Raw genomic sequence first — 56668 nt, 5'->3', positions numbered from 1 at the left:
AGGCCACCGAGCAGGCGGCCAATATGATGCGGGCCTGATTTCGCCGTACGGGGATGGAACCCCGGTTGCAGCCCACGCTGCGCGGTTTCCTGTTGAGGCGTGGTGAGGCCCATGGCGGCCCGCCAGGGCCTACAGCCGGTGCTGTTCCAGCAGGAAATCCACGAACGCCCGCACCCGTGCCGGCATCGTCGCGCCACCGACGAATACCGCATGAATCGGCTCCCGGTCGCCGGGGTTGCAGGCTTCCAGCAGCGGCACCAGGTCGCCGCGCTGCAGGTCGTCGCTCACGCTGAATGCGCCGATGCGCGCGATGCCGGCGCCTACGCGGGCCAGCTGCGCCAGCGCCTCGCCACTGCTGCATTCGATAGTGCCGCCGACCTTCAGGGAGAACGCCACGCCGTCGCGCACGAACGGCCAGTTGGGTTCGGCACGGCGGAAGTTGAAGCGCAGGCAGTTGTGCCGCAGCAGGTCTTCCGGTTCCTGGGGCGTACCGTGGCGCTTCAGGTAGTCGGGCGAGGCCACCACCACCTGGCCGGTGTCGCCGATCCTGCGCGCGGTCAACGGGCTGTCGGGCAGATGGCCGAAGCGTAGGGCGACATCGGCCTGGCCACCGAGAATGTCGACCACTTCGTCGCCGAGGGTGAGGTCGACGAGGATGTTCGGGTAGCGGGCGCTGAAGGCCGCCACCAGGGGCACGATGGCCAGTCGCCCATGGCCGAGGGCGGCGCTGACCCGCAGGCGGCCCCTGGGCATGCCCTGATCGGCGATGGCGTCTTCGACCTCGGCCAGGTCGGCGAGGATGCGCCTGGCACCACGCAGGTAAGCCTCGCCTTCGGCCGTCAGGGTGATCGCCCGGGTGGTACGCAGCAGCAGGCGAGTGCCGAGACGTTGTTCCGTGCGGGCGATGATCCGGCTCACCGCCGAGGGTGTCAGCCCCAGTGCACGTGCGGCGGCCGACAGGCTGCCCTGTTGCGCCACCGTGACGAACACGCCCATTTCACCTGACCTGCCGTTGACGTCCATTTGTGCTCCTTGGGCAAAGGTGCATGCCAGAAATGCCACCTAGCGCCTGAAAAGGCTGGATCGTAGCATTCGCAGCATAGATAAGGAGTTTGCCATGCGTATCAATCCACCCCTCGTAGCACTCGCCATGGGCGCCTTCGGCATCGGCGTTACCGAGTTCGCCCCCATGGGCATGTTGCCGGGCATCGCCGCGGATCTCGGCGTGTCCATTCCCGCTGCCGGCCTGCTGGTCAGTGCCTACGCCCTGGGCGTCCTGCTCGGCGCGCCGCTGATGACCCTGACCACCGGCCGGATTCCCCGGCGCTATCTGCTGATCGGTCTCATGGCGATTTTCACCCTGGGCAACCTGATGTCCGCCCTGGCCACCGATTACACCAGCCTGTTGGTCGCCAGGGTGGTGACCTCGCTGAACCATGGCGCGTTCTTCGGCGTTGGCTCCATCGTCGCCGCCAGCGTGGTCGCCGCGGAGAAACGGGCCGGGGCGGTCGCGGCGATGTTCATGGGCCTGACCCTGGCGACCATTGGCGGTGTGCCGCTGGCCGCCTGGTTTGGCGAGCTGTTCGGCTGGCGCACCGCTTTCTGGGGGATTACCGGCCTCGGCGTGCTGGCCATGGCCGCATTGTGGTTCGCCTTGCCCAACCTGCCGGCGCCGAAAAGCGTCGGTGTAATGGCCGAAGTTCGCGCACTGGGCCGTGGCCCGGTCCTGGGGGCATTGGCCCTGACCGTGGTCGGCTCGAGTGCGATGTTCACCGTGTTCACCTATATCGCGCCGATCCTCAACAGCGAGACCCATGCCTCCACCGCCTTTATCACCGCCATGCTGGTGCTCTATGGCGTGGGCCTCACGTTGGGCAACATGTGGGGTGGCAAGGCCGCCGACCGTTCGATAGACCGCACCCTGATCGTTTCGCTGAGCGTGCTGATTATCGTCTTGCTGGCGTTCACCGTGTTGATGCGCTGGCCACTGCCGGCCGCGCTGGCCATCCTGATCTGGGGTATCGCCAGCTTCGCCATTGTGCCGCCGCTGCAGATGCGCGTGATGGACGCCGCCAAAGGCGCACCCAACCTGGCCTCGGCGGTGAATATCGGCGCCTTCAACTTCGGCAACGCGATTGGTGCGGCGCTGGGCGGCGCGGTGATCAACGCAGGGCTAGGCTACCCGGCGATCTCCCTGGCGGGTGCGGCGATGGCGGCGCTGGGGCTGTTGATGGTGCTGGGCTTCGCCTGGCGCGGTAGAACGGCGGCGACCGTATAGGAGAGAGTGAACATCTGCGTAGGGTACAGATTAAAAATTTGTCTCTTTTTCGTTTGCTTTTCAGCGAGGATGTTTCCGTATCCGAATACCAGGCTGTATGCACGAACGCGCGCGAGGTTTAGCAAATGGGACTGTGGAATCGGCTTTTCGGTGGGCGTTTCAGCATGCCAGCACCGGAGCAAACCGATCTCAGCGATAGCGAGTGTTTCAAAGCACTGCGGCCGGATCTGCCTGATCAGCGTCGTGCCTTGAAGGCCTTCGTCGAAGCACTACTGGGCCGCCTGCCAGAGGCCGAGCGCGACAGGTTGGTGCGGCGCATCATACGAAAACTCAATAAAGGCGAGTGCACCAGCACGGCCGTTTACCAGGGGCTGATCGACGACCATCGCGGGCAGAAGTTGGCTCACCTGACCCTTATGGCCTGCGATATCCGAGGCCTCGATACGTTCGAGTACCTGGCACCTTATCTCGTCCGGGCCGCCGGCATCTCCATTCCCTATATCTACTCGAATGCCAATGGCTTGCCGTTGAATGAAATCCTGAGCGAGTTCGACTGCTGGCTCCAGCCCCACGGCCTGCGCTACTTGCATATGGACACCGGCGGCGATGAATACGCGGGTTTTATCGTCGGTCAGGCACAGATCGCGCACCTCATCGAACTGGCGAAGGCGGCTGATATCCCGGTGAGCCTGCAGAGCTTCTAATACGAGTTCATACGTCATGCGCCGGCGTGCAGAGCACTGCGAATACATCGTGGTCTGTCCTTGATTACTCTGCGCGCTTTGCGAGGAATGGGCAGCGACAAGGCAGAAGTCGAAGCCCAGCCTGTCTCCGTGCGAACGTTCCATGCCCGTGATCGCGCGCATGGCGTGCTCACAGGAGGGTGTTCAGCCCTTGGAGCGGATGATCCGCCCGGACTTGATCTCGCTGGCATACTTGTTCAACCGCTCCTCGCCATTGATCAGCACCCCGACCATGCGCAGGATGGCCCAGGCATCCGCCTCGCTTTCCGTGCCCCTGAGCCGCTCCGCGATCTTTACCAGGTCCACCGAAGCCCATTTCAGGTCCTCCGCGATTGCCTTGAGATCGTTCTTCAGTATTTGCGTGTGGCGCTGGCCCATATTGCCCCTTGCTTGGAGTCGGTGGCGGTCGAACGCTGTGGGTGAGCCCCGGCAGCGGCGGCCGGCAAGGACTGCCTGCCGGCCTGGAGCGGCAAGCCTACCGCATCGGCGCTCGCTTTTGCCCTCTCTTCGCCACGCGCACCGATTTTGCGGAGCGCTGCGCCGGCACCAGGCGCTGCCACGCTCGCCGCGAAATCGTCGGCATTCGGCCGGGCAGGGGCGAAGCGCGTGGCATTGACCACGCCAGCCAAGGTCAAGTCGTTGCAGATGCGATGACCCGCCGCCGACTTACTCCGGCCCGGCCCTCCCGTGCGTCTGGTTGATGGCCTGGCGGTACAGCACCACCAGCTCGCTGAGCAGCACGCTGGAGGTGTCCGCCAGTTCCTGTTGCGGTATACGCCTGAGCAGCTTGGCCAACAGCGCCGCCCGGTACTCGGCCGCAGCCAGGATCCAGCCATCATCGGCCACGTGGCGCTGCAACGGATTCGGCGGCGTAGGGAAAGGAACGATGACGGACTTAGAGCGGCTCATGCAGCACCTCCAGAACGGAAGTCGACACGACAGCCAGCAGCCCAGGGCGGAGCCCTTGGGTAAAAGGGGGATAGTGCATTTTCCTTATGCTCCTTCGTGAATTTAAGGAGCCGCCGACCAACCTTCCTACGGGTATGGGTGGCGGACCGTGCAAGGGTAGGAATACCGGCCACGAAGGACGCCGGCCAGGCCGAGGCCTGCCTCACACGGCCCGCCATAAATGCGCGAGAAAACAGCAGGCACAAAAAAAGCGCCTGCTCTCGGCTATGGCGCTACCGCGCCTTCGTGGGAAACGGGTTCCTACACCCGGTCACGGGATTTACCGTGACGGGCGGGACTGTAACTTGGTGGGGAGGGAATGGGCAAGGTTTGAGGGCTGGGGGAACCGCGGGGCTTCTATCGCCGCCAATCGCTGCCGTTGACCCAAGAAGTCACGAGTAGAAGCGGATAACCGAGGCCACTCGTTTCAACGCAGGCTCCAGCGACTGTATATCAACTGACCCAAGTGCCAGTCGGATCGCATGTGGTACATGCAGCGAAGTGGAAAATGGCTCTGCCGTGGACACGGATATCCGCTCCTGCATCAGCGCCACCGTGATTCTGTCGGCACGTGCCTCCTCGGCCAAGGGTAGCCACAGGAAGTAAGAGGACGGATGGCTCACGTAGTGAATGCCTTTGAGTGCTGTCGCAGCCAGTGCTTGTCGTGATTGTGCATCCTGGCGCTTTTCAACTTCCAGCCTGGCAACCGTACCGTCATCCAGCCAGGCGGTGGTGATAGCGGTAAGGATGCCAGGCGTATTCCAGGTTGTCGCGCGGATTGTCCGCTCCAGGCTTGGAATCAGGTTAGCTGGCGCCGCGACAAAACCAACGCGCAGCCCCGTTGCGACGCTCTTCGAAAACCCGGAGATATACACCGTGCGCTCCGGGGCAAGCTGCGCCAAAGGCGCTGGGGCGGCCTCAACCAGATAGGCATAGGCTGCATCCTCAATGATTGTCAGGTCATGTTTTCTGGCAATGGACGTCAGGCGCTCCCGCTCGCTCAGCTCCATCACCCAGCTAAGCGGATTATGCAGGGTCGGCATCGTGTAGATCGCGCGAACAGGCCTGCTTTTGCAAAGACGTTCCAGTGCACTGAGATCGGGGCCGTTTCCTGATAAGGGAACCGCGACAATCTCGAGGTGCAGGGTTTCGGCAAGAACCTTGAACCCCGGATAGCTCAATGCATCGGCAGCAATAACGTCGCCTGGCCGGAACAACCCCATCAGCGTTATTGCCAGACCATGCTGAGCACCATTTACCAACATGACTAGAGATGGCTCGATGACGAGACCTAGATTTTTGAGGTGGCGCGCTACAGCTGCGCGCTCATGCAATCGTCCTCCATGCGGCTGATAGCGCAGGAGCGATTCAAGGTCACCTGACAGAGCCAATTGTCGGAGTGCCGTGCGTAGCAATTCGGCTTGCCCGGGAAGTGAGGGGTAGTTGAAGTTGAGGTCGATCATCCCTGCGACGACGTTCTGCTGGTCGACACCATGGCCCTGCGGCAGGGACGTCTCGCGAACGAAGGTGCCGCGGCCAGTTTCTCCACTCACAAGCCCCATCTGCTCAAGCTCTGCGTAGATGCGGCTGGCGGTTACCAGCGCGACCCCTTCTTTCTTCGAGAGCTCACGGTGGGTGAGGAGGCGAGTGCCGGGGGAGAGCTTTCCGGCGCGTATGTCAGCGGCAAGGGCGTCAACTATGGCTTTGTAACGCGACCGAGGCATGGGACATGTATCCATTACAATTTTTTGATTGTAGTGCAAGGCGGATCGTACTCTTCTTCCATCCAGGCAGCGAGGTACGAGTCGTGAGCAACACAACCAACTTATCCGGACAGTTCAACGACAAGAGCGCCAGTGGCTGGATCAATGGACTCATAGGCGTGCTGATCTTCAGCGGTTCGCTGCCCGCTACTCGAGTCGCTGTCCTGGAATTTGACCCAGTGTTTTTGACAGTCGCACGCGCGACCATTGCTGGCCTGCTGGGGTTGACGCTGCTCCTGCTGTTTCGGGAGAAGCGCCCAATACGTAGCCAACTCATTCCATTGGCTGTGGTAGCTTTTGGAGTGGTTGTTGGCTTCCCGCTGCTGACGGCGATGGCTTTGCAGTACGTCACCTCTGCCTACTCCATTGTCTTCCTCGGATTGTTACCTCTTGCCACTGCGGCTTTTGGCGTATTACGTGGAGGTGAGCGCCCACGTTTGGCCTTTTGGATTTTCTCCAGTCTGGGCAGCCTGCTTGTTGTCGGCTTTGCAGTCTCTCAGGGACTGACCGCTTCACCCGAGGGCGATGTTCTGATGCTACTTGCAATAGTGGCCTGTGGGCTCGGGTACGCCGAAGGAGCTAAACTGTCGAAAGTTCTTGGCGGCTGGCAGGTGATTTCCTGGGCTCTGGTTCTATCGCTGCCAGCAATGGTTGCGCTGACGGTGTACAGGATGCCGGCAAACCTCTCGGGCATCTCGGCCCCCGCCTGGATCAGCCTTGCATACGTATCTTTGTTCAGCATGCTGATCGGCTTCGTGTTCTGGTATCGCGGCCTGGCTTTGGGGGGCATCGCGGCGGTTGGTCAACTGCAACTGTTACAGCCGTTCTTCGGTCTCGCACTCGCCGCGACCCTGCTGCATGAGAGCGTGAGTATTGGGATGCTGGGTGTGACAGTTGCTGTCATTCTTTGCGTCGCTGGCGCGAAGAAGTTCTCGACGTAGCGATTGCCTGAAAATTACAGCGCCTGCTTGGGCAATCGTCGCACGCCCGGCATCCATCGCGCCGACTTCCGTCAATAGCCCACCCTGCACGCCCCAGCCCGTAATCTGCGACAATCCCACCTTTTCCGCGACCCCCCGAGCCTGATGACCGACGTCCCCTTCGATTTCGCTGCCCTGCAGAACAACCTCGACCACGCCATGATCGCCGACCGCCATCGCTTGCGTCGGCAGTTGCATGAGTTGCAGAAGAAGCCCGACGAAGCCAAGCAGGCGCAGTGGCTGGAGCGTTTCCAGGCGTCTTGCGCCAAGGTCGAGGCGCGGCGCTTGAGTGTGCCGGTGATGCATTATGACGACGCGTTGCCCATCGCGGCCAAGCGCGACGAGATCAAGGCGGCGCTGGCCAAGCATCAGGTGCTGGTGATCGCCGGCGAGACCGGTTCGGGCAAGACCACCCAGTTGCCGAAGATCTGCCTGGAGATCGGTCGTGGCCAGCACGGCCTGATCGGCCATACCCAGCCGCGGCGTCTGGCTGCGCGCAGTGTGGCGACGCGGGTGGCCGAGGAGATCGGCACGCCGTTGGGCGAGCTGGTCGGTTATCAGGTGCGCTTCGAGGATCAGAGCAAGGGCAGTTCGCTGATCAAGCTGATGACCGACGGCATCCTGCTCGCCGAAACCCAGCATGATCGCTATCTGGAAAAGTACGACACGCTGATCGTCGACGAGGCCCACGAACGCAGTCTCAATATCGACTTCCTGCTCGGCTACCTGAAGACCCTGCTGCCGCGTCGGCCCGACCTCAAGGTGATCATCACCTCGGCGACCATCGACCTGGAGCGCTTCAGCAAGCATTTCGGCGGGGCCGGGCTTCCGGATGCACCGATCGTCGAAGTCTCAGGCCGCACCTATCCGGTGGAAACCTGGTACCGGCCGCTGGCTGCCGAGGTGGACGAGGAGGGCGAGCGCCTGCTCGACGACCTCACCGTCGATCAGGGCATTCTCGCCGCACTGGACGAGATCGCTGCCCATGAGCATGCCGAGGGCAAGCGCCCGGGCGATGTACTGATCTTCCTGCCGGGTGAACGCGAGATTCGCGACGCCGCCGAGGTGCTGCGCAAGGCCAACCTGCGCTTCACCGAAGTGCTGCCCTTGTATGCGCGGCTGACGCCTGCCGAGCAGCAGAAGATCTTCGCGCCCATGGCCGGGCGCAAGATCGTGCTGGCCACCAACGTCGCGGAAACCTCGTTGACGGTGCCGGGCATTCGTTACGTGATCGACAGCGGCACGGCGCGGATCAGCCGCTACAGCTATCGCGCGAAGGTGCAGCGCCTGCCCATCGAGGCGGTTTCCCAGGCCAGCGCCAACCAGCGCAAGGGCCGTTGCGGCCGGGTCGAGCCGGGCATCTGCGTGCGGCTGTACAGCGAAGAGGATTTCCTCGGTCGGCCGGCATTCACCGATCCGGAGATCCTGCGCACCAACCTGGCGGCGGTGATCCTGCAGATGCTGCACCTGCGCCTGGGCAGCATTGAGGATTTCCCCTTTATCGAGCCGCCGGATGGCAAGGCCATCAGCGATGGGTTCAACCTGCTGCAGGAGCTGTCCGCGGTCAATCGCGAAGGGCAGCTGACCCCGCTGGGTCGCCAACTGGCGCGCCTGCCCATCGACCCGCGCCTGGGCCGCATGGTGCTGGAGGCCGCCAAACTGGGCAGCCTGCAGGAGCTGCTGATCGTCGCCAGCGCGCTGTCGGTGCAGGATCCGCGCGAGCGGCCGATGGACCGCCAGCAGGCGGCCGACCAGGCCCATGCGCAATGGAAGGATGTGGATTCCGACTTCGCCGCGCTGATCAACCTGTGGCGCGGCTTCGAGGAAAAACGCCAGGAGCTGGGTTCCAATCCGCTGCGCAGCTGGTGCAAGAAGAACTTCCTCAACTACATGCGCCTGCGCGAGTGGCGCGATGCGCATCGGCAACTGGTGTTGTTGGCCAGGGACCTGCAACTGGCGCCCGGCAAGCCATCAGCTTCCCAAACTCATGACGTGGGTAGGGTGGACAACGCCGCAGGCTTGTCCACCCAGTTGGACGGCTCCGGCCGTCCAGCCTACGAGAAGGCCGAGCGCGCAGCGCCCACCACCGACACCAAGGTCAATGTGATCCTCCGCGAGCAGGCCGAGGCCAGTGAAGCGGCGCAGCGCGCCAAGGGTTATGCGGCCGTGCACAAGGCGATTCTCAGCGGCCTGCTCAGCCAGATCGGCCAGAAAGCCGAGGAGGGCGACTTCCTCGGCGCCCGTCAGCGTCGCTTCTGGGTGCATCCGTCGTCGGTGATCGGCCGCAAGAAGCCTAACTGGATCATGGCCGCCGAGCTGGTCGAGACCACCAAGCTGTTCGCCCGCCAGGTGGCCAAGATCGAGCCGGACTGGATCGAGCCGCTGGCCGGTCACCTGATCAAGAAGAACCACTTCGAGCCGCACTGGGAGAAGAAGCGCGGCCAGGTGGTGGCATACGAGCAGGTGACCCTGTACGGCCTGATCGTGGTCGGGCGCCGCCCGGTGCATTACGGGCCCATCGACCCGCAGGCGTGCCGCGAGCTGTTCATCCGCGAAGGGCTGGTGCGCGGCGAAATCAACAGCCGCGCCAAGTGCCTGAACGCCAACCGTGTGCTGCTGGAAAGGCTCGACGAACTGGAGGCCAAGGCCCGTCGTCGCGACATTCTTGCCGACGAGGAAACTCTGTTCGCCTACTACGAGGCGCGCATTCCCCAGGATATCTACCAGGCGGCGACCTTCGAGAGCTGGTACAAGCGCGAGAGCGGCAAAGATCCCCAGTTGCTGATGATGCGCGAGGAAGACGTGCTGGCCCGCGAGGCGCTGGAAGTTACCGCCGCCCAGTATCCCGATACCCTGCATATCGGTGAGCTGCAGTTGCCGCTCAGCTACCACTTCGAACCCAATCACCCGCGCGACGGCGTGACCTTGCGCGTGCCGGCGCCGCTGTTGCCGCAGTTGCCGGGCGAGCGCCTGGAATGGCTGGTGCCGGGGCTGATCGAGGCCAAGGCCATCGATCTGGTGCGTGGCCTGCCCAAGGCGCTGCGCAAGAACTTCGTGCCGGTGCCGGACTTCGTCGGCGCGGCCCTGGGCAAGCTCACCTTCGGCCAGGGCAGCCTGCCGGAAAGCCTGGCCCGCGAGCTGCAACGCATGACCGGCGCGCGTATCGACAGCGAGGCGTGGGTCGACGCCACTCGTCAGCTGGAAACCCACCTGAAGATGAACATCGAAGTGGTCGATACCCATGGCAAGCTGCTCGGCGAAGGTCGTGACCTCGCCGAGCTGACCGCACGCTTCGCCGAGGCCAGCCAGGCCGCGCTGGCCATCCCTCAGACCGACAAGGTGCAGAAACCGGTGGAAGCCAAGGGCTTCGCCCAGGTCGCCGAGAAGACTCAGCAAAAGGTCGCCGGGCTGTCGATGACCGTGTTCCCGGCGCTGGTGGAAGAGGGTGGGGTGGTCAAGGAGGGGCGCTTCCCGACCCAGGCCGAAGCCGAGTTCCAGCATCGCCGTGCCCTGCAGCGCCTGCTGCTGCAACAGCTGGCCGAGCCAGCCAAGTTCCTGCGCGGCAAGTTGCCCGGGCTGACCGAGCTGGGCTTGCTGCACCGCGAGCTGGGCCGGGTCGATGGGCTGGTCGAAGACATTCTGCTGGCCAGCCTCGACAGCTGCATCCTCGAAGGCGAGCCGTCGCTGCCCCGTGACGGCGCCGCCCTGGCCGCCCTGGCCGAGAAAAAACGCGGTGCCTGGGCCGACCACGCCGAGCGGCTGGCCCGCCTGACCCTGGACGTGCTCAAGCTGTGGCATGGCCTGCAGAAGCGCTTCAAGGGCAAGATCGACCTGGCCCAGGCAGTGGCGCTCAACGACATCAAGGCGCAGGTGGGCAATCTGGTCTATCCCGGTTTCGTCCGCGAAACCCCTGCCGAATGGCTCAAGGACGTGCCGCGCTACCTCAAGGCCATCGAGCAACGCTTCGACAAGATCGCCGCGCAGCTGCAGCGCGACCGGGTGTGGAGTGGCGAGCTGGCCGGCTACTGGGAGCAGTACCAGGCGCGCCTCGGCAAGCACCTGCAGGAAGGCAAGCGTGACGTCAACCTGGTGCTCTATCGCTGGATGCTCGAAGAGTACCGCGTGTCCCTGTTCGCCCAGCAACTGGGCACGAAGATGGCCGTGTCGGACAAGCGCCTGAGCAAGCAGTGGAGTCAGGTGGAGGGGTGAGGCGGGTGACGGCGTGCTTGTGTATTTGGATTTATCAGAGGTGAATCGGATGTCGACAGTGGCTTGCTCGCTGGTGGTGAATGGTTTGCCCTCGGCTGCTGATCGCCAGGGCCCCCTCGTCCCCTGGTGGAGTTTCACCAAGACCGTGCTGGCGGCGACGGCCCTGACCCTGGTGCGCGATGGTCTGGTATCGCTCGACGAGGCCGTGCTGGGCGGCCCCTTCACGCTGCGCCAGTTGCTGAAACACGAGAGCGGCCTGGCGGATTACTCCGAACTCGCCGACTACCACGCCGCCGTTGCCCGTGGCGACCAGCCCTGGCCCGCCAGCGAAATGCTCGAACGCCTCGATGCAACGCGTCTGCGTTATCCACCCGGGGGTGGCTGGGGATATTCCAATGTCGGCTACCTGTACGTCACCCGGTTGATCCAAGAACGCAGCGGTACCGCCCTCGAAAACGCCATCCGGCAGCGGGTGCTGCAGCCCCTTGGCGTGCCCCAGGTTCGCCTGGCGAAGACGCCTGCCGAGCTGCGCGATGTCGAGATGGGCGGCGCTGCCAGCTATCACCCTGGCTGGGTATACCACGGCCTGTTGGTCGGCAGCGTGTCCGCTGCCGCCTTGCTACTGGAGCGTTTGCTGGGCGGCGATCTGCTGCCTGCCGAACTGTTGGCGCAGATGCAGGCTCGCCGCGTGCTGGGTGGCCCGATCGCCGGGCGCCCGTGGACGGTGGCTGGCTATGCCCTGGGTTTGATGCAGGGCGATATCGAGGGCGGCATCGTTCTCGGCGGCCACACAGGGGGAGGGCCGGGCAGCGTGATTGCGGTCTACCGCTGCGCCACGGAAAATGCCACGGCCAGCGCTGCGGTGTTCCAGGCAGGCGCCCGGGATGGCGACGTGGAAGCTGAAGTGGTCGCCCGGTTGCTGGGCGCTCTGGGCTGAGCCCCTCGGGCGGATGAGGCTTCCCGTTGGCCGCTTGCGGGGTTGCCAGGGTTGTTGCGCCGCTATCGCGCCGCGATCCGCCGTGGCCTGCCGGTAAGAGAAACCGGGAATCTCTCGCCCGTGACACCTATCCTAAAGGGCAGTTGCTCGATAACCACGATGCGGGAGAACCGACATGGGCGAATTCAGGATTTACCTCGATGACCAATTGTTATGCGCGACCCCCTCACCTGTCCTCGCGCAGGCGGCCTGGCACCGTGCATCGCGCAACGCCGCCGTCGCCGAGGCGGGTGGCTCGGTGCGCGCCTACGAAGGCGAAGTCACGGTCGCGCAAATGCGCCCCGAACCTCGCGTGGGGCATCCCTGGCCGGACGGCCGTGATCACCAGGCGGACCTGCGGGACGTGTGGGACAGCCTGCTGCGCTTGTTCGCCCGGCAAGGGCTGGACGACCAGGCGCTGACTGCCGCCGTCAATCGCTTCGGCTTGAAGACCGATAGCGTGCAAGGCTCGGTGCAGGATGACCTGGGCGGGCGTACGGTGCCCTCGGCGGCGGAGTTGGTCGTGTTGCTGGAGGCTATCCACCAGGCCCAGCCAGACACCTGCCCGTAGAGCTGATGCCGGGCATTACTGACGCAGCATAGCGTTCGTGCAGTGTCGTTCGAAGACCTCTGGAAATTAGGCGCGAACCCGGTCTTATATCGGTTGAATGATCTCGAACGCTTGCATGGGTGTCAGTGACGTTTATACCGGTGACGTCATTGACACGCAGAAAGGTGCATGAATCGCGATATTCGAGGATGACGCTCATGCTGGCGGGAGCGTCCGGGTACGCTTGTACAAGCACTGTGGGAAAATAGTGGTGCACCCGTGCCATTGCGTCCAGAAATCTCATTATCGCCACAACAGTTGATCTCGACGTTACTGCTCGAAGGGGACGTCATACTGTCGACGTAAACAACCATGTCAATCGAAGTCGCGAACGAGCTATTTGCTATGTTCCGGCGAAGAGGGTGGTTTTGGCATCCCGCGTGGCCCGGCATATGCCCAGGCGATTATCCCAACAACGGGCAGCAGTATTATCGACGCTGCCCAGACCCACCGAGTGACGAGACTTTTATCGCTGCGCCACAAGTTCATGATGGCCACCAAATCGATGAAGGCGATCACGAGCACTGCAGCTAGCCAGAAATACAACGGGAAATCGCTCATGGTAGAACGCCTGTTCGGATGGCGGAGCCCGCTGGACGGGGCTCCATGAGGCCGCGTGGTGTGCGACTGGCTTGACTGGGAGGGCTTCAGGGAATGACCGCCGGCAGGTTAGATCGCATGGGGCTTCATGCATGCAGCGGCAATCGATCGACACCATGGAGTTAAGAAGTGGCCGACGATATTAAGTTCGCATGAAAGGATCGTCGGTCGTATGAATAGTGATTATATAGAAGTATATAATCGCACCTTGATATCACCTGGCTTTGGCCAGGCGTGCATGATGCCTGCCGGTAAACTTGCCGTTCATGCATTTTGCATTGGTCGATATATCCAAACTGACGCGGGGGCGGCGCAAATCGGGTAATACCCGGTCCGGGAAAGTTGGCATACGTGATGCATTGTTCTATTGGCAAGGAATAGATAAATGCGCCACTTCTGCCAATAAGGAATTATTTAATGACCCTCGCCGCTTTCAATCAGCTGATTACCGCTCTGCCCGACCACCAGATCTCCATCAAGCCGCGCCCGGATGGCATGTACCTGCTGACCATCAGCAAGGATGGCACGAATATCTTCGTCAAGGCGGTGGATGAGCATGCGGTGACCAGCAACGACGGCGTGCATGCGCTGCAGCGTGAAATCATCCGTGATCGCAAGCTGGTCAGTGGCGAGGTGAACTGGAAGGGCGCCGGGGCGCATTGGGTGTCGCGTGCGCTGCCGACCTTCACTGGCGCGCCGGTCAATCCGACCGCGGCGAAGATGATGTGGTCACGCCGCAATCTGGGCAGCGCTTCGCGTCCGGGTGCCTGAACGTCGAACCGACGCCAGGGTTCGCCTGGCGGATGAGTCCGCAGCCGTCCAGGGTCGCCCCTCGACGGCTCAGCTGTTGCCCAGCAGGCGCGAGGCGTCGAAGCCCATGCGCATGTTGCCCCAATGACGGCCGTCGAAAACGAACGGTACGTCGATCTCCGTCATGATCTCGCCGGTGTCGCGCAGGTAGGTCTGTAGCAGAAAACGTTGGTTGTTGGTCGCCGCCCGCAGCCCTACGGGGTCGGAGAACATGCGTTTGTTGCGACACACCGGCAGGTCCACGGCGCGATTGCCGCTGGGTGGCTTCGATACCCAGCTGTTGTTGACCGGGCAGTAGCCCTTGTTGTCGACGATGAACGTGACGATGCCACCCGGTGTGGCTCTGGTCAGCGTGTCGATCGCCTCCTGGCAGATCTGCGCGAAACGTTCGGTATAGCCGGTCATGTACTGCTTGGGATCGGTGTCGGGAATGGGGCGATAGTTCTGGTCGAAGAGGTTTACCCCCTCGCGTTGCAACGCCGCCAGCCGGACCTGCAGCAGGTCCCGGCATTGGCTGACCCGGGTGATGGCACTGTCCAGTTCGCCCTGGCCCAGGACGAAGCGCCCGAGTAGGCTCTGCACCCGCTCCGCGACCCCGGACAGATCGCGGGTGGCGGCCGCGGAACGCTGCATGCGCTGTTCGATGGCCTGGCTGTCGGCATGGATCTGGGTGACCCGTTCATTGATGCCGCTGTTGGCATCCGCGACCTGCTGGATGTGCTCGGCGATTTCCGCGAGCTTGCCATTGGTGGATTCGAAGTCGCCGATCATGCTTTCGAAATGCCCGCTGGCACGTTCCACCACTACCCGGGTTTCCTGGGCGCTGTGGCTGATGCGCGCCGTCTGCTCGTGGGTCGAGCTGACTTCCTTGAGCATGGCGTCGATGTTCTGCGAGATGTCACCGGTTGCCTGGCTGACATTCTGCGCCAGGGTGCGTACCTCGTCGGCGACCACCGCGAAGCCTCGTCCACTTTCCCCTGCGCGGGCGGCCTCGATGGCCGCATTGAGGGCCAGCAGGTTGGTCTGCGAGGAAATCTGCTGGATCAGGCCGACGATGGACTTGATGTTCGAAGAGCGTTCGTTGAGCGCGGAAACCAGGGTACCGAATTCGTCGAGGTTATTGGCGATGGCGCCGATGTTGCCCGTCACCTGCAGCAACTCGGCATAGGAATCCCGGGCCATGTCGAGGTTCTGTGCGGTGGTGCGGGAGATCGCCTGGGTCTGTTGCGACACCTCGTCGATGCGCCCCACGGCATTGTTGCTCTCGCTCATCACTTCGTTGGCGAAGCGTGCCTGGTGGCTAGCACTGTCGCTGGAGTCGCTGATGTTCTTCAACGAACGCGCGGACTCCACGGCGATCTGCACGGTGAGCGCCTGCACATTGCTGATGATGTCCCGCTGCCGGGCGAGGAAACGATTGCAGGTGCTGGCCAGGGTGCGGATCTCGTCATGGGTCAGCAGCGGCAGGTCGCGGGACAGGTCGCCTTCGCCATTGGCGATCTCCTCCAGGGCGCGGGTCATGTTGTTGACCGGGCGCACGATCAGGTGGCGGAAGTACCAGACCATGAAGCTGACCAGGCCCAGGGTGAACAGGGCGCTGAGCAACAGGGCGTTGCCGAGGGTGTCGAGCTTGGCGTCGATCTGGCCGAGCAGGGCCGCGTCTATCTGGGCGGCGTGCAGTTGCTGAAGAATGTCGGCACGCAGGCCGAGGGCGACCCAGAACAGCAGCCCGCTGACCACCACCAGCAGGAACAGGCTGGACAGCTTCTTCGTCAGGCTATCGAAAAAGTGCATCTCTATCGAATCGTACAGCGACTTCAACGACTGCATGCCGCAGCTCCTGACAGAGAAAATATCCTTGGGGTTCTATTGATTCGACCGGCGGTCGGGAAGCTTTAATGGTGAACGGGATTTTCGGCTGCGTCGCCCGATCCGAACGCAGGCGCGGCTGCCCGCGCCCAGGCATGACGGCGGGCCGCCGCGGGTAAGACCTCCCCCCAGCGTCGTCCGCCTGGCCGGTTCACGACAGCGCCAGGATCCAGGGTACGCCCAGGCCGAGCAGCAACAGCAGGAACAGCGCACCGAAGATCGAGCCCAGGCGCCAGTAATCGGCACTGGGCAGGTAACCGCTGCCGTAATAGACCGGGCTGGGCCCCGTGCCGTAGGGGGTGATGATGCCCATCAGCCCCAGCGAGGTGCCGAGCAGCAGGGCGAAGGCTTGCAGGTCGATGCCGCCGATGCCCATGCCCGCCGCCAGCATCACCGGCAGCAAGGCGGTGGTATGGGCGGTGGAACTGGCGAACAGGTAGTGGGCCAGGTAGAACACCACCACCAGCAGCACCATGGCCGTGGTTGGCGTGAAGCCGCCCAGGTGGGCGGCGACGAACTGGCCGAACCAGGGCACGAAGCCCACCCGCGTCAGGCCGTCGGCCAGCGCCACCAGCGTGGCGAACCAGGCGAAAGTGTTCCAGGCGGCCTTGTTGCCCAGCGCGTCATCCCAGGTGATGACCCGGGTCAGCAGCATCAGCACGATGACCAGAATGCCCACCAGGGCGGCATCGAACCAGGCGCTGCCGAAGATCCACAACCCGAGCGCAGCCGCCACCAGCGCCAGCAGGATCTTTTCGTTGCGTGACAGAGGCCCCAGCACGGCCAGCTCCCGGGCGGCCCATGCCGGAACCTCGGCGTTGCTCTTGATCTGCGGCGGGTACAGCCAGTAGGCCAGCAGTGGCAGTACGGCGAGCAGCAGCAGGCCGACCGGGGCCGCGGCGATGAACCACTGGCCCCAGGAAATATGGATGCCGGCGGTCTTCTCGATGAGCGCCGACGCCAGCAGGTTGGGCGCCAGGGCGGTCATGAACAGCGAACTGGTGACGCAGGTCGAGGCGATGGCGACCCACATCAGGTAGGAGCCGATGCGCCGTGCGCTGGGGTCGTTGGGCCTGGAGTCGTACAACGGTGGCAGGTTGCGGATCACCGGGTAGATGGTGCCGCCGCTGCGCGCGGTATTGGACGGCGTGAAGGGGGCCAGGAGCAGGTCCGCTAGCAGCACCGCGTAGCCAAGCGTCAGCGTGCGGCCGCCCATGCGCTTGACCAGCAGCAGCGCGATGCGCCTGCCCAGCCCGGTCTTTTCGTAGCCGAGTGCGAACATGAAGGCGCTGAAGATCAGCCAGACGGTGTTATTGGCGAAGCCGGAGAGGCCCCATTTCAATGCCTCCGACGGTGCCTTGAAGCCCTGCGTGGCGAGTTGCTCGGGACTGAACAGCACCCAGGGCGCCAGCGCTGCGGCGATCGCCACGCCGATCAGGCCGATCACCGCGCCGGGCAGCGGTTCGAAGATAAGCCCCACCACCACGCCGGCGAATAGCGAGAAGAAATACCAGGCATGCGGCGCCAGGCCTTCGGGGACCGGCAGGAGGGCGAGCAGGAGCGTCACGCAGGGCGGGAGGAGAAATTTCCAGGTGTTACGCATCATCGGGTTCCTAGCAGGGCCGGGTGGTCGGTACGGAGTTCGGGAGAGGCGATCACTCAGCTTACCGCGATGACCTGATCGGCGTACTCGTCGTGGAACTGCTTCAGGGAACTGAGCACGACCGTGGCCGCGCCGTCGATCAGGCCGCAGCGACCGCTGCCGGGCAGCAGGTGGCAGAGGCTTTCCAGGGCACGCAGGTCATTGGGCAGCCCTTCGCCGGTATCGATCCGGCGCAGCAGCCGGGACAACTGGTAGGTGCCGGTTTTGCACGGCGGGCACTGGCCGCACGAGCCGGCGGCGAAGAAGTCCACGTACTCGGCGACCTTGCGCACGATGCTGGTGCCCTCGGAGATCACGATCATGGCACCGGTGCCCAGGCTCGAGCCGCGGGCCTTGAGCGCCTCGAAGTCCAGTGCCACGTCCAGGTCATCGGCACGCAACAGGGTGTTGGAAGGCCCGCCGGTGAACACCGCCTTGAAGGCACGGTCGCCCAGCATGCCACCGCCGTGTTCGAAGATCAGCGCATGCAGCGAGGTGCCCATCGGCAGCTCGTACAGGCCGGGTTTCAGCACGTCCCCGGACAGCGAATACAGTTTGGTGCCGCAGGCCTCACCGAGGCCCAGGCCGCGATACCAGGCCGCGCCGTGACGCAGGATGTGGCTGACGTGGGCCAGGGTCTCGGTGTTGTTGATCAGTGTCGGTTTACCCTGCACGCCACTCTGGGCGGGGTAGGGCGGCTTGCGCCGGGGGAACGGGAAGCCGCCTTCCACGCTGGCGATCACGGCGGTTTCCTCACCGCCGATGTAGAGGCCCGAACTCTCCACCAGCGCCAGGTCGATCGGTCGGTTCTGCTGGCGGGCGATCCGCGCCAGGAGCGCGCAGCCGCGCCATTGCCCGATGGCTTCGCGCACGGCCGCCAGCGCCAGGTGCTGGTGCGGGTTGACGTACAGGTAGACGTGGTTGGCGCCGGTGGCCACGGCCGCGATCAGCGCACCTTCGATGACCTGGTGGGGGGATTTCTCCAGCAGCACGCGATCCTTGAAGGTCCCCGGCTCATCCTCGTTGCCGTTGCACAGCACGTATTTGTCCAGCTCGGCAGGCTGCTCCGCCATGGGTTGCCACTTGCGGTGGGTCGGAAAGCCGGCGCCGCCCATGCCACGCAAACCCGCTTGGTCGAGGGTGGCGATGATGCCGGCAGGGTTGTCCAGCGCATTGCGCAAGCCTTCGCCGCCGCCGCTGGCGAACCAGGCGTCGAGGTCGGCGCCCACTTGTACGCAAGGGGCGAGCAATACAGGTCGAGCGTTCATTTCGGGCTCCTCAGTAAGGTGTTGCATCGCTGCGGGCGGTCGGCAGCGGGGCGCTGGCACGGCGTCGCACGGCGCTGTGCTGGCGCAGGTCGAAATTTCCGTAGCCGGGGAACAGCTCGGGGCCGTGCACGTCCAGCGGCAGGCCGGCGCCGATCAACTGGCGCTGCCAGTCGTACAGGTGCCAGAGGCCGACTTTCGGCGCCGGGGTGGCTTCGGCGGTGCGTGCCGCGTGCTCGCCGGTGCGCCGGCCGAAGGTGATGATTTCCGCCAGGGCGTTGCCCATCATGCGGTTGCGGCCATGGATGCCGCCGCTGATCTCGCCCACGCAGTACAGGCCGCTCACCGAGGTCTGGCCATTCTCGTCGATGGCCACGCCGCCGTTCTGGTAGTGCAGGGTCGGGCGCACCATCAGCGGCTCCACGGCCGGATCGATGCCGCACTGGTGGGCGGCATGACCGAGGCTCACCAGGCGTTCCTTGAGGATGCCCGGGTTGTTGCGTTCCAGGCCGGGGGTGTCGAGGAACACGCCCAACTGGCCGTCGCGTTCGACGCCGCGGCCTTCGGCGCATTCCCTGAGGATCGCCGACGACACCACGTCACGCGGTTGCAGTTCGGGGATGAAGCGCTGTCCCAGGCCGTTGACCAGGTAGGCGCCGGCCGAGCGCGCGGCTTCGGAAATCAGCCCGCCGACCCGGTGCGACGGCCATGCCAGGCCCGTGGGGTGATACTGGAAGGAATCGACTTCGCGCAGGCGCGCCCCGATCCGGTAGGCCAGGATCAGCCCGTCTGCGGTGGCACCGTAGTGGTTGGAGGTGGGGAAGTCGTTCAGGTGCAGGCGCCCGGCGCCGCCGGTGGCAAGCACGACCCGGCTGGCGCGTACCAGGATGAAGGTGTGCCGCTCCAGGTTGTACAGCACGCCACCCACGCAGGTGCCGTTCTCGTCGGAGAGCAGTTCCACCAGCGGGCAGCGGTTCCACAGGGTGATACGTTCCTCGAGTTCAACGGCCTCGCGCAGCACGCGCATCATCTCCAGGCCGGTGTAGTCCTTGAACGACAGGATGCGCGCGCGGGTCGCGCCCCCCGGCTTCTTGCGCAGCAGCTTGCCGCCGATGGGACCGCCTTCGGCGAGGTCGAACTGCATGCCGCGCTCGATCAGCCAGCGGATGCTCTCCGGCCCCGAGCGGGCCAGTTGCGCGGCGAGGCTGCGGTCAGCGCACAGGTGGCCCGCCCGCAGGGTGTCTTCGAAGTGGATCTGCGGGGAGTCGTCCTCGCCCACCGCCGCCTGGATGCCGCCCTCGGCCATCACCGTGTTGCTGTCGCCCAGGCGCAGCTTGGTCGCGAGGATCACCCGGGCACCGTGTTCCACGGCCGTCAGCGCGGCAGCGCAACCAGCGCCACCGCCGCCGATGATCAGCACGCCGGTGTTGACCACCGGTGCACCGGCCAGGGTGGCATCGTCGATCTGTGCGTTGCTCTGCAGGCGCCTTGCCAGCGCGCGGGGGCAAGGGTCGCCACGGTTCACGCCGACCTGCAGCGGCGTATTGGCGGCGGCCTGGTAGTCCGGGTGAAAGGCCTGCAGCAGCGCCTGCTTGTCGAAGGTCTCGGACGCGGGTTCGCAGGCACTGGCGCGCAGGTGGGCCAGCGCTTGCGGATAGGGTATGCCGGGCATGCCGAACTCCTTAGCTCAGTACCACGTTGGGATCGATTTGCATCACGCCACTGTCGATCTGCCTCAGGCGCTGCATCAGGTCCGCCGGCCGGAAACCGACGGACGAGGACATGCGGCGGATATAGATGCCCAGATGGTTCGGCGAGATGTGCTCGGGGCAGGCGATGGTGCACAGGTTGCACATGATGCATTCGTCGAACACCTGGCTGGCCGCCAGGTTGCCTTTGGCCGCCAGGTTGACGCCTTTCTGCACCTCCAGGCCCTTGGGGCAGGCCCGGTCGCATCCCCCGCAGTGTCGACAGTGCTTGGCCTCGGGAAAGGTCGCATCGATACGTTCGAGGATGCTCCAGGTGTCGTTCCAGTCATCGGTGTCATAGGTGTGGTGACGATTCATCGGCAGGTGGTCGAGGAAGCTGATTTGCAGGCCCGGTTCGACGCGTGTCTCGCATGCCAGGGCGGTGCTCACCTCACGCTCGCCTGCACGCCGGATCAATACGCGGCAGGAGCCGCACACGCCCTGGCCCATGCAGCCGACATCGTCGATCAGTGGATGCCCAGAATCGATGACCGCCTCCAGAATAGAACGCATGGCGCTGGTTTGGATCAACTCGCCGTTGATGGTGACCTGGATCGCAGGTGTGGACATAAAGGCTCCTGGACGTCCTCTGAATGGCTATGGACCCTAGGCTAGACCAGTTGCCTGACCGGCAAGCTGATGCAACTCAACGACATCGCCGAAACAGGTGCTTGCGGCGTGCCAGGACCATCAGTACGCCGGCCATCGGCGATGGACACGCTTCAGTCTAGCCGTTGATTCAGGATGGAAAGATGACGGCCAAGTTTCCCGCCGCAATGCGCGCCCATTTGCATGGCTGGCTTCGTCACGCTGCGCAAGCGCTTGGCCATGGCGACGTGATGGGGAAAGGCGCGCGGCCCCACTCATCTTCGGACTTGAACTTCAGGGCCGGGGGCTTCTCGGTATCTACAGCGGCAACAAGGTGAAAGCAGCGATGGGGTGATACTCATTCGTTCACCGTCGGGCCATGAGCACCGCGAACAGCCCTGACACACATCGGCAATTACCTGGAGACCAGCATGCGCGCATTGACTTATCACGGCAGCAACGACGTTCGCGTCGACAACGTGGCGGATCCTGTCATCCAGCAGCCGGACGACATCATCCTGCGTGTCACCGCCACCGCCATCTGCGGTTCGGACCTGCACCTGTATCGTGGCAAGATCCCTCAGGTGAAGCACGGCGACGTGTTCGGCCACGAGTTCATGGGTATCGTCGAAGAAGTCGGCAGTGCCGTGACGGCGGTGAGCAAGGGCGACCGGGTGATCGTACCGTTCGTGATCGCCTGTGGCAGTTGCTTTTTCTGCGAGATGAACCTGCACGCGGCCTGTGAAACCACCAATGACGGCCGTGGCGCCATCCTCAACAAGAAGCAGATTCCCTCGGGCGCCGCGTTGTTCGGCTACAGCCACCTCTATGGCGGCATGCCCGGCGGGCAGGCCGAACTGGTGCGGGTGCCCAAGGCCAACGCCGGGCCATTCAAGATTCCCGACGATCTCGATGACGAGCGCGTCCTGTTCCTGACCGACATCCTGCCCACCGGCTACCAGGCCGTCATCAACGCCGGCGTGCGCGAAGGCAGCAGCGTGGCGATCTATGGCGCTGGACCGGTCGGCCTCATGGCGGCGGCCTGTGCGCGCATGCTCGGCGCGCGGCAGATCTTCATGGTCGACGATCAGCCCTATCGACTCGAATACGCCCGGGCTACCTATGGGGTGATCCCGATCAACTTCCATGTTGTCGATGACCCCGCCGAGGCGATCATCGAGCAGACCGACGGCTATCGAGGCGTCGATGCCGCCATCGATGCGGTCGGCTTCGAAGCCAAGGGCAGCACCACCGAAACCCTGCTGACCCAGCTCAAGCTGGAAGGCAGCAGCGGCAAGGCACTGCGTCAATGCATCGCCGCCGTACGGCGTGGCGGCACGGTGAGCATACCGGGCGTGTATGCGGGGTTCATCCATGGCTTCCTGATCGGCGACGCCTTCGACAAGGGGCTGACCTTCAAGATGGGCCAGACCCATGTCCACGGCCTGCTGCCGGATCTGCTGGGTCGTATTCAGAGCGGTGTGCTGAAGCCGGAGATCATCATCAGCCACCGCCTCGACCTGTCCGATGCCGCAGAGGGCTATCGGCTGTTCGACAAGCAGGAAGACGACTGCCGCAAGGTCATCCTGCGTCCGTGAAAGCCATTCACTGCCGCTGGCGAGTCCGCTGCGAGCCGGCCTCGTCGACCATCCGTGCCGACTGCCGAACCGATACCCCGGGTGCCTGTTCCCACGCAGCATGGGCGGTGATCGACCCCGGCAGGGCCGCTGCGGTCGGCCGGGCCGGGGTATCGTCACCCGGCGCCGAATTCGCGCAGGCTCTGTGCCTGCCCGGCAAGCGCCTTGCCCATACGCACATGATGGAGTGGTAACTGACGTGTCGAGAATCATTTCCCTGGCGGGATCGACCAGCGAAGCAGAAGCGACCGATGTATCCGACTCGCTGATGTTCGGTACGCCGAAGGAGCGCCTGGATTTCTACCGCCGGGAGATCCACTACGAAACCAACCTGCTGGCCGATCGAACCAATGCCTACCTGGCTGCGCAGTCCTTTCTGGTCATCGCCTACGCCTCATCCATGGCCAACTCGAATCCTTCCTGGGGCGACCTGTTTACCCTGGTGGTGCCGGGCATGCTGGCGCTGCTGGGAATCGTCAGCTCGCTCAATGCCTGGCCGGGGATCAGGGCCTCGGCGGCGATCATCGGCCACTGGCATTTCAAGCAGGATCAGTTGTTGAACAGCGAACCGAAGTTCGGTCACGCCTACGACGAGTCGCCGCTGTTCAGCGAACACGAGTCCAGCGAAGAGCGATACCGCAAGTCGCTGCGATTCTCGCTGCGCTCTCCCTGGCTGTTCACCGTTTTCTGGGCGGTTCTTGGCCTGTTCTCGCTATGGCTGCAGCTTTCATCCACTGCCAGGCTGTGAGGCTTCGGCGCTGGCGCAGCCATCCGCCAGCCCGGCAGCGGGTGGCGGCTCATCGCGGCGCGCCTACAGTTTGAAATGGCCCACCAGGTCGTCCAGTTCCCTGGACAGGCTCTGCAGGTTGCCGCTGGCGCTGTTCAACTGATCGGCGATCTGCGTGGTTTCCTGGGTGAAGCGGTTGATCTGCTCGACGTTGCGATTGATCTCTTCGACCACGCAGGACTGTTCTTCGGTGGCCGTGGCGACCTGGATGTTCTGGTCGCTGATCTGGCTGATGTGGCCGTTGATCTGCGCCAGGGCCTGAGAGGCCCTGGCGGCGTACTCGACCACCCGTTCGCTCTGCTGTCGGCCTTTGGCCATGGCATCCACGGCCGAGCGGGATTCGCTCTGCAAGCGGTCGATGACCTTCTGGATTTCCTCGGTCGAGGCCCCTGAACGGCTGGCCAGGGTTCGCACCTCATCGGCGACCACGGCGAAGCCACGGCCTTGTTCACCCGCACGGGCGGCTTCAATGGCGGCGTTCAGGGCCAGCAGGTTGGTCTGCTCGGAGATGCTGCGAATGGTGCCGAGGGTCGCGCTGATCGCGTCGATCTGCCCCGCCAGCGCGCCGACCACGTCGGCGGCCTGCTGCAGCTCGCCGCTGAGGGCGTCGATCTGCTGATTGGCCTGGTCCACCACTTCACGGCCGCCATTGGCATGCTCGGTCGCCTCGCGGGCCACCCTGGCCGCATTCTCGGCGTTGCCGGCGATTTCATTGACCGTCGAGCCCAACTGGTGGATGGCGGTGGCCACCTGTACCGTGCGGTCACTCTGGGCGGTGCAGTTGCTTTGCGTCAGTTGCGCGCGCTCGGCCACCTCGCGGGCCATGTCGGACAGCTGCCGCGAGTTGCCGGCCAGTTGCTGCATGACGCCATGGACCTTGGCCAGGAAGCGGTTGAAACGCTGCGCGATATCGCTTAGTTCGTCGTTGCCGGCCAAGGCGATGGGCGCATTCAGGGCCAGGTTGTCGGCGGCGCTGCCCAGGCCGCTCTGCAGGATGGACACGCGGCGGCGCAGGTTGGCGATGATCAGCCAGGAGGCGATGAACGACACCAGCAGGCCGAGGGCGATGATCAGCACCTGGCGGTTGCGACCCTCGTTGTAGTTGTCGGTGCTGCGCTGGTTCTGCTGCTCGGCCTGCAGCAGCAGGGCATCGAGCAATTCGTTGGCGCCCTGGCGCATCAGCCCGTAGCTTTTCGCGTACTGGTCGCGGTAGATCCGCTGGGCGCTGGCCATGTCGCCGCCGTCGAGCGCTTGCAGCATCGGCATGAGTTGGCTGCCGACCATGCTTTCGAACTGGTCGAGCAGCCGCTGTGCCTGCGCCCGGCGCTCCGGGTTGACCTGGGCCTCGACCGCGTTGCGCATCGCTTCGCGCATGCCCGGGATGTCTTCGTTGAGCGCCTCCTGGACACGGGTCTTGACCCCGCGCTCGTCCCGCAGGGCGGTGTCCTGCAGCAGCATCATGTCGATGCCGACGCGCATGCGTGGAATCCGTGAGGCGGCTTCGGCCATGGCGCGCATGGGGGCGGAGGTGTTGAGGTAGAGCGCGCTGGCTTCGCGCTGCATGTTGGACATGCTGGTGAGGCTGGTCACCGCGACCAGCAGCAGGGCGATGCAGGGGATGCTCACCGCGATGATCAGGCGGGTCTTGAGTGTCAGGGTGTCGAGGCGCATGGGTGTGGTTCCATGTCATTGGAGTGGCGCCAGTATACGGCCAGCGATGATTTCATGCTGCCATTGCCGAATCCGCATGGGGCGACTGCTGGCGAGTCCTGCCGGGGCCTCGCCGGCACCCGTCGTGCGGGGCTCCTGCGCCAGACTGTACGTCCGTCGGCAGAGCCGGAAATCACGCCATTGCGGGCGCTGCACCTCTTCTGCGCCGGGGCGATTTGCCCGTACTATGCGCGCGCGGAACTATATCCAACTATTCCCGGCGACCAGGGTCACTGTCTCAGACAATTCGATCCAGGATCGACACGTATTCGTTCAGGAGTTAATCACAGATGGCTGCACTGCAGATCGGTACCGTCGAGGCGATCAAGAACAACCAGGCGCAATTGCTGGGTGAGTGGATCCGTGGCCTCGAGGCGAGCGGTTCCACCCGTAACCTCAAGGAGCAGGAGCTGCAGCAACAGACCTCGGAGTTTCTGCAGTTGACCGTCGCCGCACTGGAAAGCGGCGACAGCTCGAGCATTTCCGCCACGAGCTGGGAAGGCGTCCGCCAGTTCCTCGAGCGCCTGTCGTCCAGCCGTGCCTTGCTGGGGCATGATTCGCACCAGGCCGCCAGCTTCATCTTTGCCCTCAAGGGCCCGCTGTTCGCCCTGTTGCACCGTCAGTACGGCACGCAGCCGGAACTGCTGGCCCAGCAGCAATGGGAGGTTTCCGAGTTGTTCGATAACCTCGGCCTGCACACCATCCGTACCTTCCAGAAGTCCCGCGAATCGGTGATCAAGCGCCAGCAGGAAGAGCTGCTGGAACTGTCCACGCCGGTGGTCAAGCTGTGGGACGGTGTGCTGGCCCTGCCAATGATCGGCACCCTCGATTCGCAGCGCACCCAGGTGGTGATGGAGTCGCTGCTGCAGCGCATCGTCGACACCGGCTCGGAAATCGCCATCATCGACATCACCGGCGTGCCCACCGTCGATACGCTGGTCGCCCAGCACCTGCTGAAGACCGTGACCGCCATCCGCCTGATGGGGGCGGACTGCATCATCAGCGGCGTACGCCCGCAGATCGCGCAGACCATCGTGCACCTGGGGCTCGACCTGCAGGGCGTGGTGACCAAGGCCAACCTGGCCGATGCCCTGAAGCTGGCCCTGGGCCGCCTGGGCGTTACCCTCGGCAAAGCGGTCTGAGCCTATGGAACGTATCCCGATCCTGCGCATGGGCGAATTCCTGCTGGTGACCATCCAGGTCGACATGCATGACCGGCTTGCCCTGACCCTGCAGGACGACCTCTGCGAAATGATCAGCAAGACCTCGGCGCGCGGTGTGCTGATCGATATTTCCGCGCTGGACATGGTCGACTCGTTCATCGGTCGGATGATCGGCACCATTTCCGGCCTGTCGAAGATCATGGACGCCGAAACCATGCTGGTCGGCATGCAGCCGGCGGTGGCGATCACTCTGGTGGAACTGGGCATGAACCTGCCGGGGGTCAGTACGGCGCTGAACGTCGACCGTGGGATGCAACTGCTGCGCGAGCGAGTGGCCCGGCGATGATCGTGCGCAGCAGCGGCACCCAGGCGATCGCCATCGAGCAGGACGTGGTCCTGGCCCGGCAGGCCGCGCGCAAGCTGGCCACCGAGTGCGGCATGCGGCTGATCGACCTGACCAAGCTGGTCACCGCGGTCAGCGAGCTGGCGCGCAATACCATGGTCTATGGCGGCGGCGGTGACATGGATTGGCAGATCCTCGAAGACAGCGCCCGGGCCGGCCTGCGCCTGACCTTTCGCGACGAAGGCCCGGGCATTGCCGACATCAAGCTCGCCATGACCGACGGCTGGACCTCCGGCAACGGGCTTGGGCTCGGCCTGACCGGTGCCAAGCGCCTGGTCGACGAGTTCGAACTGGACACCACGCCTGGCCAGGGCACGCGTATCACCATCACCCGATGGACATGACCATAAGCGGCAGCCTGACCCAGGTGCTGCCCATCGATGACAGCAGCCAGGTCGGTCATGCCCGGCGCGTCGCGCAGAAGCTGGCCGAACGGCATGGCTTCGATGAGCGCGATGCCGGTCGCGTCGCCCTGGTCACCACCGAGCTGGCGAGCAACCTGCTCAAGCATGCGGGGCACGGCGAACTGCACCTGCGGGTGTGGCCGCGGGCAACGGGGGCCGGCATCGAAGTGCTGGCCGTGGACCGCGCCCAGGGCTTCGACCTCAATGCCTGCCTGGCCGATGGCTATTCCACCGGAGGCACGCAGGGCATAGGCCTTGGCGCGGTGTCGCGGCAGGCCGAGGTATTCGACGCCTACGCCGACACCCGCGGTGCGGTTCTGCTGGCACGCCTCCATTCGCGCAGCGACACGCAGGCGGACTGGCGCTTCGGGGTCAGCCAGCATTCGCTGCACGGCGACCCAGCCTGTGGCGATGTCTGGCACCTGGCAACCCGGGGCAGCACCATCAGCGCGCTGCTGATCGACGGCCTCGGCCATGGCGAGGACGCCGAGCGGGCTGCGCTGGCGGGTGAACGGGCCTTCGCGCTGGCGCCCTGCAGCGATGCGGTGATGCTGCTCGAAGAGCTGCATCACGCGATGAACGGTACCCGAGGCGGCGCGGTGGCCATTGCCCAGGCACGCCTCGACAGCGGCCACCTGCGTTTCGTCGGTGTCGGCAACATCAGCGCCAGCCTGGTCAGCGTCGAGAAGCCCCGGGGGCTGGCCTCGCTCCCCGGCATCGTCGGCGCGCAGTACCGCAAGGCGCAGCCGTTCGACTACGACGAGATCAACGGGCAGCTGTTGATTCTGCACAGCGACGGCCTGCAGTCGCGCTGGAACCTGAACGACTATCCCGGCCTGGTGCACTGCCACCCGGCTGTGATCGCCGCCGTGCTGCACCGTGATTTCTGTCGCGGCCGTGACGACGTCACGGTCGTGGTGATTGCCCTGGAGGCCGTTGATGCCTGAGCCCACTGACCTGACCCATGCCGAGCAGGCCGCGCTGATCGCCCGGTTGCAAGGCGAAAGCGCCGCGTTGCGCGAAGAACTGGATGAAACCAACCAGGGCGTACTCGCCCTGTATGCCGAGCTCGACAGCCAGGCCGACGCGTTGCGTCAGGCGTCCGACCTGAAAAGCCGCTTCCTGTCCTACATGAGCCACGAATTCCGCACCCCGTTGGGTTCCATCCTGAGCATCACCAGCCTGCTCACCGATGAACTCGATGGCCCGTTGAGCGCGGAGCAGCATCACCAGGTGGCATTCGTCAGTCATGCTGCACGCGAGCTCAGCGACATGGCCGATGACCTGCTCGACCTGGCCAAGATCGAGGCCGGGCGTATCACCATCTCGCCAGCCTGGTTCGACATGCTGGACCTCTTCTCGGCACTGCGCGGCATGTTCCGGCCGATCGTCGATGCCAGTGCCGTGGACCTGATTTTCGAGGAGCCGGCCGGCTTGCCGCGGCTGTTCACCGATGACAAGAAGCTCGCGCAGATCCTGCGCAACTTCATCGCCAACTCGCTGAAGTTCACCCAGCGCGGCGAAGTCCGGGTGTCCGCCCGCCTGGAAGGCCCGGATCGGGTGCGCTTCGCGGTCAGGGACAGCGGTATCGGCATCGCCGCCGAGCTGCACGGCACCCTGTTCGAGGACTTCTCGCAGATCGATTCGCCGCTGCAGAAGCGCTTGCGCGGCACCGGGCTCGGGCTATCTTTGTGCAAGCGTTTCGCAGCGCTGCTCGGCGGCGAGGTCGGTGTGCAGAGCACGCCCGGCGTTGGCTCGATGTTTTTCGTGGTCATCCCCCTGGCGATCGCCCAGGAGCCTTGCGATGAAACCTGATACCCGCTTGCTGATCGTCGATGACAACGTCGCCACCCGGTATGCGCTGCGCCGGCGTCTCGAGCGGCACGGCTATCGGGTGCTGGAGGCCGGCACGGGGGGCGAGGGCCTGACGTTGATCGACAGCCAGGCCCCGGACGCCTTGATTCTCGATGTCAACCTCCCGGACATGAGCGGTTTCGACATCGTTCGCACGCTCAGGGCCGCGCCGGCGACGGCGCTATTGCCGGTGATCCACGTGTCTGCCGCGTCGATCCAGACCGGCGACATCATCACTGGCCTCGACGCCGGCGCCGACGCTTATTTCGTGCATCCCGTGGACCCGGACGTGTTGCTGGCCACCTTGCGCACCCTGTTGCGGGTACGCGATGCCGAGCAGGCATTGCGCGAGAGCGAGGCGCGCTTCCGGGAAATTTTCGTCAAGGTATCGGCCCCCATCGCGGTACTCGATGCGAACCTCAAGGTGCACGAGTGTAACCAGGCTTTCGCCCAGTTGGTCCAGGACAACGCCGATCCCCAGGGGTTGAACGAATGCTTCGCCGAGGACCAGGCCGGGCTGCTCGGCGAGCTGCGCCTGCGCCTCGGCGCGGGCGAGCGCTGGAAAGCCTCGCTGAACATGCGGGTGCAGGGCGAAACCCGGGAAACCGAGTGGCAGGTGTCACCCTATCGCAGCGCGCAACTGAGCCTGGTGTTCGTCGAGGATGTCACCGAGCATCGCCTGCGCGAGCGCCTGCACCTGGCCCAGCTGGACGATGCGACCAGCAAGCTGTCCAGGGAAGTCGCCGAACGCGCCCGTACCGAAGCGCAACTGCTGCAGGTGCAGAAAATGGAGGCGCTGGGCAACCTCACGGGCGGTATCGCCCACGACTTCAACAACATGCTCACCGGTATCATCACCAGCCTCGAGCTGATCCAGAAACGCTTCGCCGAACAGCGCTTCGACCGTGTGCAGCTGTACACCGAGACCGCGCTGAACTCGGCGATGAGTGCGGCCGCCCTGACCCATCGATTGCTGGCATTCGCCCGCAAGCAGCCGCTCGACAACCGTGCCGTCGACGTCAACGAGCGGGTGCGCTCCCTGCAGGAAATGCTGGTTCGCACCATCGGCGAGCAGATCACCCTGAGCCTGGAGCTGACCGGCAAGCCGGCGATCGCCCTGGTCGATCCCAGCCAACTGGAAAACGCCGTGCTCAACCTGGTGATCAATGCCCGGGATGCCTTGCCCCATGGCGGCAATATCTGGGTCAACACCTACACCGCGCATTCCAGTGGCGACCCCAACCTGGCCGATGGCCGGTATGTCGTGGTGTCGGTACGTGACGATGGCACGGGTATCGACCACGCATTGCTCGACAAGGTGTTCGATCCCTTCTTCACCACCAAGCCGGTGGGCCAGGGCACCGGGCTCGGTCTGTCGACCATCTATGGCTTCGCTCGCCAGTCCGGGGGCAACGCGAGCATTCGCAGCAGCACCCGGCGTGGCACCGAAGTCACCATCATGCTGCCCGCCAGCAGTGAGCCGGTGGCCGTCGAGCAGGATGCGCAGCACGGCGAACTGCGCGGCGCAGGCGAGCACGTGCTGGTCGTCGAGGACGTGGCCACGGTACGCTCCTTCGTCTGCGAAGTACTGGAGGAAGCTGGCTACCGCTGCATCCAGGCGGGGGATGTGGAAACCGCCCTGGCGCGGTTGCGCAGCGATACGCCGATCGATCTGCTGCTCACCGATGTCGGCCTGCCTCGCATGAACGGGCGCGAGCTGGCCGAGGTGGCACGCAAGCTGCGGGCTGGCCTGCCGATCCTGTTCATGAGCGGTTATGCCGAGAACGCCATCAATCGCCAGGTGTTCCTCGACAGTGGCATGGAGCTGCTGACCAAGCCCTTCAAGATGAACGAACTGCTCGACAAGGTGCGGCGCTCGCTGGCCGAGCGCTGATCAACTTCCTGCAAGAAATGATCAATCCGCTCGCTGGTCCATGTCAGCGAGCGGATTCGGCATCGTATCGCTCAGGTCGCTCGAACGGCCTGCCGGGAAAGCAGCAACCTCGCCAGAGCCGGTGTGAGGATCAGGGCGCCGAGCATGTTCCAGATGAACATGAAGGCCAGCAGGATGCCCATGTCGGCCTGGAACTTGATCGGCGAGAACGCCCAGGTGGCCACGGCGATGCCCAGGGTCACGCCCGTCAGTACCACCACCTTGCCGGTGGATAGCAGTGCCAGGTAATAGGCGCGCGACAAGGCAATGCCCTGGCGCAGGTTGGCCAGCGTGACGCTGAGGATGTACAGCGAGTAGTCCACGCCGATCCCTACGCCGAGGGCGATCACCGGTAGCGTGGCGACCTTCAGGCCGATGCCCAGGCCCACCATCAGCGCCTCGCAGAGAATCGAGGTGAGCATCAGTGGCAGCACCGTACAGATCACTGCACGCCAGGAGCGGAAGGTGATGTAGCAGAGCAGGGTGACCGCCGCGTAGACCATCAGCAGCATCTGCACGTTGGCCTTCTTCACCACGATGTTGGTGGCGGCCTCGATACCGGCGTTACCGGCCGCGGACATGAACTGCAGGCTGTCGCTGTCGTTTGCCGCGGCGAAGGCTTCGACGGTATCGACCACCCGGGTCAGGGTGTCGGCCTTGTGGTCGGCGAGAAACACGTTGAGGGTCAGCAGGTCGCAGTTCTGGTTGAACAGCTCGCGCGGCGCGCGGGTGATGATCGCGTTCAGCAGGCCCTGGTTACGGGGGATCTCGTACCAGGTCAGGCTGCCTTCGTTCATGCCGGCCGCGGCCTGTTTGCTGAGCGCCGCCAGGGAGGTGGTGGAGACCACGCCAGGCAGTTGCTGCAGCCGCGCTTCCAGGGCGTCGACCTTGACCAGGGTCTGGTAATTGGCGCAGTAGTAAGGCGGCGTTTTCACCATCACCACGTACTTGTCGCTGCTGGCCGCGTAGTGGCTGACCATGAAGGCATTGTCCTGGTTGTAGCGCGAGTCGGCGCGCAGCTCCGGGGCGCCCGGGTCGAGGTCGCCGACCTTGAGCTGCAGGCTGACCGCGAAGCCGGCCAGGGCCAGTGCCGCGGCGACGATCAGTGCGCCGTTGCTCCAGCGCCCGGGGCGGGTGAAGCGGTCGAGAAAGGCCCACAGTGCCTGACGGTCATGCAGCTCGTCGCTGATCGCGCGTTGCTCGGCCAGTGCCTCGCGGCGTGCGGCGGTCCTGCTGACGCCGGTGTAGGAGAGCAGCACGGGCAGCAGCACCAGGTTGGTGAGCACCAGTACCAGCACGCCGATGGTGGCGGTCACGGCCAGGTCCTGGATCACCGGGATGTTGATGATCATCAGCACGGCGAAGCCCACGGCATCGGCCAGCAGCGCCATGGCACCGGTCAGGAACAAACGGCGGAAGGTCAGCCGTGCCGCGGTGAGCTTGTCGGCGCCACGGCCGATGTCCTGCATGATGCCGTTCATCTTCTGTGCGCCATGGGACAGGCCGATGGCGAAGATCAGGAAGGGCACCAGGATCGAGTAAGGGTCGAGATCGTAGCCCAGGGTCGCCAGCAGGCCGAGCAGCCAGACCACGGCGATCACCGAGCAGAGCAGCACCAGCAGGGTGCTGCGTACACAGCGGGTGTACCAGTAGAGCACCAGGGCGCAGATCAGCAGGGTGCCGGCGAAGAACAGCTGCATAAGTGCCAGGCCATCCATCAGGTCGCCGACCACCTTGGCGAAGCCGGTGATGGCGATGCTGGTCTGCTCGTTGCTGTACTTGTCGCGCAAGTCGTCCAGCTGTCTGGACAGCGGCCGGTAGTCCAGGGCGTTGTCGGAGCCGGCCGTGGCGGCGTCCTGCAGCGGCAGGATGATCACGCTGGAGCGCAGGTTGGGGGCCACCAGGCGGCCGATCTCGCCCGAGCGCTCGACGTTCTGGCGTACCTGCTCGATGCTCGCCGCCGAGCCGTCGTAGTCCTCGGGAATCACCGGGCCGCCGTCGAAGCCTTCTTCGGTCACGCCGATCCAGCGGGTGGCCGGCGTCCACAGTGACTTCATGTAGGGGCGATCCACCCCGGTTATCAGGAACAGCTCGTCGTTGAGCTGTTTCAGGGTTTCCAGGTACGCCGCGTCGTAGATGCTGCCGCTGTTGCTGCGTACGGCGATGCGCAGGGTGTTGCCGCCTTCGCCAAGCTGGCCGCGGTACTGGAAGTAGTTTTCGATATAGGGGTGACCGACCGGGATCATCTTCTCGAAGGCGGCGCTCAGCCGTAGATCCTGGGCCTGCCAGGCAAGCAGGGCACTGCACAGCAGGCAGAGCACGACGATGGCCCGGCGATACCTGAACAGCAGTCGCTCGGGCAGGCCGCCCGAACGGGGGTCGAACAGGCCGGTGGCGTTCTCGCTGCCATTCTGGGGGAGGGTGGCTTTAGTGTTCACGAGGGGCGCTCCGCTTCAGGGCTTCGAGTTCAAGGCGAGACACGCCACGGGCACCGCTGAGGAGCAGCCCGCCATCGGCCAGCTCGACCAGGCCGGTGAGGTAGGTCGGTTCGTCGAGGGTGGTGGCGACGAAGCCGTGCTGCGGATCCTGGCTGGCCAGCAAGCGGCCGGACTCGTCGACCAGCAGCACGCTGCCGTCGCTCAACCGGGTACCGGCGGTGAGGGTGGTGAGGTGGGGATTGGCGATGGCTTGCCAGCTCTCGCCTGCGTCTTTGGACAGGTAGTTCTTGCCGCGCAAACCGAAGGCGAGCAGGTCGCCCTGGCCGCTGGCGACCAGGCCGAACAGGGTGCCGCTGGCCGGTGACTGAAGGGCCTGGAAGCTGGCGCCGTTATCGTCCGAGCGCAACAGCAGGCCCTGTTCGCCAGCGATGAACAGCTTGTCGCCGCTCGCCTGGATGTCATAAAGGTGCAGGGCACCGGGGTTGTCCAGGCGTTCGTCGATGGGCTGCCAGGTGGCGCCGCCATCGTTGGTGGCGAATGCCAGGCCGTAGGCACCCACGACGATGCCGCGCTGGTCGTCGAAGAAATGCACCGCGAGCAAGGGTTTGTCCGGACCGTCCGCGACCAGGTTGCGCGCATCTGCCAGGCGTCTTTCGCTGGCGGCGCCTGGCTCGGCGTCTAGGCGCTTCTGCGCAGTGTCCTGGATCAGTTGCGCGGCCTGCCGCCCCTCCAGTTGCAAGCGCCAGCTGCGCCCGCCATCACGGCTGTGCAGCACCACACCGGCGTGGCCGACCGCCCAGCCCTGTTCGGCAGTCGGGAAGGTGACACGTGTCAGCGTGACGCTGACCGGTGCCTCCATCTGTTGCCAGGATTGCCCGCCGTCTTTGGAGCGCAGAATGAAGCCGCGCTCGCCAACCGCTACCAGCGCGTCGCCAGCATGGGTCACGTCGAGCATCAGCGAGCGCTTTGCCAACGGGCTGTGCAGTGCCGGTTGCTGCAGCGGTTCGGTCGGTACTGCCTGATCGTTCGCGCTGGCACCGGCTGCACTCAGACACAGGGCAAGGGCCAACCCGCCCAGTAGGATTCGTTGCATCGATGGTTACCTCGAAGAGGGGCGGGCACGGCGTGCCCGCCTTGCTGCAGGGGGCTCAGCGCACCGAGTCCGATGCCACCGCGTTGCCAGTGAAGAAGTTCTCCGGCTTGCGCGGCACTACCGAATAGCGCTCGCCGTTGAGCCCTTGCACCACGCTGTAGGTGCCGGCCTGCAGGTTGTAGATGACCACCGGCTTGACCACTACGGCTGGAATGGCCGGCACCGCGAAGGGTAGCGCCTGGGTGACCCGCCACAGCTTGCCCTGGGCGTCGTAGCCGTCGGCCAGGGAGATGGTCCAGCTGTCTTCGTCGATGTAGAAGCGGCGCTTCGGCACCGCGTGGCGTTTGCCAGGGGCCACCGTAGCTTCCACTTCCCAGACGCGGTGCAGTTCCCAGCGCATCTTCTCGGGGTTGAGCACGTCCTTGGTGTAGACATCCTCGGACTTCTGCGCATGGAAGTTGTTGAGGTTGTAGGGGATGTACATTTCCTTCTTGCCGATCAGCTTCCACTGGTAGCGATCCGGGTGGCCGATGAAGCCATGCACTTCGTCGAAGTAGTTGGCGCCGGAGGCGACAAAGTCCGGGGTGTCGTAGCCCACGGTCGGTGCCCGCCGCACCCTGCGCTGGCCGACCAGGTACTGCCAGGCGTCGCGCGGGCTGGCGGCATTGATGCTGTCGTGGGTGACCAGCGATTCACCGGCCTTGAACGGCGGCTCGTTGGTGAGAAAGCGCAGCAATACGTACTGGCCGGACCAGGCGTCGACGCGTCCATCCTTGTAATAGTAGGGGTACTGCCAGTTCTCCACGCCGCGACTGGCCAGGGTGCGCGAACCGTCGGCATTGCCGATCACGTTGGTGTAGCCCATCTCGATGGACTCGGCCTCGACCCGCAGCAGGAAGTTCCAGATCAGTTCGTTGCCGTTCTGTGGCATCGGGAACGGGATACCACCGTAGCAGCCCTGCACCGACAAGCCGTTCTCGGTCAGTTGGCAGCGTGTGGCGTTGGCCTGGGTGTTGTCGTAGACCCATTGCGGCGCCGCCGCGCTGCGGTGGCTCGGATAGACATCGAGGTGGAAGCTGTCCGGGTACTTCTGCAGCAGTGCCTGGGTGCCTTCGCTGAGCTTGTCGGCGTACTGGCCGGCGTTGGCTGCCGTGATGCGCAGCAGGGGTTTTTCGCCCGGGAAGGGGTCGGCCGGTACATCGCCGAATGTGGCACCGGCGACTTCGCCGGTCAGCCCGCCCGTCCACGCGGGGATACTGCCATCGGCATTGCCGGCGCGTTCGGCGCCCAGGGGCGTGAGGGTGCTCTTCAGCGCCTCGGCTTGCTGGGGCGAGACCGCAGCGGGCGTCTGGCCAGCGAGCAGGCCGGCGGCGAGGGCAGTCAGCAGCAGAACTTGTCTTTTCATCTTGTTGTTCTCCGTGGATCAGAAAGTGCGCTGGATCGAGAAGGCGATGAAGTCCCTGTCCTTCAGGGTTTGCTCGAAGGTGTAGTTGTTGTCCGCGCCGATGACGGGGCCGCCGTCGCCGAAGAAGTTGGTGTAGCTGAGCGAGGCGTACCACTGCTTCTGGTAGTCGGCCTTGAGTGCCAGGGTGAAGTCGCCGCTGTGTTCCGGAGAGAATGCCTGCGGTGTCACCGAGGAGCGGCCGTAGGGGGTGTAGCCGACGGTGATCGGCACCTGTACGTCGACGCCAGGCATTACCTGGAAGTACTGCGGCTCGAAGGTGAAACGCAGCGAATAGGCATCGCGGGTTGTGTTGGGGTCGAGGTTCTGGGCATTCTGCTTGACCTTCAGGCGCCGGTTGAAAGCCACCTCGCCCACCAGCGAGGCACCGTCCCAGAGTGCCGAGCCGCCGTAGACGTTGACCATCGACAACTGCGCATGCAGCGAGTCGCCAATCGGGTACAGCGGGTTGCTGTTGTTGTCTGCGTTCATGTCGCCGGTCACCACCACGCCGCCGTTCGGCGCCAGGGGCGTATCGACGCGCATGGAGATTTCGCCGGCCACGTTGGCCTCGCCGACCAGGGTGCTGAAGCTGGCGCCGTAGACCTTGATGTCTTCCGGGTAGACGTTGGCGAAGGTGCCGTCGCCGCCGAGGAAGGTCGGCCGGAAGTACCAGACCGGGGTCTTGTCGTGATAGCGCGCGGCATACAGGCCGAACTCCCAGTCGTCGAGGGCGAAGCGGATCTGCCCGCCGAATTGGCCGGAGTCGCGCGCCTCGATGTCGTCACCGTGCAACAGCGGACCGCCGGCGAAGAACACCCGCTCGGCGCCGTCACCGACGAAGTCGCCGACGTTGAAGTAGCTGCCTGAGCCGGGCAGGCGGGTCTTGTTCCATTCGAACTGGTAATAGGCGCCAACGCTGACGGTGTCCGTCAGTTGCCAGTTGAAGGAAAACTGCTCGGTGGGCAGGAGGATTTCCTTGAACTGCGAGCCGGGCACCGACTGCAGCTTGACCAGGTCCACGGTGCTTTGCGCGTTGGCGATACCGTTGGCACCGAAGAACAGGCTCTCGCCGTAGATCTGGTTGAACTGGCCGAGTCGCAGCGACAGGCGGGTAGAGCCGATATCCCGCGAGCCATAGACGAAGGCATCGAGGATCTCGGCATCGCGGCCGTGCAGGTCGCGGGTCTTGGCGGTGAAGTTGTCGTAGTCGACGCTCACCGGGTTGGCGGTTGCGGGGGAGTTATTGTCGTTGCCGTCGTTGTAGACCTGGTCGTACCAGGCGGCGCCGCTCAGCCGGGCGCCGACGGCGCCATAGCGGACATCCAGCTCCGACAGCAGGTCGACTCGGTTGGAGATCAGGCCGGTGCTGAAGTTACGGTCGCCGTCGTCCACGTTGGGATTGGTCGATGACGCCATGACGTTGTCCGCGCGCTCATTGAGTCGCCAGGCATTGCTGTATTTGAGGGTGTTGTCCCAGCTGGTGGTCAGGCCTTCGATTCCACTGTCGAACTGGAAAGCCGATACGTTGGCCGAGCACAGGGCGATGGCCAGGGTGCTGACGCGGGCGACGAGCGCCGGCGCTGCCGAATGGCGTTGCTGGATCTTCATGGATACCTCTTCTGCATTATTGTTGTTGTTACAGGTGGTTCCATCCGCAAGTACGGATGCCTCGGTCGTCGCTGTGCCGGCACTCCTCGCGTCAGTCGTCGGCAGGATGGTCGAGTGCCGCCAGGCCTGCGCCGGCGATCTGTTCGTCGTATTCGGACTTCACCCCGCTGGCGGCGATGCCGCCCAGGCACTGCCCCGCATGCAGCAGCGGCAGACCGCCGCCCATGGGAATGACCCCGTGCAGCGACGCCGTGCCGGCCTGGCCGGCGGCGAGCATCTCGGCGAAGAAACGGGTGGGGCGGCGCGTCAGCGCCGCGCTACGAGCCTTGTCGATGGCGATCTGGGAGGAGGACGGGGTGGCCCCGGGCAAGCGGCGGAACGCCAGCAGATGCCCACCTTCATCGACCAGGGCGATGGATACCTGCCATGCGTTGTGCAGGGCTTGGGCAATCGCCGCGTCGAGCATGGCGCTGATGTCCGTGTCACTGAGTGCGAGTCGTGGCTGCATCGCAGAATTCTCTTTTTGGTGCATTTTTATATTTATATGCTTTATTTTGCTTTTTGTGCACAAAAATTAGTCCGCTTACCGGACAGAAGTCAAGAAGAATGCTCGGCGTCTTCGCCACCGCGTCAGCTACCGGCCCTTGCGGGGCCACGGTTGACCCGCCTCTGCCAGGAAATGGCCAGAAAGCCGGCACTGCTGCCGACACCGGTGACCAGCCCCAGAGCGGCGAAAGTGCCCACTGTGGGCGGCAACTGCGAGGCGAAGAACGCCGCCAACCCGAGAAAGAAACCAAGCAGGTTGTTGAAGACCGGCAGCCTGGCCAGCGACAGCGCGATCACTGTGATGATGGTCACCACCAGGGTGATGGTGTAGGCGCCCAGAAGCGGCTCCAGGGCCGCATGGGTGCGGGCGGCCAGCATGCCCAGCAGCAGCCCGATGAGCACGCAGCCGAGGTTGATCAGCCCGCTGTGCAGGTTCAATCCGCGGGTGAAGAAGGCGATCCAGCCGATAAACATCGCCCATACCGGCATCTCCAGCACCAGAACGCTGAACGTGGCCGCCGATGCCGCCACCAGGGATTCGCCGAAGACGATCTTCAGGTGTTTGCCCAAGGCTTCAAAGGACATGGCTGGGCCTCCTGGCTGGGCTCGGTGATAAGCGCAACGAGCTGACCACGGTTGTGCGGGAAGGCCGAGCGAGCGGATGGGCAGGCGAGCTGCAGGAGAGTGGCCCTCCTGCCGCCGGCGTGCGGGTAGTGGACATGTCGGTTTCACCCGACCGGGAAAATGGCTTTGCTGGAAGCAAGAGGAGCGGATTGTGGATCTGCATGGATAGGACGCTCTTTTTTGTGCATTATTTTTATTTAATGCATAAAATAGAGTGTGTAGAAGAGTGCCGTCAAGGGGAGCAGCCCGGCCGACGATCAGGTTGTGACGCTGCTGCCATTTGTCGAGGCGATAAACCGGGAACCTCTGCGCGGCCAAGCGGCTCCGATCCTGTATAAATTGCATAAAGAACTTTTTATGCATAAAATTAACTCGCCTGTAACCTCGATGGATAACCGTGACATGTCGAATCCCCAAGGTGGCTCCCTCATCGAGGTGGCCTTGCAGCAGATGAAGAAATCGATCATCTGCTGCGAGCTGTCGCCCGGTGAAAAACTCAAGGTCGCGCAGCTTTCCCAAAGCTATGGCCTGAGTAGTTCGCCCATTCGCGAAGCACTCAATCGCCTCGCCCAGGAAGGCATAGTCGAGGCCAACGAGAACAAGGGATTTCGCGTCGCGCGGTTGTCGGTCGACGACTTCCAGCAGATCACCCAGTTGCGTCGCCTGCTGGAATGCGAGGCGCTGGCCGAGGCGATTCGCCATGGTGATGACGCCTGGGAAGCCGACGTGCTCGGTGCTTTCCACCGTCTCAACGTGGTCGAGAAGCGCCTTGGCAGCATTGCCGTGGCCCTTGACGACGACTGGTCGGTGCGCCACAAGGCGTTCCACTTCGCGCTGTTTTCCGCCTGTCCGTCGGCCATGCTGCTGCGCCTGATCGACTCGCTGTTCGACCAGGCCGAGCGCTATCGCCGCTTCTCCGCGCTGCACCGCAAGGTCGAGCGACACAAGGGCGACGAGCACAAGCAGTTGATCGACGCGGTACTGTCGCGCGATATCGACGTGTCGGTTGGTCTGCTCGGCAACCACATCGGCGGCACCCTGAGCCACGTCACCGACGTTTTGCGCCAGCAGCACTCGACCCTGCAGTGACAGGCAAACGCCCGCTCCGCCGTTCCGGCGGGCGGGCGTTTGGTGTCCGCTATGGGTATCGCAAACGATCGATGAGCAGGCCGGCAGGCTGGCCTGCTGTCCTTCAGCCGCGCAATTCGCTCAGGCACCGGCGGATCAACTGCACCGCTTCCTCGAAATTGGCGGCCCCGCCGTATACGTAGTGATCCGGGCGAATCAGGGCGACCTGGCAGCCATGCTGCCGTAGCCAGGCAGCCAGCAGCCCGTCGTGTTCGCGGTACTGGTTTCGGGCCACGGGGTGCGCGCTCAGTTGCACCACGTGCAGCGGCAGTGGCACGCCGGCCAGTGCGTCGTCGAGCGTGGCCAGCAGCTCGTGCGTGGCGGTGAAACCGTCGGCGATCACCAGCCGCAGGCTTTGCCCGGTAAAGCGATCGAGCAGGTCCTCGCGACCGTCGTGGGCGGTCACCCTCGGTTGGGGGAATAGCTCGCCGGCTGGCGCGCGGCAATCGATGAAGCCCCGTTGCAGGCCCGGTATCAGAGACTGGCGAATGGTGCAGCCAACTGTCCCCTGCCGGGTGGTGAGCAGCACTCTGTCGCGTTCGGCAGCCCGCGCCGGGTCGCGCTCGCAGATGGTCTGGCCGAATTCCTTGGCCACTTCGGTAGTGCGCTTCACATGAGGGGCGCGCTCGACCTGGTAGCTGTCGAGCAGCCTGGGCGAGGCCGCTGCACGTTCCACCAGAGCCAGCTTCCAGATCAGGTTCATGGCATCGCGCAGCCCCTGGCACATGCCCTGGGCGAGGAAAGGGGGCGTCATGTGCGCGGCATCGCCGAGGAAGAAGATATTGCCAACCCGCCAGCGCTCCAGAATCAGCGCGTGGAAACGGTAGGTGGAGGCGCGCCAGATGTCGTAACCCTCGGCGGGCAGCCAGCGTGAAATCAGCTTCTGAATCGACTCGGGGCGAATGATGTCGGTGGGCGTTTCGTCGTCGTTGATCATGAACTCCCAGCGCCGGTGCCGCCCCGGGCCGACCACGAAAGTGCTCGGGCGACCGGTCTCGCAGTACTGCACGTTGGTTTCCGGCAGCGCGGTGCCGGCGCCTTCCTTGAGGATCACGTCGACGACCAGCCAGGGTTCGTCGAAGGCCAGGTCTTCCATGTGCAGTTGCAGGTTGGTGCGGATCGGACTGGTGCCACCGTCGCAGGCCAGCAGGTAGGTCGCGCTGGCCTCTTCGACGTTGCCCTTGGCGTCGCGGAAACGCACGCTGACCGCGCCGTCGTGATCGTCGACCTGGAGTACCTCGCGGCCCAGGCGCACCTCGACATTGTCCTGGGTATCCAGGTTGGCGCGCAGCGCACGTTCCAGCGGCGGTTGGGAGAACACGTAGTTGGGAGCCCAGCCGAGCAGGAATGGCGGTTTGGCCGCATCGATATGCTTGATCAACTGCCCTTCGGCGTTCAGGTAGTGCGAGGCGCGATAGGGCATCACGTATTCGGCGATCGAGTCGGCAAGGCCGATATTGTCGAAGGTGCGCATGGCTTCGTGATCCATCCCCATCGCGCGGGGGTTCTGATAGACGCTTTCGCTCTTGTCGAGCACCAGGGTGCGCAGGCCCCACTGGCTGGCGAGGTTGGCGGCGGTAACGCCCACCGGGCCCAGGCCGACGATGATCAGGTGGTAATCCATAATGCTCTCCATCTTGTTATTGTCATGGGGTCGAGCTGCTGCTTCAGGCCTGGGTATAGGCGGTTTTCACGCTGGTGAAGAATTCGATGGCGTGGCGTCCCTGTTCCCGCGCGCCGTGGCTGGAGGCTTTGGTTCCGCCGAATGGCACGTGGTAGTCGACGCCGGCAGTCGGTGTGTTGACCATCACCATGCCGCTCTGTACCTGACGCTTGTAATGAGTGGCATGCTTGAGCGATGTGGTGCAGATGCCTGCCGACAAGCCGAAGGGGGTGTCGTTGGCGATTTCCAGGGCGTGCTCGTAGTCGTCCACGGCGATCACGCAGGCCACCGGGCCGAAAATTTCTTCCTGGGCGATGCGCATGCTCGACTGGGCATCGATGAACAGCGCCGGGCTCATGTAGTAGCCCTCGGTATCACGCTTCAGCGCCTGCCCACCTTGAGCCAGCACCGCGCCCTCGCGCTGGCCGATGTCGACGTAATCGAGGTTCTGGCCGAACTGGGCCATATCGGCGACCGGGCCGATCTGGCTGTCCGCCTGCAAGGCATGGCCGACGCGCAGCCCGGCAAGGCGCTCGCTGAGCGCTTCGACGAAGCGCCCATGGAGGGTCTTTTCGACGATCAACCTTGAGGACGCGGTACAGCGTTGCCCGGTGGAAAAGTAAGCGCCCTGAACGGCGCATTCCACGGCCTGCCCGAGGTTGGCGTCGGCCAGTACCACCAGCGGGTTCTTGCCGCCCATTTCCAACTGCAGTTTGGCGAAGCGCTGCCCGGCGCTGCGCATCAGGCGCTGGCCGGTGGCGGTCGAGCCGGTGAAGCTGATCCCCCGTACCGAGGTGGATTCGGCCAGCGCTTCGCCGATCACGCTGCCGCGGCCCATCAGCAGGTTGAAGGTGCCAGGCGGCAAGCCGGCACGGCTGATGATCTCGGCCAGTGCCCAGGCGCTGCCCGGCACCAGGTCGGCCGGCTTGAACACCACGGCGTTGCCATACGCCAGGGCCGGGGCGATCTTCCAGGCCGGTATGGCGATGGGGAAGTTCCAGGGTGTGATGATGCCGATCACGCCGAGTGGCTGGCGCAAGACATCGACATCGATGCCGGGGCGCACCGATTCGATATGTTCACCGGACACCCGCACGGCTTCACCGGCGAAGAACCTGAAGATATGCCCGGCACGGACGACCTCGGCGATGCCTTCAGCCAGCACCTTGCCTTCCTCGCGGGCCAACAGGCGGCCGAGTTCCTCACGGCGCGCCAGTAGCTCATGGCCGATGAAGTCCAGTGCCTCGGCGCGGCGCTGCGAACCGCCGGCCGCCCATAGCGGCTGGGCGGCCTCGGCGGCTTCGATGGCATTGCGAGTGTCCCGAGCGTCGGCCTGGGCGTACAGGCCGACACGATCCGTGAGATCCGAGGGGCTGAGGTTTTCGCGTAGCGTCTGGCCTTCGCACCAGGCGCCGTTGATGAAATTCTTGTGCATGTGCTTCTACCCGAGATGGCGTGCGGCCCTGTGGGCCGCACTGGGTTGCTCACCAACTGACGCGTTGCTGCGCGATGCGCTGGCGGGTCGACTCGATCCATTGTTCACGGGGCTGGAAGCCGGGCCGACGGCGGCACATGGCTTCGGTGGTGGCGAGAATCTGCTCGCTGCTCTGCTCGAGATCCAGTGGTTCACGGCAGGGCTGGTTGGTATAGAAGGGCGCGTCCACGTACATCTCGATGGGGTTGCCTTCCGGGTCCTTGAAATACATCGACCACGCGTTGCCATGGTCGACCTGATCGAGCGGGCCGAGGCCGTTGGCCTTGGCAAAGGCATAGTAGGCCCTGAGGTCATCCAGGCTATCGAGCAGGAAGGACAACTGATTGATCGGGTTGAACGGCAGGTCGGTGGGCTTGCCGTCGAACAGCACCAGCTGGTGGTGAACTTCCGGGTTCTGGGTCATGAAGAACAGGCGGTGGCCGGTCGAGGCCGTTCCCTGGTCGCTGATGACGAAGCCCAGTTTGCTGCAGTAGAACTCGACCATGTTGTCCAGGTCGCTGCAGAAGGTGCCTGTGTGGGTGAAGTTGATGCGGGGCAGGGTGGCCATGTGCGGATTCCTTTTGTTGTGTTTGTAAGGATGACGGGCTCAGGCTTCGTCGACGACCGGATTGCTCAAGGTGCCGATCTGGCTGATCGTCACTTCGAATACGTCTCCGGGCTTGAGGAAGATTGGCGGGTTGCGCTTGAAGCCGATACCGCTGGGAGTCCCGGTGGCGAGGATGTCGCCGGGGTTCCAGTCGAGTGCCTGGGAGACGTAGGAAATCAGGTGTGGAATGTCGAATGCCAGTTCGGACAGCTGGCCCTGCTGCAACTGCTCGCCATTGAGGATGCCGCGAACCTGCAGCTCGCGATAGTCGGCGATCTCGTCGGCGGTCACCAGCCAGGGGCCCAGCGCACCGGTCGAGCGGAAGGTCTTGCCCATGCCGTACTGGTGGGTGTGGAACTGCCAGTCGCGTACGCTGGCATCGTTGAAGCAGGTGTAACCGGCAACGTGGTCCATGGCGTCTTGCGGCGCGATGTGCGAGCCGCCCTTGCCGATCACCACTGCCAGCTCGGCCTCGAAGTCGAATTCCTCGGACACCTTCGGCCGAATCAGCGGCGCGCCGTGGGCCAGCAGGGTTTCGGCGAAGCGCTGGAAGATCACCGGATGCTTGCCAACCTTGCGGCCGGCCTCTTCGGCATGGGCGACGTAGTTGATGCCGACGCAGATGACCTTGCCGGGGGCCGGGATGACCGGATCCAGGGTGAGGTCGGCGAGTGCGTGTTCACCGTTCGAACCGGCCGCCAGTTCGCGTGCCTGGGCCAGCTTCGCCGGTGCGGCGAGCAGACTGGCCAGGTCGGGGATGTCGGCGAAGTGGCTGCCCAGGTCGACGACCCGCTCGCCAACGACGGCGCCATACCCGGCTCGACCGTTGAGGTGGAAGGAAACGAGTTTCATGGTGAGACCTCTCTGTTGTTTTGTGCATAAAACATAAGTTCTTGCACAATAAATCGCAAGATGCATAATGAAAACACGCCAATAAAAATTTCTCAGGCGTCAGGAGAGCGAGCATGGGATTGGTGAACGTCCGCAAGTTCAAACTGGATATCGAAGATGTCCTGCATGAGGGGGGGCCGCTGGCCGCCCAGCCGCTGAGGGTCGCGACGGCGGCCGCAGTGATCGAGAACCCTTACGCCGGGCGTTATGAAGAGGACCTGCTGCCCTTCATGCAGGCGTTGCGGGCGCTGGGTACGCAGCTCTCGCAGCGGTTGGTGGAGGCGCTGGGAGGGGCGGACAGGGTGCAAGCCTATGGCAAGGCGGCCATCGTCGGAGAAGATGGCGAGCTGGAACACGCTGCGGTTTGGCATGAAGCTGGCGGCTGGGCCATGCGCGCGCTGCTCGGCGAACCCAGGGCCATCGTCCCGGCCGCCAAGACCATCGGTGGGCCGGGCTGCCGCCTGATGGTGCCGCTGGGGCACATTCATGCCGCTTATGTACGTAGCCATTTCGGCGTGGCCGAGATGACGCTATGGGACGGGCCACGGCGCAACGAGATCGCCTTCGGTCTGGCCATGGCCAGCGGTGGACGTATCCATGCACGCCTGGGCGGGCTCGCCGCCGCGGACGTCAAGGGTGAGGACGGTCTGCGCTGATTCAGCGCTTTTTCCGCCCGTGCCAGGGTGCGGGCGGCCGGCAAATAACAAGAACAAGAGTTGGAGAAACAGCATGACTACGAAGATGATGCGTGCCGCACGTATGTACGAGGGCGGCAAACCGATGGAGATCGAACAGGTTCCGATGCCCTCCATCCGTCCTACCGAGGTACTGGTGCGGGTCAAGGCCTGCGGCATCGTGCCCAATCTGCACAACATCCTCACCAACTGGACCACCTGGTTCCCGCACCTGCCGCTGCCCAAACTGCCGGCGATCTTCGGTCTCGACCCGGCAGGTGTCGTCGAGCAGGTCGGCGACCAGGTCTATGACTTCAAGCCCGGTGACCGCGTCTACGTCAACCCGGCACGTTACTGCGGTTCCTGCCGCGCCTGCCGGTCGGGCAACTCTACCGGCTGCACCGCCTATACCTTCAACGGCTATTTCGGGTTCACCACCCGCAGCCCGCGCATGTTCGAGGATTACCCTTACGGCGGGCTCTGCGAGTTCATGCCGGCTCCTCAATACAGCCTGGTCAGACTGCCCGACAACCTGAGCTTCGAGACGGCGGCGCGCCTGGGTTACCTGGGTACGGCCTACCGTGCGTTGCGCCAGGCCAACGTGGGACCGAGCAGCACCGTGCTGATCAACGGCATCAGTGGCACCCTGGGCCTGGGGGCGGTCGCCCTGGCTTTGGCCATAGGTGTACGGCGCATCCTCGGCACCGCACGCAACGAGGCGCTGTTCCAGCGGGTCAAGGATCTGGCGGCACCGGGCCGTATCCAGATCCACACCCTGGGCAAGGGCTCCACCGCCGACTGGGTAAGGCAGGTGACCCAGGGCGAGGGAGCCGATGTGGTGATCGACGCACTGGGTCCCGGGGCGCCCGCCGAGAGCCTGGTCGATGCCTTGAATGGCCTGCATCGCGGTGGTCACCTGGTCAATATCGGAGCGGTAGCCGGGCCGGTGCCGCTGGATCTGCACTGGATGATGGACAATGGCATCCAGGTCAGCGGTTCGGTCTGGTTCACTGCCGGGCAGGGCCAGGAAATGGTCGACATGGTCGAGTCGGGCGTGCTCGATCTGTCGTTCTTCGAGCACAGCGTGTTCGCCCTCGATGAAATCAACCAGGCCATCAGTGGCATCGAGAATCGCAACGGTGGCTTTGGCAACTACGTCATCTGTCCTTGAACCGCGAGCCGGGCGGGCCTGGCCGGCTCGCCCGGCTGCTCGGGGGAACTTGCAAAACCGCGGCGAGGCCGTTAGCACGAGGCCGCTGCTGGTCACGGCAAAAACACCCCGGGCGCCGCGGCGAAATGCAGGGCAGCGATGACAGTGCGCGGCTGCATGGATGCAGGTGGAGCGACGCGGGAAGCCAAAGCCGAGGTGTTTTTTAGCGGTGCCCATGGGGCGCACGCTGGAGGGGTCTATACATGCAGCTCAGAAGAATCGTTACCGGGCACGACGAGCAGGGTCGTTCGGTGTTCGTTGAAGATGGCCAGGCACCCCGTGCCAACAGTTTTCAGGACATTCCGGGATACTCCATTTCCCAGGTCTGGGCTACCCGGCCCGAATGCGCCATGAGCGAGGATCTCACCCGCGAGGGTGGCTCGATGATCCCCGGCCCAGGGGGAACCTCGCTGCTGGTCGTTCATCTCCCCCCTGATGCTGTCATGGCGGCGCCTCTGGATGCACAGCGGGCTGCGGCCGAGATGAGCCGCGCCATGCCCGGGTTGATCGACATCTTCGAGCCTGACGACCCGGCCATGCACCGTTCCGCAACCCTGGACTATGGCCTACTGCTCGAGGGTGAATTGTGGCTCGAACTGGATGACGGTGAGCAGCGTCTGCTGCGGCCAGGGGATGTAGTGATCCAGCAGGGCACCCGCCACGCTTGGCGCAACCGCTCGCAGACGGTCGCCAAAGCAGTATTTTTCATGGTGGGCGCGGTTCCTTCCGCTCGCTGACTCAACCCCTTCGATGGCACACCGACCCATCCGCCTGCGGATGTCGGTTCGCTGTGCCCGTGAGACTTGTTATGAGCGACGCGGTAATCGTGGCAGCAGCGCGTACCCCCATCGGCCGTTTTCAGGGAATTCTGGCCAACGAATCGGCGGTGGAGCTTGGGGCACTGGTCATCCGCGCCGTGCTCGAACGCAGCGGGCTGGCCGCCGATCAGGTCAATGAAGTGATCATGGGCCAGGTGCTGACTGCCGGTGCCGGGCAGAACCCGGCGCGGCAGAGCGCGATTCGCGGTGGGCTCCCCTACACGGTGCCGGCGATGACCCTCAACAAGGTCTGCGGTTCTGGCCTGAAAGCGGTACAGCTGGCGGCACAGGCGATCCGTTGTGGCGATGCCGAGGTGGTGATTGCCGGCGGGCAGGAAAGCATGAGCAATGCGCCCTATCTGTTGCATGGCGCACGGGCCGGTCTGCGCTCGGGCCATGCACGGTTGTTGGACAGCATGCTCCACGACGGTCTGTGGGATGCCTTCAACGACTATCACATGGGCATTACCGCCGAAAACCTGGCCGAGCAGTACGGCATCACCCGCGAGCAGCAGGACGCCTACGCGCTGGAGTCCCAGCAGCGGGCTGTCCGTGCGCAGAACGATGGGCGCTTGCGCGAGGAGATCATCCCGGTCAGCGTGAAGGGCAAGCGCGGTGCCCGGCTGCTGGTCGACAGCGACGAGCAACCGATGTCGAACGCCTCGCTGGAAAGCCTGGCCCGCCTGCGTGCGACCTTCCTGGACACCGGCAGCGTGACCGCTGGAAATGCATCACCGCTGAACGATGGCGCCGCAGCGGTGATGCTGATGAGCGAGGAAAAGGCCCGAGCCCTGGGGCTGCCGGTCATGGCGCGCGTCGTCGCGTGCGCCAGTGCCGGTGTCGACCCGACGGTGATGGGTATCGGCCCGGTGTTCGCCACCGACCTGTGCCTGCACAAGGCAGGTTGGAGCCTGGAGCAACTCGATCTGATCGAAGCCAACGAAGCCTTCGCCGTGCAGGCCCTGGCCTTGCAGCGTGAGTTGGGGTGGGATCTGCAACGCGTCAACGTCAACGGGGGCGCGATCGCCCTGGGTCATCCACTGGGCGCATCCGGCTGCCGGCTGCTGGTCACCTTGGTGCACGAGATGCAGCGGCGTGACCTGCGCCGTGGGCTCGCTACCCTGTGTATCGGTGGCGGCCAGGGCGTGGCATTGGCCATACAACGGGATCAGGTGCAACGACCATGACTACTCTTCATCTGCTTGGGCTGTGCGGCAGTCTGCGCCGCGCCTCCAGCCACGAAATCATCCTGCGTACGGCAGCCGAGGAACTGCTCCCGGCCGGTGTGCGGTTGCACCTGCAGCCGCTGCACGACATCCCGCTGTACAACGAAGACCACGATGGCGACGCCACGCCCGATGCCGTCCGGGCGCTGCGCGAGGCGGCGCGGCGGGCTGATGGCGTGCTGCTTGGCTCGCCGGAATACAACCATGGCATGTCGGGGGTGATTAAGAACACCCTGGACTGGCTGTCCCGCCCCCACGGTCGCTCGCCTCTCAAGGAAAAGCCGGTGCTCGCCTTCACCGCCTCGCCGGCGTTCACCGGTGGCGTACGTGCCCAGCAGCAACTCAACGAATCTTTCTGGGCGCTGCAGGCGCTGCTGGTGCCTTATCCGCAGATCGTCATCGGTAGCGTAGGTGCGAAGCTTGGCGAGGGCCGCTTGCAGGACGAAGCAGCCAGGCAGTTTCTCAAGCAGGGCATCGAAGCGATGGTGGCGCTGATCCGCCGTGGCTGATCAGCACCGCAGCGTCAATTCCCCGCTCGGGTAACGCACCGCCAGTTCGTGGCCGCTGCCGCTGATATCGAAGGGTTCGCACAGCGCGCCGGTGGACACGATGTCGCCGGCGCGCAGCGTCTCGCCCCGTTCAGCGGCGTGGGCGTAGAGGGCCGCCAGTGAGTTCAGCGGATCGGTGGCGGCATCGCCGTGCAGCGTGCGCGCTTCGGGCTCGCCATCCAGGTGCACCAGGGTCGTTTGCGCGAGTTCGCGCAGCACCTGCAGGTCGAGGCCTGTGCAGGCGGGCGGGCCGATGATCAGTGCTTCGAAGCCGACGTTGTCCGCCGTGAAGCTCGGCCAGCCGACACGCTTGCGGTCGATGAAGCGTGAGCGCACCACCTCGAAGGTCAGGCAGGTGTGGCGGATGTCATCGGGCTGTACGCCACGGCCCGGCAGCGGTTCGATATCCCGGGCGAGCACCAAGGCGATCTCGCATTCGATGGTCAGTGGCCCGTTCATGGGGAGATGCAGCCGTGCACCGCTGGGGTGGCAGCGAGCCGCTTCCAGCTGGCCTATCAGCGGCCGCGACAGTTGCGCAGCGCGCATGGCCGCTGGGCTGCCGACGCCCAGCTTCCAGCCGGCTCGGCTACCGCCGGCTGCCTTGAACAGGCAGTCCTGCACGGCGTAACCCTGTTGCAGGGTATGCGGGCGCAGCGCGACGGGCAGGCTGTCGAGCAGCGTTGCGGCGCGCCAGGTTGTCAGCAGCAGCGCGGCGGTAGCCGCAGGGTCGAACGCATCGTCTTGCAGGGTGGTTCCTGGTGGATGATCGGATCAGTGGGGATGGACTGGTGCTGGCAGGCTGGCTGGCGGCGCGGCGCGAAACTCCACGCCCAGCAGCCGCTCGTAGACCTTGATCATGGCGCCCTTGTCGTCGCTGCCATGGCCTTGCAGCAAGGCCGTCTGGTAGATCGCCGTGGCGGCCGAGAGCAGCGGCAGGGGAATGCCCAGATCGGCGCTCAGGCGTGCTGCACTGGTAAGGTCCTTGTAGGCGTGATCGAGCGGGTAGGCGCTGTCGAAGCGGCCAGCGAGTATGTGCGGCAGAAAATAGCTGGACGCATGGCTGCGCCCGGTGCCGTTGTTGATCACGGCGCTGACCTTCTCCGCATCCAGGCCGAGCTTGACCGCCATCGGCAGAATTTCCGCCAGCGCTGCGCAATTGATGTCGTAGAGCAGCTGGTTGATCAGCTTGGTCAGTTGGCCGCTACCCGCTGCGCCCATGTGCAGTATGGTCGTGGCCATGCTCTGCAGGTACGGCTGCACATCCGCGAACACTGCTGCATTGCCGCCACACATGATCGTCAGGGTGCCGTCGGCGGCCCGTGACGGCATGCCGGACACCGGTGCATCCATGAAGTGGATGCCACGCGTCGCCAGTTCGCTTTCGATCTCCAGGGTCTGCTGATAGTCGACGGTGCTGGTGTCGATGACGATGCTTCCCGGGCGCATCCACTGCGCGAGGCCGTCTGCGGCGAACAGCAGTTCTCTGATCACCGCGGCATTGGGTAGCGACAAAAACACCTTGTCGCAGCCTGCCAGGCGCCGCCGATCCTCGGTGGCTTCGGCACCCAGGCCGGTGAACTCGGGGTAGGCGCGGCCACTGGCGGAGTTGACCAGCAGGCCGGGGTGATCGTGGAGCAGGTTGATGGCCATCGGCCGACCCATCTGTCCGAGACCGATAAAGGCGATAGGCATGGCGGGGACTCCTGACCGATGGGGTGGCGGCATGCTAGGCGCGTCGGGTCATCATGAGAAATATATTGTTATGATGCTTTGCATCACAAATTGTTATGGGTCGTGCCGTGAACCTGAGAGCATTGAAGTGCTGTGTGGAAATCGCCCGGCTGGGCAGCTTCACCCGAGCGGCCGAGGCGATGCACATCGCCCAGCCAGCGCTGAGCATGGCCGTGACCCGCCTCGAAGAGGAGCTGGGCGTGGTGCTGTTCAACCGCGCGGCCCGGCAGATCAGCGTTACCGCCGAAGGCCAGGTGTTTCTGGAGCGTGTCGCCAAGGCGCTGCTGGAACTGGATATGGCGCATCAGGAGCTGGGTGACATGGCCGATCTGCAGCGCGGCGAGATACGCCTCGGCGTGCCACCGATGTTCGGCATCCATTACATGCCGGAGCTGCTCAGCGCCTTTCGTCAGGCGTATCCGGGCATCGTCATGAGCGTATTCGAAGGCAGTGCCGACGAGATCGGCCGGCTGCTCGAGGCGCGGCAGATCGACCTCGCCCTGCTCGAATCACGGCGGGTGGGCAGCGCCTGGGAATCGGTGCTGCTCGGCACTGACGAAATGGTGCTGTGCATGAACCAGCAGCATCCCCTGGCCGGTGAGGCCCGACTGGAGGCGGCGCGTCTGCAGGACGCGGATATGGTGGTGTTCGACCAGAGCTTTCTGCAGCGCCACCTGCTCGATGCCTTTTGCGCTGAGGGCGGGGTGACCTACCGCATCGCCCTGCAAAGCAACTTCGTGTCGCTGGTCACCAGGGCGACCTTCGATGGATTGGGCATCTCTACCCTGTTGCGCTCGGTGCAGCAGGGCGAACCCGGTATCGTCGGTGTGCCCTTCGAGCCAGCGCTGAACCTGAGCTTCAGGTTGTGCTGGCGGGCCAACGAATACCTGTCGCTGGCCAACCGACGCTTCGTCGAATGCGCCCAGCATGCAGGCTTTTCCGGGCGTGCGGCAGGCTGAGCGGATTGCCGACAGGTCGCGCCGTTGCAGCTGCCGGGGAAACCCAACCCTATCCACCCGATGATCACCGCTGACGAAGCGGACTGAGGGTATCGGCCGGCTGCGTTTTCCTAGCAATGTTCGGCATGCGCTCGCCAGCCGGTGAAGGCCGCTGGCATCGTTCCTGGCCCAGATGACCAGCCACGGCGGGTCCTGAAGGCAGGCGGTCACGCCGGTCGCGGGCAGATTTCGGCGAAATACAGCTCGAGCAACTTACGCGCCGGCTTCTTGATGTCCTCGTCCAGGTCGAACGAGGAAAACCAGCGGCAGTCGGCAATCTCGTTCTGCGGCCTGGCATTCAACGAATCCGGCACGGTCACGCGGAAAACGTGGTGGGGGCGGCTGTCGAATTCATGCAGGGCAAGGAACTCGATGGCTCCGCTGTCCAGTCCGGTTTCTTCGAAAAGCTCGCGCAGCGCCGCTTGCGCCGGACCTTCGTTCGCCTCGATCTTGCCACCGGGCAGTGTCCACTTCGCCTCGGCCTTGCGCACCAGCAGGACTTTGCCCTGCTGGTGGCAGATAACGGTGGCGCGGTGCTTGGCGGATTTGATCATGCGGGTTCCAGACGTCGTTGCAGTTGCACATACAGGGTGCCGAAACGACGAAAAGTTCGGACTTTATTACCCCGCGCAGCCGTCGATTCGCCACGGCGATAACCCCGTGGCAGACGCATGCCAGCACAGTTTCGGACATTCGTGCCGAGTGCATCGCGCCGCTCGTCCGGTCGCTGCTGATTGAGGCGCTGCAGCCGACCAAACGACGGCTCGGCAAGGGGCCGCGCCTGCAAGTGGCGCGCCCCTGGCAAGGCGATGCAGCCAGGGCAAATGGTGCTTTTGCGCCTGTCGCCTGGCTGCTGGAGAGGACGTGGGAGAGGCGGCCGCTACCGAGGCCTGTGTGGTGTGTGCAGCATCGTCAACAGGATCCCCCCGACACACGGCCTGGGTGGCGTCTGGTGTCGGTTGGATACAGCCTTTTTCAACGCTCCATGGCTTGATTCAAACAGTGAAGCTGAAAAATGGGGGACGGCGTTTCGCAAGGTTGGTTGTCGGGAACAGGCTTGACTTCTAGAGTTTCGAGAATCTCCAGGGCACTCTTGTTTTCATAACAGGGCGTCCCGGTGATGACGAGCGAGTCCTTGGCCAACGGGTGGCTGAGCTCGATGGTCATCAGATAGGGAACTTCAGTCGGTGGTTGTTCAACGATCGGATTGATGAAGTTGTACAGGGCGTTGATTGCGTCCAAACATAGTGTCTTGATCATGTTGTTTATTCTTCGGTTACGGCCACGGTAAGGAGTTGATTGAGGTCCAGTGACCTGAATTCAGAAAGAGATCGGTAACGTGATAGCGAGGTAGACGGTAAACCGTGTTGATAACCTCGTTGATGCACTTGTCGCCGTTCTGGAACGAACGGAAGTTAGGCAGGCTGCCTAACCATGGGGGTATTGCCTCTTACCCAGGACAGCCGCCTGGCCTGGCTTGCGCGGTTCGTTCCAGCCCTGCTTCCAATGCTTTTGCACGATCGTTGACGAAGAGTCGAGGATTGCTTTCGGGCATTTTACATCTCCTGATGAAGGGGGCATGCGAGGCTTGGCCTCGGCAATACTAAGCAACTTTTATCGAATTGGTTCTAGCAAAATTTTTTATAAAAGACGGACGGTATAGGTGTAACGGAATATTATCGCCAGCCCTGTTCAATGGCGTCGATTGCATGCACTCGACGCGTGCCCGGAAGCACGCTTAGAGCAGGGGTGGCGCAGTCGATCCGTCGTCAGGGGTTATTGAATAGACAAAAAAGCAGCGCCAACTTATCTGCATTTCGTGCAGTTAGTTACCGGCAATGATAAGTGTTGATGTATATGTAGGCATTGTTGGCGGCAATAAGTTGGCGTTTGCGCGAGTTGAGCGGTGTTATAACAGCCAAGGCAATGAATGCGCGTCATGCAAGTTGGCGACCGAACAATTAACCGCCTACCCTCGGCGCCTATCTCGCCTCCACCAGTTGGGCCAGACGGGTGGCCAGGTCACGTCGTCGGAAGGGTTTGGCCAGTACCTCGAAATGGCTGATCTGTTGCGGCGTCAGGTCGGCGTATCCCGTGATGATCAACACCGGGAGGCCGGGGAGTCGCTGCCGCAGCTCCTGAGCCAGCTGTGCGCCGGTCTTGTTCGCCATGATGTGATCGGTCACCAGTATGTCGGGCTCGAGTCCGGCGTCGATCAGCTCCAGGGCTGCTGCCGCGCAGTGGGTGTCGCTCACCTCGTAGCCGAGCTCCTGCAAGTGCAGGCGGGTGGTGTCGCGCACCAGGTCTTCATCGTCGACCAGCAGGACGTGGGTGGGCCGTATGGCGAGCGGCACGTCCTGTTCGCGCGGGCTGCCGTCGCGCCTGGCCGGGGCGTCGGTGATCGGCAGCCACAGGCTCACCCGCGTGCCTTGCCCTTCTTGCGAGGCGATCTCGAAGCCGCCGCCCGATTGCACCAGCAGCCCCTGAACCATGGGCAGGCCGAGGCCGGTGCCCTTGCCGACGTCCTTGGTGGAATAGAAGGGTTCCATGCAGCGGCGTAGCGTTTCCTCGTCCATTCCGCTGCCGTTGTCCGTGACCATCAGGCATGCGTACTGACCGCCGCCCAGGCCTTGCACGGTGCCGTCCTCGAGTTCATCCAGTTTGGCGACGATTTCCAGGCGGCCGCCATCGACCATGGCGTCGCGGGCATTGACTGCCAGGTTGAGGAGGGCGAGTTCCAGTTGATGGGCGTCCATGAAAACGGTCGGCAGGTCATCCGCGATGGCGGTGGTCACCTCGACCATGGGGCCGACCGAACCCTGAATCAGATCGCGCATGTCGCCGATCAGCGTGGCAAGCGACACCGCCTGGGGCTTGAGCGTCTGCCGCCGGGCGAAGGTAAGCAGCCGTTCGACCAGGCTGCGTGCCCGGTCCGCCGCCTGCAGGGCGCCGTCCAGCAGCTTGCTGCAGCGGTCGTCTGGTAGCCGCCGGCGGGTGAGTTCTATCGACGCCATGATGGGCGTCAGCAGGTTGTTGAAATCATGGGCGAAGCCGCCTGTGAGCTGACCGACGAGATCCATCTTGTGCGTCTCGTGAAGCTGCGCCACCGCCGTCTCGCGTTGCGTGAGCATGTCGGCCACGCGGTCTTCCAGGCCCTCGTTCAGCGCGCGAAGTTCGGCCTCGACCCGCACCCGTTCGCTGATGTCCACGCAGACGCAGATCGTCCCGGTGATGGTGCGCTGCTCATCGAGAAGGGGCGTCACGTGATTCTGGGTCCAGACCAGAGTGCCGTCCGGTCGACGGTGAGCACTGGTGCTCTCGAATTGCTGCCCGTGGCGCAGGCTGCGCTCGCGGGCGCGGGCTTCATCTGACGGGCCGAGGTCATGCAAGCCGCGACCGAGCAGGTCGGCACGGCTACGCCCGACGATCTCGCAGTAGCGGTCATTGACCCGCGTCAGCGTCCAGTCGTCATCGCACACGGCGATACCGGCGCTGGCCTGGTCGAACATCGCTGACAACTGCGCGGAGCTGGTTCGCAAGGCGGCTTCGGCCTGGGCCCGCGCGACCCAGGCCCAGGCCAGCTTGGCGGTTTCTTCGGCCAGTTGCACTTCGTGCTCCGAGTACGCGTGCGCGTATTCGTGCTCGATCACCAGTACCGACTCGAGCCTTTGCTGGAGAACCACTGGCACATGCAGCCCCGTGCGTTGGCCCTGGGCGCCCTGGCGCACCAGCGGCTGGCCGCCGAGCAGAAGGTCGCTTTCCGATGAGTTGTAGCGCAGGCCGTGGATACCGTCGCGTGGCTGCGCAGGCGCGTCCTGGTGCAGGGCGAAGGTCGCGTCGCCAGCGTGCGGCCGGGCGAAGTACACCTGCGACGCGTGCAGCTCTTCACGCAGTTTCGGCAGAACCAGGGCATGCACCTCGTCCGGTTCGCGCAGCGCTGGCAGCAGCCGATCCAGCTCGAGCAGGAATGTCTGGCGACGCTCGAACTGGACCCGCTGGGTGGTTTCGCTGACCACGCAGAGCACGCCACTCACCGACCCATCAGCGTCGCGCACCGCCGAGTAGGAGACATCGAAATAGACGGCCTCGCTACGCCCGTGGCGTTCGATGCGGAAGGGCCGGTCCTTCGCCGAGAAGGTCTCGCCGGTTTCGCGCACGCCACGCAGCAGCGGTTCGAGATCGTCCCACAGCTCCGTCCAGCTTTCCACGGCCGGGCGGCCGAGGGCGCGCGGGTGCTTGTTGCCGATGGTCGGCGCATAGGCATCGTTGTACAGGGCGATGTAGTGCGGGCCCCAGAACAGCACGATCTGCGCCTTCACCGGCAGCACGGTGGCCATCAGGGTCTTGAGGCTGGGTGGCCAGTCGGCGGGCGTACCCAGTGGCGAGTCCGCCCCCATGCCGCTCAGCAATTCGCCGACTCGGCCGCCGCTGGCCAGGAAGTCGAGGGGCTGGGCGGTACTGTTTCCGGGAGCGATGCGGGTCAACTGGTCCATATCATCAAGGCGAGTGCTGCACGTGAGGGACGCGTGGCGTGTGGTTCTGTAAGAGCGGTGAGCGGGTATTTCCGTTCCACCGATTTATGAGCCGGGCGACGGCCTGCAGGCGTACTGCCGGCATGGCCGCCGTGCCGGACCGCGGTATCGGCTCGCCCGGGCCCAGGCGGGGCGTTCAGCGCTAGCTGTGTAAACCCAGTACGTTGTTCAGTGGAAGTGGCGCGCGACTGATGGGTGGTAGGTAGCCTAGGCTGGCGTGAGGTCGGTGCCAGTTGTAATGATGAAGCCAAGGTAGCAGGTGGGCGGCCCGTTGCTCTGAAGTGTCATAGCTGCAGGCATACGCCCACTCGCGCAAGCTGGTCTGGATGAATCGCTCGGCCTTGCCGTTGGTGCGCGGTGTGTAGGGTTTGGTCCACAGATGACGCAAGCCAAGCCTGCGCACCAAACGCCGGAAGCGCTTGGATCGGTAGCAGACGCCATTGTCGGTCATGATGCGAGTAATCCGTATGCCCAGGCCGCGGTAGTAGCGCAGCG

The 56668-nt window shown here is 64.2% G+C and carries 51 protein-coding genes (1 of these 51 cut by a window edge); 24 read left to right on the top strand and 27 right to left on the bottom strand.

Translation table 11 applies throughout. The annotated features are described in order from the left end of the window. On the top strand, positions 1 to 38 hold the final stretch of the coding sequence (locus BLR94_RS28135; RefSeq protein ID WP_084306437.1) for a methyl-accepting chemotaxis protein. Its footprint begins 1270 nt before the window's first position; the window shows 38 of its 1308 coding nt (coding positions 1271-1308); its start codon lies off the left edge, out of view; the stop codon is at positions 36 to 38. 91 nt (positions 39 to 129) lie between these two features. Here BLR94_RS28135 and BLR94_RS00245 read toward each other — a convergent pair whose 3' ends face one another. After that, entirely contained in the window at positions 130 to 1023 is an 894-nt protein-coding gene (locus tag BLR94_RS00245; RefSeq protein ID WP_084306436.1) for a LysR family transcriptional regulator, read from the bottom strand. A gap of 94 nt (positions 1024 to 1117) precedes the next feature. Between BLR94_RS00245 and BLR94_RS00240 the strand changes: the two genes are divergently transcribed. Together BLR94_RS00240 and BLR94_RS00235 are read left to right on the top strand one after the other, a co-directional pair. Then, positions 1118 to 2278, top strand: coding sequence for an MFS transporter (locus BLR94_RS00240; RefSeq protein ID WP_084306435.1), 1161 nt, complete (start codon positions 1118 to 1120; stop codon positions 2276 to 2278). Positions 2279 to 2442: 164 nt separating this feature from the next. Next, positions 2443 to 2982, top strand: a complete 540-nt coding sequence (locus BLR94_RS00235) for a DUF6630 family protein (RefSeq protein WP_139207389.1) — start codon at positions 2443 to 2445, stop codon at positions 2980 to 2982. Between the two features lie 183 nt (positions 2983 to 3165). Here BLR94_RS00235 and BLR94_RS00230 read toward each other — a convergent pair whose 3' ends face one another. The 3 genes from BLR94_RS00230 to BLR94_RS00220 form a co-directional block, all read right to left on the bottom strand. Next, entirely contained in the window at positions 3166 to 3399 is a 234-nt protein-coding gene (locus BLR94_RS00230) for a hypothetical protein (RefSeq protein ID WP_084306433.1), read from the bottom strand. A gap of 288 nt (positions 3400 to 3687) precedes the next feature. Continuing rightward, positions 3688 to 3930: a hypothetical protein gene (locus tag BLR94_RS00225; protein WP_084306432.1), complete on the bottom strand. Its 243-nt coding sequence runs from the start codon at positions 3928 to 3930 to the stop codon at positions 3688 to 3690. 431 nt (positions 3931 to 4361) lie between these two features. Beyond that, the gene (locus BLR94_RS00220) at positions 4362 to 5693 is read right to left on the bottom strand and encodes an aminotransferase-like domain-containing protein (RefSeq protein ID WP_084306431.1); all 1332 of its coding nucleotides are present in this window, start codon (positions 5691 to 5693) and stop codon (positions 4362 to 4364) included. 83 nt (positions 5694 to 5776) lie between these two features. Here BLR94_RS00220 and BLR94_RS00215 point away from each other — a divergent pair, with 83 nt between their 5' ends. The 4 genes from BLR94_RS00215 (at position 5777) to BLR94_RS00200 (ending at position 12468) form a co-directional block, all read left to right on the top strand. Next, on the top strand, positions 5777 to 6673 hold the full coding sequence (locus BLR94_RS00215; protein ID WP_244158038.1) for a DMT family transporter: 897 nt from the start codon (positions 5777 to 5779) through the stop codon (positions 6671 to 6673). 144 nt (positions 6674 to 6817) lie between these two features. After that, on the top strand, positions 6818 to 10921 hold the full coding sequence (hrpA, locus tag BLR94_RS00210; protein WP_084306429.1) for an ATP-dependent RNA helicase HrpA: 4104 nt from the start codon (positions 6818 to 6820) through the stop codon (positions 10919 to 10921). A 58-nt stretch (positions 10922 to 10979) separates the two neighbouring features. Further along, positions 10980 to 11858, top strand: coding sequence for a serine hydrolase domain-containing protein (locus BLR94_RS00205; RefSeq protein ID WP_090423641.1), 879 nt, complete (start codon positions 10980 to 10982; stop codon positions 11856 to 11858). Positions 11859 to 12033: 175 nt separating this feature from the next. Continuing rightward, a complete protein-coding gene (locus BLR94_RS00200; RefSeq protein WP_084306427.1) occupies positions 12034 to 12468 on the top strand; it encodes a hypothetical protein in 435 nt (144 codons plus the stop codon). 375 nt (positions 12469 to 12843) lie between these two features. On the opposite strand, the gene BLR94_RS00195 is transcribed toward BLR94_RS00200, so the two are convergent. After that, complete coding sequence (locus BLR94_RS00195) at positions 12844 to 13068, bottom strand: PLD nuclease N-terminal domain-containing protein (protein ID WP_084306426.1); 225 nt, start codon at positions 13066 to 13068, stop codon at positions 12844 to 12846. Positions 13069 to 13524: 456 nt separating this feature from the next. Here BLR94_RS00195 and BLR94_RS00190 point away from each other — a divergent pair, with 456 nt between their 5' ends. Continuing rightward, a complete protein-coding gene (locus BLR94_RS00190; RefSeq protein ID WP_084306425.1) occupies positions 13525 to 13878 on the top strand; it encodes a hypothetical protein in 354 nt (117 codons plus the stop codon). A 69-nt stretch (positions 13879 to 13947) separates the two neighbouring features. Here BLR94_RS00190 and BLR94_RS00185 read toward each other — a convergent pair whose 3' ends face one another. The 5 genes from BLR94_RS00185 to BLR94_RS00165 form a co-directional block, all read right to left on the bottom strand. Beyond that, positions 13948 to 15747: a methyl-accepting chemotaxis protein gene (locus tag BLR94_RS00185; RefSeq protein WP_084306424.1), complete on the bottom strand. Its 1800-nt coding sequence runs from the start codon at positions 15745 to 15747 to the stop codon at positions 13948 to 13950. Positions 15748 to 15937: 190 nt separating this feature from the next. Next, positions 15938 to 17389: an anion permease gene (locus BLR94_RS00180; protein WP_084306423.1), complete on the bottom strand. Its 1452-nt coding sequence runs from the start codon at positions 17387 to 17389 to the stop codon at positions 15938 to 15940. A gap of 56 nt (positions 17390 to 17445) precedes the next feature. Further along, positions 17446 to 18696, bottom strand: coding sequence for a complex I 51 kDa subunit family protein (locus BLR94_RS00175; protein WP_084306422.1), 1251 nt, complete (start codon positions 18694 to 18696; stop codon positions 17446 to 17448). Positions 18697 to 18706: 10 nt separating this feature from the next. Further along, positions 18707 to 20365 (bottom strand): FAD-binding protein, encoded by a 1659-nt coding sequence (locus tag BLR94_RS00170; RefSeq protein ID WP_084306421.1) that lies wholly within the window; start codon positions 20363 to 20365, stop codon positions 18707 to 18709. 10 nt (positions 20366 to 20375) lie between these two features. Then, a complete protein-coding gene (locus tag BLR94_RS00165; protein WP_084306420.1) occupies positions 20376 to 21011 on the bottom strand; it encodes a 4Fe-4S dicluster domain-containing protein in 636 nt (211 codons plus the stop codon). 449 nt (positions 21012 to 21460) lie between these two features. Here BLR94_RS00165 and BLR94_RS00160 point away from each other — a divergent pair, with 449 nt between their 5' ends. Genes BLR94_RS00160 through BLR94_RS00155 form a run of 3 tightly spaced genes read left to right on the top strand, consistent with a single transcriptional unit; the run spans position 21461 to position 23414 of the window. Further along, positions 21461 to 22627 (top strand): zinc-dependent alcohol dehydrogenase, encoded by a 1167-nt coding sequence (locus BLR94_RS00160; RefSeq protein WP_084306419.1) that lies wholly within the window; start codon positions 21461 to 21463, stop codon positions 22625 to 22627. Further along, positions 22624 to 22860: a hypothetical protein gene (locus BLR94_RS27005; RefSeq protein ID WP_139207388.1), complete on the top strand. Its 237-nt coding sequence runs from the start codon at positions 22624 to 22626 to the stop codon at positions 22858 to 22860. The genes BLR94_RS00160 and BLR94_RS27005 overlap by 4 nt, the downstream gene beginning before the upstream one ends. A gap of 5 nt (positions 22861 to 22865) precedes the next feature. After that, the gene (locus BLR94_RS00155) at positions 22866 to 23414 is read left to right on the top strand and encodes a RipA family octameric membrane protein (protein WP_084306418.1); all 549 of its coding nucleotides are present in this window, start codon (positions 22866 to 22868) and stop codon (positions 23412 to 23414) included. 63 nt (positions 23415 to 23477) lie between these two features. Here the strand turns inward: BLR94_RS00155 and BLR94_RS00150 are convergent, their stop codons facing one another. Next, entirely contained in the window at positions 23478 to 25124 is a 1647-nt protein-coding gene (locus BLR94_RS00150) for a methyl-accepting chemotaxis protein (protein WP_084306417.1), read from the bottom strand. 329 nt (positions 25125 to 25453) lie between these two features. Between BLR94_RS00150 and BLR94_RS00145 the strand changes: the two genes are divergently transcribed. The 6 genes from BLR94_RS00145 to BLR94_RS00120 are packed head-to-tail and all read left to right on the top strand — an operon-like array spanning position 25454 to position 30881. Then, positions 25454 to 26305 (top strand): STAS domain-containing protein, encoded by an 852-nt coding sequence (locus BLR94_RS00145; protein WP_084306416.1) that lies wholly within the window; start codon positions 25454 to 25456, stop codon positions 26303 to 26305. A 4-nt stretch (positions 26306 to 26309) separates the two neighbouring features. After that, positions 26310 to 26672: an STAS domain-containing protein gene (locus BLR94_RS00140; protein ID WP_084306415.1), complete on the top strand. Its 363-nt coding sequence runs from the start codon at positions 26310 to 26312 to the stop codon at positions 26670 to 26672. Beyond that, positions 26669 to 27073, top strand: coding sequence for an anti-sigma regulatory factor (locus BLR94_RS00135; protein WP_084306414.1), 405 nt, complete (start codon positions 26669 to 26671; stop codon positions 27071 to 27073). Before BLR94_RS00140 ends, BLR94_RS00135 begins: the two co-directional genes overlap by 4 nt. Next, positions 27070 to 28080: an ATP-binding protein gene (locus BLR94_RS00130; protein WP_084306552.1), complete on the top strand. Its 1011-nt coding sequence runs from the start codon at positions 27070 to 27072 to the stop codon at positions 28078 to 28080. Before BLR94_RS00135 ends, BLR94_RS00130 begins: the two co-directional genes overlap by 4 nt. Then, on the top strand, positions 28073 to 28948 hold the full coding sequence (locus BLR94_RS00125) for a sensor histidine kinase (RefSeq protein ID WP_084306413.1): 876 nt from the start codon (positions 28073 to 28075) through the stop codon (positions 28946 to 28948). The genes BLR94_RS00130 and BLR94_RS00125 overlap by 8 nt, the downstream gene beginning before the upstream one ends. Continuing rightward, complete coding sequence (locus BLR94_RS00120; protein ID WP_084306412.1) at positions 28938 to 30881, top strand: response regulator; 1944 nt, start codon at positions 28938 to 28940, stop codon at positions 30879 to 30881. Before BLR94_RS00125 ends, BLR94_RS00120 begins: the two co-directional genes overlap by 11 nt. Before the next feature lie 71 nt (positions 30882 to 30952). Here BLR94_RS00120 and BLR94_RS00115 read toward each other — a convergent pair whose 3' ends face one another. From BLR94_RS00115 to BLR94_RS00090, 6 genes are all read right to left on the bottom strand, one after another. Continuing rightward, positions 30953 to 33358, bottom strand: a complete 2406-nt coding sequence (locus tag BLR94_RS00115; RefSeq protein WP_084306411.1) for an efflux RND transporter permease subunit — start codon at positions 33356 to 33358, stop codon at positions 30953 to 30955. Continuing rightward, complete coding sequence (locus BLR94_RS00110) at positions 33348 to 34451, bottom strand: WD40/YVTN/BNR-like repeat-containing protein (protein ID WP_244158037.1); 1104 nt, start codon at positions 34449 to 34451, stop codon at positions 33348 to 33350. The genes BLR94_RS00115 and BLR94_RS00110 overlap by 11 nt, the downstream gene beginning before the upstream one ends. Positions 34452 to 34506: 55 nt before the next feature. Further along, the gene (locus tag BLR94_RS00105; protein WP_084306410.1) at positions 34507 to 35856 is read right to left on the bottom strand and encodes a DUF1329 domain-containing protein; all 1350 of its coding nucleotides are present in this window, start codon (positions 35854 to 35856) and stop codon (positions 34507 to 34509) included. Positions 35857 to 35874: 18 nt separating this feature from the next. Then, complete coding sequence (locus BLR94_RS00100; RefSeq protein WP_084306409.1) at positions 35875 to 37503, bottom strand: DUF1302 domain-containing protein; 1629 nt, start codon at positions 37501 to 37503, stop codon at positions 35875 to 35877. Between the two features lie 91 nt (positions 37504 to 37594). Next, positions 37595 to 38011 carry a GlcG/HbpS family heme-binding protein gene (locus tag BLR94_RS00095; RefSeq protein ID WP_167359687.1) on the bottom strand — a complete coding sequence of 139 codons (417 nt, stop codon included), beginning with the start codon at positions 38009 to 38011 and terminating at the stop codon, positions 37595 to 37597. Between the two features lie 122 nt (positions 38012 to 38133). Beyond that, positions 38134 to 38634 carry a DUF1097 domain-containing protein gene (locus BLR94_RS00090; protein WP_084306407.1) on the bottom strand — a complete coding sequence of 167 codons (501 nt, stop codon included), beginning with the start codon at positions 38632 to 38634 and terminating at the stop codon, positions 38134 to 38136. Positions 38635 to 39075: 441 nt separating this feature from the next. Here BLR94_RS00090 and BLR94_RS00085 point away from each other — a divergent pair, with 441 nt between their 5' ends. Next, complete coding sequence (locus BLR94_RS00085; protein ID WP_208601319.1) at positions 39076 to 39762, top strand: GntR family transcriptional regulator; 687 nt, start codon at positions 39076 to 39078, stop codon at positions 39760 to 39762. A 103-nt stretch (positions 39763 to 39865) separates the two neighbouring features. Here the strand turns inward: BLR94_RS00085 and BLR94_RS00080 are convergent, their stop codons facing one another. From BLR94_RS00080 to BLR94_RS00065, 4 genes are read right to left on the bottom strand one after another with little or no spacing between them, the layout of a single operon-like run. Next, a complete protein-coding gene (locus BLR94_RS00080; protein ID WP_084306405.1) occupies positions 39866 to 41425 on the bottom strand; it encodes a bifunctional 3-(3-hydroxy-phenyl)propionate/3-hydroxycinnamic acid hydroxylase in 1560 nt (519 codons plus the stop codon). Positions 41426 to 41468: 43 nt separating this feature from the next. After that, complete coding sequence (locus BLR94_RS00075; protein WP_084306404.1) at positions 41469 to 42899, bottom strand: aldehyde dehydrogenase family protein; 1431 nt, start codon at positions 42897 to 42899, stop codon at positions 41469 to 41471. A gap of 49 nt (positions 42900 to 42948) precedes the next feature. After that, positions 42949 to 43506 carry a VOC family protein gene (locus BLR94_RS00070; RefSeq protein ID WP_084306403.1) on the bottom strand — a complete coding sequence of 186 codons (558 nt, stop codon included), beginning with the start codon at positions 43504 to 43506 and terminating at the stop codon, positions 42949 to 42951. A 39-nt stretch (positions 43507 to 43545) separates the two neighbouring features. Further along, positions 43546 to 44397: a fumarylacetoacetate hydrolase family protein gene (locus tag BLR94_RS00065; RefSeq protein ID WP_084306402.1), complete on the bottom strand. Its 852-nt coding sequence runs from the start codon at positions 44395 to 44397 to the stop codon at positions 43546 to 43548. A gap of 113 nt (positions 44398 to 44510) precedes the next feature. Here BLR94_RS00065 and BLR94_RS00060 point away from each other — a divergent pair, with 113 nt between their 5' ends. The 5 genes from BLR94_RS00060 (at position 44511) to BLR94_RS00040 (ending at position 48873) form a co-directional block, all read left to right on the top strand. After that, positions 44511 to 45092: an amino acid synthesis family protein gene (locus BLR94_RS00060; RefSeq protein WP_084306401.1), complete on the top strand. Its 582-nt coding sequence runs from the start codon at positions 44511 to 44513 to the stop codon at positions 45090 to 45092. 73 nt (positions 45093 to 45165) lie between these two features. Next, positions 45166 to 46281 (top strand): alcohol dehydrogenase catalytic domain-containing protein, encoded by a 1116-nt coding sequence (locus BLR94_RS00055; RefSeq protein ID WP_084306400.1) that lies wholly within the window; start codon positions 45166 to 45168, stop codon positions 46279 to 46281. A 242-nt stretch (positions 46282 to 46523) separates the two neighbouring features. Next, a complete protein-coding gene (locus BLR94_RS00050) occupies positions 46524 to 47057 on the top strand; it encodes a cupin domain-containing protein (RefSeq protein ID WP_084306399.1) in 534 nt (177 codons plus the stop codon). A 71-nt stretch (positions 47058 to 47128) separates the two neighbouring features. Continuing rightward, positions 47129 to 48325: an acetyl-CoA C-acetyltransferase gene (locus BLR94_RS00045; protein ID WP_084306398.1), complete on the top strand. Its 1197-nt coding sequence runs from the start codon at positions 47129 to 47131 to the stop codon at positions 48323 to 48325. Further along, positions 48322 to 48873 carry an NADPH-dependent FMN reductase gene (locus BLR94_RS00040; RefSeq protein ID WP_084306397.1) on the top strand — a complete coding sequence of 184 codons (552 nt, stop codon included), beginning with the start codon at positions 48322 to 48324 and terminating at the stop codon, positions 48871 to 48873. Before BLR94_RS00045 ends, BLR94_RS00040 begins: the two co-directional genes overlap by 4 nt. On the opposite strand, the gene BLR94_RS00035 is transcribed toward BLR94_RS00040, so the two are convergent. Together BLR94_RS00035 and BLR94_RS00030 are read right to left on the bottom strand one after the other, a co-directional pair. Next, positions 48874 to 49659 (bottom strand): fumarylacetoacetate hydrolase family protein, encoded by a 786-nt coding sequence (locus tag BLR94_RS00035; protein WP_084306396.1) that lies wholly within the window; start codon positions 49657 to 49659, stop codon positions 48874 to 48876. 24 nt (positions 49660 to 49683) lie between these two features. Beyond that, positions 49684 to 50604: an NAD(P)-dependent oxidoreductase gene (locus BLR94_RS00030; protein ID WP_084306395.1), complete on the bottom strand. Its 921-nt coding sequence runs from the start codon at positions 50602 to 50604 to the stop codon at positions 49684 to 49686. A gap of 107 nt (positions 50605 to 50711) precedes the next feature. On the opposite strand from BLR94_RS00030, the gene BLR94_RS00025 reads away from it, so the two are divergent. After that, the gene (locus BLR94_RS00025) at positions 50712 to 51602 is read left to right on the top strand and encodes a LysR family transcriptional regulator (protein WP_084306550.1); all 891 of its coding nucleotides are present in this window, start codon (positions 50712 to 50714) and stop codon (positions 51600 to 51602) included. A 206-nt stretch (positions 51603 to 51808) separates the two neighbouring features. Here BLR94_RS00025 and BLR94_RS00020 read toward each other — a convergent pair whose 3' ends face one another. The 4 genes from BLR94_RS00020 to BLR94_RS00005 all read right to left on the bottom strand — a co-directional run. Beyond that, positions 51809 to 52195 carry an NUDIX hydrolase gene (locus BLR94_RS00020; protein ID WP_084306394.1) on the bottom strand — a complete coding sequence of 129 codons (387 nt, stop codon included), beginning with the start codon at positions 52193 to 52195 and terminating at the stop codon, positions 51809 to 51811. 421 nt (positions 52196 to 52616) lie between these two features. Further along, positions 52617 to 52901: a hypothetical protein gene (locus BLR94_RS00015; protein WP_084306393.1), complete on the bottom strand. Its 285-nt coding sequence runs from the start codon at positions 52899 to 52901 to the stop codon at positions 52617 to 52619. A gap of 722 nt (positions 52902 to 53623) precedes the next feature. After that, a complete protein-coding gene (locus tag BLR94_RS00010; RefSeq protein WP_084306392.1) occupies positions 53624 to 56134 on the bottom strand; it encodes a PAS domain-containing protein in 2511 nt (836 codons plus the stop codon). Between the two features lie 181 nt (positions 56135 to 56315). After that, positions 56316 to 56668, bottom strand: a 353-nt coding sequence (locus BLR94_RS00005; protein ID WP_139207387.1) for an integrase core domain-containing protein, incomplete at its 5' end; no start/stop codon positions are given.

This window comes from Phytopseudomonas flavescens (assembly GCF_900100535.1).
Classification (GTDB): Bacteria; Pseudomonadota; Gammaproteobacteria; order Pseudomonadales; family Pseudomonadaceae; genus Aquipseudomonas; species Aquipseudomonas flavescens.
This window is presented reverse-complemented; position numbering and strand designations above follow the sequence as displayed.

What these genes read in the sequence shown, in the direction of transcription:
- BLR94_RS00165 (WP_084306420.1), bottom strand. Translation starts at nt 21,011, where the DNA reads ATGTCCACACCTGCGATCCAGGTCACCATCAACGGCGAGTTGATCCAA.
- BLR94_RS00070 (WP_084306403.1), bottom strand. Translation starts at nt 43,506, where the DNA reads ATGGCCACCCTGCCCCGCATCAACTTCACCCACACAGGCACCTTCTGC.
- BLR94_RS00240 (WP_084306435.1), top strand. Translation starts at nt 1,118, where the DNA reads ATGCGTATCAATCCACCCCTCGTAGCACTCGCCATGGGCGCCTTCGGC.
- BLR94_RS00130 (WP_084306552.1), top strand. Translation starts at nt 27,070, where the DNA reads ATGACCATAAGCGGCAGCCTGACCCAGGTGCTGCCCATCGATGACAGC.
- BLR94_RS00135 (WP_084306414.1), top strand. Translation starts at nt 26,669, where the DNA reads ATGATCGTGCGCAGCAGCGGCACCCAGGCGATCGCCATCGAGCAGGAC.
- BLR94_RS00120 (WP_084306412.1), top strand. Translation starts at nt 28,938, where the DNA reads ATGAAACCTGATACCCGCTTGCTGATCGTCGATGACAACGTCGCCACC.
- BLR94_RS00230 (WP_084306433.1), bottom strand. Translation starts at nt 3,399, where the DNA reads ATGGGCCAGCGCCACACGCAAATACTGAAGAACGATCTCAAGGCAATC.
- BLR94_RS00095 (WP_167359687.1), bottom strand. Translation starts at nt 38,011, where the DNA reads ATGCAGCCACGACTCGCACTCAGTGACACGGACATCAGCGCCATGCTC.
- BLR94_RS00145 (WP_084306416.1), top strand. Translation starts at nt 25,454, where the DNA reads ATGGCTGCACTGCAGATCGGTACCGTCGAGGCGATCAAGAACAACCAG.
- BLR94_RS00125 (WP_084306413.1), top strand. Translation starts at nt 28,073, where the DNA reads ATGCCTGAGCCCACTGACCTGACCCATGCCGAGCAGGCCGCGCTGATC.
- BLR94_RS00080 (WP_084306405.1), bottom strand. Translation starts at nt 41,425, where the DNA reads ATGGATTACCACCTGATCATCGTCGGCCTGGGCCCGGTGGGCGTTACC.
- BLR94_RS00105 (WP_084306410.1), bottom strand. Translation starts at nt 35,856, where the DNA reads ATGAAAAGACAAGTTCTGCTGCTGACTGCCCTCGCCGCCGGCCTGCTC.
- hrpA (WP_084306429.1), top strand. Translation starts at nt 6,818, where the DNA reads ATGACCGACGTCCCCTTCGATTTCGCTGCCCTGCAGAACAACCTCGAC.
- BLR94_RS00055 (WP_084306400.1), top strand. Translation starts at nt 45,166, where the DNA reads ATGACTACGAAGATGATGCGTGCCGCACGTATGTACGAGGGCGGCAAA.
- BLR94_RS00200 (WP_084306427.1), top strand. Translation starts at nt 12,034, where the DNA reads ATGGGCGAATTCAGGATTTACCTCGATGACCAATTGTTATGCGCGACC.
- BLR94_RS00175 (WP_084306422.1), bottom strand. Translation starts at nt 18,696, where the DNA reads ATGAACGCTCGACCTGTATTGCTCGCCCCTTGCGTACAAGTGGGCGCC.
- BLR94_RS00235 (WP_139207389.1), top strand. Translation starts at nt 2,443, where the DNA reads ATGCCAGCACCGGAGCAAACCGATCTCAGCGATAGCGAGTGTTTCAAA.
- BLR94_RS00015 (WP_084306393.1), bottom strand. Translation starts at nt 52,901, where the DNA reads ATGATCAAGACACTATGTTTGGACGCAATCAACGCCCTGTACAACTTC.
- BLR94_RS00045 (WP_084306398.1), top strand. Translation starts at nt 47,129, where the DNA reads ATGAGCGACGCGGTAATCGTGGCAGCAGCGCGTACCCCCATCGGCCGT.
- BLR94_RS00170 (WP_084306421.1), bottom strand. Translation starts at nt 20,365, where the DNA reads ATGCCCGGCATACCCTATCCGCAAGCGCTGGCCCACCTGCGCGCCAGT.
- BLR94_RS00195 (WP_084306426.1), bottom strand. Translation starts at nt 13,068, where the DNA reads ATGAGCGATTTCCCGTTGTATTTCTGGCTAGCTGCAGTGCTCGTGATC.
- BLR94_RS00110 (WP_244158037.1), bottom strand. Translation starts at nt 34,451, where the DNA reads ATGCAACGAATCCTACTGGGCGGGTTGGCCCTTGCCCTGTGTCTGAGT.
- BLR94_RS00150 (WP_084306417.1), bottom strand. Translation starts at nt 25,124, where the DNA reads ATGCGCCTCGACACCCTGACACTCAAGACCCGCCTGATCATCGCGGTG.
- BLR94_RS00010 (WP_084306392.1), bottom strand. Translation starts at nt 56,134, where the DNA reads ATGGACCAGTTGACCCGCATCGCTCCCGGAAACAGTACCGCCCAGCCC.
- BLR94_RS00225 (WP_084306432.1), bottom strand. Translation starts at nt 3,930, where the DNA reads ATGAGCCGCTCTAAGTCCGTCATCGTTCCTTTCCCTACGCCGCCGAAT.
- BLR94_RS00190 (WP_084306425.1), top strand. Translation starts at nt 13,525, where the DNA reads ATGACCCTCGCCGCTTTCAATCAGCTGATTACCGCTCTGCCCGACCAC.
- BLR94_RS00100 (WP_084306409.1), bottom strand. Translation starts at nt 37,503, where the DNA reads ATGAAGATCCAGCAACGCCATTCGGCAGCGCCGGCGCTCGTCGCCCGC.
- BLR94_RS00090 (WP_084306407.1), bottom strand. Translation starts at nt 38,634, where the DNA reads ATGTCCTTTGAAGCCTTGGGCAAACACCTGAAGATCGTCTTCGGCGAA.
- BLR94_RS00220 (WP_084306431.1), bottom strand. Translation starts at nt 5,693, where the DNA reads ATGCCTCGGTCGCGTTACAAAGCCATAGTTGACGCCCTTGCCGCTGAC.
- BLR94_RS00160 (WP_084306419.1), top strand. Translation starts at nt 21,461, where the DNA reads ATGCGCGCATTGACTTATCACGGCAGCAACGACGTTCGCGTCGACAAC.
- BLR94_RS00040 (WP_084306397.1), top strand. Translation starts at nt 48,322, where the DNA reads ATGACTACTCTTCATCTGCTTGGGCTGTGCGGCAGTCTGCGCCGCGCC.
- BLR94_RS00245 (WP_084306436.1), bottom strand. Translation starts at nt 1,023, where the DNA reads ATGGACGTCAACGGCAGGTCAGGTGAAATGGGCGTGTTCGTCACGGTG.
- BLR94_RS00060 (WP_084306401.1), top strand. Translation starts at nt 44,511, where the DNA reads ATGGGATTGGTGAACGTCCGCAAGTTCAAACTGGATATCGAAGATGTC.
- BLR94_RS00075 (WP_084306404.1), bottom strand. Translation starts at nt 42,899, where the DNA reads ATGCACAAGAATTTCATCAACGGCGCCTGGTGCGAAGGCCAGACGCTA.
- BLR94_RS00020 (WP_084306394.1), bottom strand. Translation starts at nt 52,195, where the DNA reads ATGATCAAATCCGCCAAGCACCGCGCCACCGTTATCTGCCACCAGCAG.
- BLR94_RS00140 (WP_084306415.1), top strand. Translation starts at nt 26,310, where the DNA reads ATGGAACGTATCCCGATCCTGCGCATGGGCGAATTCCTGCTGGTGACC.
- BLR94_RS00185 (WP_084306424.1), bottom strand. Translation starts at nt 15,747, where the DNA reads ATGCAGTCGTTGAAGTCGCTGTACGATTCGATAGAGATGCACTTTTTC.
- BLR94_RS00065 (WP_084306402.1), bottom strand. Translation starts at nt 44,397, where the DNA reads ATGAAACTCGTTTCCTTCCACCTCAACGGTCGAGCCGGGTATGGCGCC.
- BLR94_RS00050 (WP_084306399.1), top strand. Translation starts at nt 46,524, where the DNA reads ATGCAGCTCAGAAGAATCGTTACCGGGCACGACGAGCAGGGTCGTTCG.
- BLR94_RS00180 (WP_084306423.1), bottom strand. Translation starts at nt 17,389, where the DNA reads ATGCGTAACACCTGGAAATTTCTCCTCCCGCCCTGCGTGACGCTCCTG.
- BLR94_RS00085 (WP_208601319.1), top strand. Translation starts at nt 39,076, where the DNA reads ATGTCGAATCCCCAAGGTGGCTCCCTCATCGAGGTGGCCTTGCAGCAG.
- BLR94_RS00030 (WP_084306395.1), bottom strand. Translation starts at nt 50,604, where the DNA reads ATGCCTATCGCCTTTATCGGTCTCGGACAGATGGGTCGGCCGATGGCC.